The 57,671-nt window shown below is 63.0% G+C and carries 48 protein-coding genes and 1 tRNA gene (1 of these 49 cut by a window edge); 18 read left to right on the top strand and 31 right to left on the bottom strand.

The features are described 5' to 3' along the window. Positions 1-1,091, top strand: partial view of a bifunctional folylpolyglutamate synthase/dihydrofolate synthase gene (locus F2P47_RS00765; RefSeq protein WP_152214251.1) — the 3' portion only. The gene continues 235 nt to the left of window position 1, outside the view; the window shows 1,091 of its 1,326 coding nt (coding positions 236-1,326); the start codon falls outside the window, past its left edge; the stop codon is at positions 1,089-1,091. 54 nt (positions 1,092-1,145) lie between these two features. On the opposite strand, the gene trxA is transcribed toward F2P47_RS00765, so the two are convergent. The 6 genes from trxA to tsaE all read right to left on the bottom strand — a co-directional run bounded on the left by trxA (position 1,146) and on the right by tsaE (position 10,379). Beyond that, positions 1,146-1,466 (bottom strand): thioredoxin TrxA, encoded by a 321-nt coding sequence (trxA, locus tag F2P47_RS00760; RefSeq protein ID WP_152214458.1) that lies wholly within the window; start codon positions 1,464-1,466, stop codon positions 1,146-1,148. A gap of 116 nt (positions 1,467-1,582) precedes the next feature. Continuing rightward, a complete protein-coding gene (addA, locus tag F2P47_RS00755) occupies positions 1,583-5,050 on the bottom strand; it encodes a double-strand break repair helicase AddA (RefSeq protein WP_152214250.1) in 3,468 nt (1,155 codons plus the stop codon). Beyond that, positions 5,047-8,055: a double-strand break repair protein AddB gene (gene addB / locus F2P47_RS00750; protein WP_152214249.1), complete on the bottom strand. Its 3,009-nt coding sequence runs from the start codon at positions 8,053-8,055 to the stop codon at positions 5,047-5,049. The genes addA and addB overlap by 4 nt, the downstream gene beginning before the upstream one ends. 41 nt (positions 8,056-8,096) lie before the next feature. Then, complete coding sequence (locus F2P47_RS00745; RefSeq protein ID WP_152214248.1) at positions 8,097-8,807, bottom strand: nucleotidyltransferase family protein; 711 nt, start codon at positions 8,805-8,807, stop codon at positions 8,097-8,099. Positions 8,808-8,820: 13 nt separating this feature from the next. Further along, positions 8,821-9,903 (bottom strand): aminoglycoside phosphotransferase family protein, encoded by a 1,083-nt coding sequence (locus F2P47_RS00740; RefSeq protein ID WP_152214247.1) that lies wholly within the window; start codon positions 9,901-9,903, stop codon positions 8,821-8,823. After that, positions 9,900-10,379 carry a tRNA (adenosine(37)-N6)-threonylcarbamoyltransferase complex ATPase subunit type 1 TsaE gene (gene tsaE, locus F2P47_RS00735; RefSeq protein ID WP_204886461.1) on the bottom strand — a complete coding sequence of 160 codons (480 nt, stop codon included), beginning with the start codon at positions 10,377-10,379 and terminating at the stop codon, positions 9,900-9,902. Before tsaE ends, F2P47_RS00740 begins: the two co-directional genes overlap by 4 nt. A 314-nt stretch (positions 10,380-10,693) precedes the next feature. Between tsaE and F2P47_RS00730 the strand changes: the two genes are divergently transcribed. Both F2P47_RS00730 and F2P47_RS00725 read left to right on the top strand, forming a co-directional pair. After that, complete coding sequence (locus tag F2P47_RS00730) at positions 10,694-11,932, top strand: NAD(P)/FAD-dependent oxidoreductase (protein WP_246176667.1); 1,239 nt, start codon at positions 10,694-10,696, stop codon at positions 11,930-11,932. Between the two features lie 53 nt (positions 11,933-11,985). Beyond that, positions 11,986-12,306 carry a 2Fe-2S iron-sulfur cluster-binding protein gene (locus F2P47_RS00725; protein ID WP_152214244.1) on the top strand — a complete coding sequence of 107 codons (321 nt, stop codon included), beginning with the start codon at positions 11,986-11,988 and terminating at the stop codon, positions 12,304-12,306. Between the two features lie 55 nt (positions 12,307-12,361). Here the strand turns inward: F2P47_RS00725 and F2P47_RS00720 are convergent, their stop codons facing one another. From F2P47_RS00720 to F2P47_RS00680, 9 genes are all read right to left on the bottom strand, one after another. Next, positions 12,362-14,620, bottom strand: a complete 2,259-nt coding sequence (locus F2P47_RS00720; RefSeq protein WP_152214243.1) for a xanthine dehydrogenase family protein molybdopterin-binding subunit — start codon at positions 14,618-14,620, stop codon at positions 12,362-12,364. Positions 14,621-14,631: 11 nt separating this feature from the next. After that, complete coding sequence (locus F2P47_RS00715; RefSeq protein WP_152214242.1) at positions 14,632-15,096, bottom strand: (2Fe-2S)-binding protein; 465 nt, start codon at positions 15,094-15,096, stop codon at positions 14,632-14,634. Positions 15,097-15,205: 109 nt separating this feature from the next. Then, positions 15,206-17,791 (bottom strand): PAS domain-containing sensor histidine kinase, encoded by a 2,586-nt coding sequence (locus F2P47_RS00710; RefSeq protein WP_152214241.1) that lies wholly within the window; start codon positions 17,789-17,791, stop codon positions 15,206-15,208. A 156-nt stretch (positions 17,792-17,947) separates the two neighbouring features. Further along, positions 17,948-19,345 (bottom strand): adenosylhomocysteinase, encoded by a 1,398-nt coding sequence (gene ahcY, locus F2P47_RS00705; RefSeq protein WP_152214240.1) that lies wholly within the window; start codon positions 19,343-19,345, stop codon positions 17,948-17,950. Positions 19,346-19,584: 239 nt separating this feature from the next. Then, the gene (locus F2P47_RS00700; RefSeq protein ID WP_152214239.1) at positions 19,585-19,887 is read right to left on the bottom strand and encodes an HPr family phosphocarrier protein; all 303 of its coding nucleotides are present in this window, start codon (positions 19,885-19,887) and stop codon (positions 19,585-19,587) included. Positions 19,888-19,892: 5 nt separating this feature from the next. Next, a complete protein-coding gene (locus F2P47_RS00695; protein ID WP_152214238.1) occupies positions 19,893-20,300 on the bottom strand; it encodes a PTS sugar transporter subunit IIA in 408 nt (135 codons plus the stop codon). 141 nt (positions 20,301-20,441) lie between these two features. Then, positions 20,442-20,924, bottom strand: coding sequence for an HPr kinase/phosphorylase (locus F2P47_RS00690; protein WP_152214237.1), 483 nt, complete (start codon positions 20,922-20,924; stop codon positions 20,442-20,444). A gap of 7 nt (positions 20,925-20,931) precedes the next feature. Beyond that, on the bottom strand, positions 20,932-22,773 hold the full coding sequence (locus F2P47_RS00685) for a sensor histidine kinase (protein WP_152214236.1): 1,842 nt from the start codon (positions 22,771-22,773) through the stop codon (positions 20,932-20,934). Positions 22,774-22,805: 32 nt separating this feature from the next. Continuing rightward, positions 22,806-23,510, bottom strand: a complete 705-nt coding sequence (locus F2P47_RS00680; RefSeq protein ID WP_152214235.1) for a response regulator transcription factor — start codon at positions 23,508-23,510, stop codon at positions 22,806-22,808. A 684-nt stretch (positions 23,511-24,194) separates the two neighbouring features. Between F2P47_RS00680 and F2P47_RS00675 the strand changes: the two genes are divergently transcribed. Beyond that, positions 24,195-25,772, top strand: a complete 1,578-nt coding sequence (locus F2P47_RS00675; protein WP_425500023.1) for a phosphoenolpyruvate carboxykinase — start codon at positions 24,195-24,197, stop codon at positions 25,770-25,772. A 76-nt stretch (positions 25,773-25,848) separates the two neighbouring features. Continuing rightward, positions 25,849-27,342: a succinyl-CoA:acetate CoA-transferase ScpC gene (gene scpC / locus F2P47_RS00670; RefSeq protein WP_152214233.1), complete on the top strand. Its 1,494-nt coding sequence runs from the start codon at positions 25,849-25,851 to the stop codon at positions 27,340-27,342. A 4-nt stretch (positions 27,343-27,346) separates the two neighbouring features. On the opposite strand, the gene F2P47_RS00665 is transcribed toward scpC, so the two are convergent. Beyond that, entirely contained in the window at positions 27,347-28,039 is a 693-nt protein-coding gene (locus tag F2P47_RS00665) for a helix-turn-helix transcriptional regulator (protein ID WP_152214232.1), read from the bottom strand. 103 nt (positions 28,040-28,142) lie between these two features. Between F2P47_RS00665 and F2P47_RS00660 the strand changes: the two genes are divergently transcribed. After that, positions 28,143-28,877, top strand: coding sequence for a glutathione S-transferase family protein (locus tag F2P47_RS00660; RefSeq protein ID WP_152214231.1), 735 nt, complete (start codon positions 28,143-28,145; stop codon positions 28,875-28,877). A gap of 7 nt (positions 28,878-28,884) precedes the next feature. Here F2P47_RS00660 and F2P47_RS17560 read toward each other — a convergent pair whose 3' ends face one another. The 4 genes from F2P47_RS17560 to polA are packed head-to-tail and all read right to left on the bottom strand — an operon-like array spanning position 28,885 to position 33,591. After that, on the bottom strand, positions 28,885-29,043 hold the full coding sequence (locus tag F2P47_RS17560) for a hypothetical protein (RefSeq protein ID WP_185680877.1): 159 nt from the start codon (positions 29,041-29,043) through the stop codon (positions 28,885-28,887). Positions 29,044-29,093: 50 nt separating this feature from the next. Then, entirely contained in the window at positions 29,094-30,101 is a 1,008-nt protein-coding gene (locus F2P47_RS00655; protein WP_152214230.1) for a hypothetical protein, read from the bottom strand. A gap of 44 nt (positions 30,102-30,145) precedes the next feature. Continuing rightward, positions 30,146-30,730: a hypothetical protein gene (locus F2P47_RS00650; protein WP_152214229.1), complete on the bottom strand. Its 585-nt coding sequence runs from the start codon at positions 30,728-30,730 to the stop codon at positions 30,146-30,148. Further along, positions 30,727-33,591 (bottom strand): DNA polymerase I, encoded by a 2,865-nt coding sequence (gene polA, locus F2P47_RS00645; protein WP_152214457.1) that lies wholly within the window; start codon positions 33,589-33,591, stop codon positions 30,727-30,729. The genes F2P47_RS00650 and polA overlap by 4 nt, the downstream gene beginning before the upstream one ends. Before the next feature lie 278 nt (positions 33,592-33,869). Here polA and F2P47_RS00640 point away from each other — a divergent pair, with 278 nt between their 5' ends. Then, positions 33,870-34,787 carry an ABC transporter ATP-binding protein gene (locus F2P47_RS00640; RefSeq protein WP_246176665.1) on the top strand — a complete coding sequence of 306 codons (918 nt, stop codon included), beginning with the start codon at positions 33,870-33,872 and terminating at the stop codon, positions 34,785-34,787. Between the two features lie 15 nt (positions 34,788-34,802). Here F2P47_RS00640 and F2P47_RS00635 read toward each other — a convergent pair whose 3' ends face one another. Next, positions 34,803-35,303: a PAS domain-containing protein gene (locus tag F2P47_RS00635; protein ID WP_152214228.1), complete on the bottom strand. Its 501-nt coding sequence runs from the start codon at positions 35,301-35,303 to the stop codon at positions 34,803-34,805. A gap of 182 nt (positions 35,304-35,485) precedes the next feature. Between F2P47_RS00635 and F2P47_RS00630 the strand changes: the two genes are divergently transcribed. The 4 genes from F2P47_RS00630 to F2P47_RS00615 all read left to right on the top strand — a co-directional run bounded on the left by F2P47_RS00630 (position 35,486) and on the right by F2P47_RS00615 (position 40,370). After that, positions 35,486-35,562 (top strand) — tRNA-Arg (locus tag F2P47_RS00630). Between the two features lie 321 nt (positions 35,563-35,883). After that, positions 35,884-37,092 carry a hypothetical protein gene (locus tag F2P47_RS00625; RefSeq protein WP_152214227.1) on the top strand — a complete coding sequence of 403 codons (1,209 nt, stop codon included), beginning with the start codon at positions 35,884-35,886 and terminating at the stop codon, positions 37,090-37,092. 265 nt (positions 37,093-37,357) lie between these two features. Further along, positions 37,358-38,707 (top strand): undecaprenyl-phosphate glucose phosphotransferase, encoded by a 1,350-nt coding sequence (locus F2P47_RS00620; RefSeq protein ID WP_185680876.1) that lies wholly within the window; start codon positions 37,358-37,360, stop codon positions 38,705-38,707. A gap of 289 nt (positions 38,708-38,996) precedes the next feature. Further along, positions 38,997-40,370 (top strand): OprO/OprP family phosphate-selective porin, encoded by a 1,374-nt coding sequence (locus tag F2P47_RS00615; RefSeq protein WP_152214225.1) that lies wholly within the window; start codon positions 38,997-38,999, stop codon positions 40,368-40,370. 98 nt (positions 40,371-40,468) lie between these two features. Here the strand turns inward: F2P47_RS00615 and F2P47_RS00610 are convergent, their stop codons facing one another. After that, a complete protein-coding gene (locus tag F2P47_RS00610) occupies positions 40,469-40,903 on the bottom strand; it encodes a group III truncated hemoglobin (RefSeq protein ID WP_185680875.1) in 435 nt (144 codons plus the stop codon). A gap of 93 nt (positions 40,904-40,996) precedes the next feature. Then, positions 40,997-42,349 (bottom strand): spinster family MFS transporter, encoded by a 1,353-nt coding sequence (locus F2P47_RS00605; RefSeq protein ID WP_152214223.1) that lies wholly within the window; start codon positions 42,347-42,349, stop codon positions 40,997-40,999. A gap of 196 nt (positions 42,350-42,545) precedes the next feature. On the opposite strand from F2P47_RS00605, the gene F2P47_RS00600 reads away from it, so the two are divergent. From F2P47_RS00600 to F2P47_RS00590, 3 genes are all read left to right on the top strand, one after another. Then, entirely contained in the window at positions 42,546-44,021 is a 1,476-nt protein-coding gene (locus F2P47_RS00600) for a DNA-3-methyladenine glycosylase 2 (RefSeq protein ID WP_152214222.1), read from the top strand. Between the two features lie 10 nt (positions 44,022-44,031). Further along, entirely contained in the window at positions 44,032-44,550 is a 519-nt protein-coding gene (locus tag F2P47_RS00595; protein WP_152214221.1) for a methylated-DNA--[protein]-cysteine S-methyltransferase, read from the top strand. Between the two features lie 65 nt (positions 44,551-44,615). Next, entirely contained in the window at positions 44,616-44,798 is a 183-nt protein-coding gene (locus tag F2P47_RS00590; protein WP_152214220.1) for a PLD nuclease N-terminal domain-containing protein, read from the top strand. 7 nt (positions 44,799-44,805) lie between these two features. Here F2P47_RS00590 and bioD read toward each other — a convergent pair whose 3' ends face one another. The 3 genes from bioD to F2P47_RS00575 are packed head-to-tail and all read right to left on the bottom strand — an operon-like array spanning position 44,806 to position 47,613. Next, the gene (gene bioD, locus F2P47_RS00585) at positions 44,806-45,465 is read right to left on the bottom strand and encodes a dethiobiotin synthase (protein WP_152214219.1); all 660 of its coding nucleotides are present in this window, start codon (positions 45,463-45,465) and stop codon (positions 44,806-44,808) included. Position 45,466: 1 nt separating this feature from the next. Next, positions 45,467-46,633: an 8-amino-7-oxononanoate synthase gene (gene bioF, locus F2P47_RS00580; RefSeq protein WP_152214218.1), complete on the bottom strand. Its 1,167-nt coding sequence runs from the start codon at positions 46,631-46,633 to the stop codon at positions 45,467-45,469. Continuing rightward, positions 46,633-47,613: an NADPH:quinone oxidoreductase family protein gene (locus F2P47_RS00575; protein WP_152214217.1), complete on the bottom strand. Its 981-nt coding sequence runs from the start codon at positions 47,611-47,613 to the stop codon at positions 46,633-46,635. Before F2P47_RS00575 ends, bioF begins: the two co-directional genes overlap by 1 nt. Before the next feature lie 185 nt (positions 47,614-47,798). Here F2P47_RS00575 and bioB point away from each other — a divergent pair, with 185 nt between their 5' ends. Further along, on the top strand, positions 47,799-48,827 hold the full coding sequence (gene bioB, locus F2P47_RS00570; RefSeq protein ID WP_152214216.1) for a biotin synthase BioB: 1,029 nt from the start codon (positions 47,799-47,801) through the stop codon (positions 48,825-48,827). Positions 48,828-48,884: 57 nt separating this feature from the next. Here the strand turns inward: bioB and F2P47_RS00565 are convergent, their stop codons facing one another. Next, positions 48,885-49,229 (bottom strand): GIY-YIG nuclease family protein, encoded by a 345-nt coding sequence (locus tag F2P47_RS00565; protein ID WP_152214215.1) that lies wholly within the window; start codon positions 49,227-49,229, stop codon positions 48,885-48,887. Further along, positions 49,226-49,801, bottom strand: coding sequence for a hypothetical protein (locus F2P47_RS00560; RefSeq protein WP_152214214.1), 576 nt, complete (start codon positions 49,799-49,801; stop codon positions 49,226-49,228). The genes F2P47_RS00565 and F2P47_RS00560 overlap by 4 nt, the downstream gene beginning before the upstream one ends. 291 nt (positions 49,802-50,092) lie before the next feature. On the opposite strand from F2P47_RS00560, the gene F2P47_RS00555 reads away from it, so the two are divergent. The 3 genes from F2P47_RS00555 (at position 50,093) to F2P47_RS00545 (ending at position 53,249) form a co-directional block, all read left to right on the top strand. Continuing rightward, positions 50,093-51,394 carry an adenosylmethionine--8-amino-7-oxononanoate transaminase gene (locus F2P47_RS00555; RefSeq protein WP_152214213.1) on the top strand — a complete coding sequence of 434 codons (1,302 nt, stop codon included), beginning with the start codon at positions 50,093-50,095 and terminating at the stop codon, positions 51,392-51,394. A 237-nt stretch (positions 51,395-51,631) separates the two neighbouring features. After that, positions 51,632-52,312, top strand: coding sequence for a ParA family protein (locus F2P47_RS00550; protein WP_152214212.1), 681 nt, complete (start codon positions 51,632-51,634; stop codon positions 52,310-52,312). Position 52,313: 1 nt separating this feature from the next. Next, complete coding sequence (locus F2P47_RS00545; RefSeq protein ID WP_152214211.1) at positions 52,314-53,249, top strand: SPOR domain-containing protein; 936 nt, start codon at positions 52,314-52,316, stop codon at positions 53,247-53,249. Between the two features lie 32 nt (positions 53,250-53,281). On the opposite strand, the gene F2P47_RS00540 is transcribed toward F2P47_RS00545, so the two are convergent. The 3 genes from F2P47_RS00540 to leuA all read right to left on the bottom strand — a co-directional run bounded on the left by F2P47_RS00540 (position 53,282) and on the right by leuA (position 57,401). Next, positions 53,282-54,088, bottom strand: a complete 807-nt coding sequence (locus F2P47_RS00540) for a M48 family metallopeptidase (RefSeq protein WP_152214210.1) — start codon at positions 54,086-54,088, stop codon at positions 53,282-53,284. A 203-nt stretch (positions 54,089-54,291) separates the two neighbouring features. Further along, the gene (locus F2P47_RS00535; RefSeq protein WP_152214209.1) at positions 54,292-55,536 is read right to left on the bottom strand and encodes a polyhydroxyalkanoate depolymerase; all 1,245 of its coding nucleotides are present in this window, start codon (positions 55,534-55,536) and stop codon (positions 54,292-54,294) included. 161 nt (positions 55,537-55,697) lie between these two features. Then, positions 55,698-57,401, bottom strand: coding sequence for a 2-isopropylmalate synthase (leuA, locus tag F2P47_RS00530; protein ID WP_152214208.1), 1,704 nt, complete (start codon positions 57,399-57,401; stop codon positions 55,698-55,700). Positions 57,402-57,671: the final 270 nt, after the last annotated feature.

Here is a 57,671-nt window from a genome sequence, read left to right as displayed (position 1 = left end):
ACACCTCGCCGCATCTCGTGCGCTTCCATGAGCGCATCAGACTTGCGGGCCGCCCGAAAAGCGCGCCCATCAACGAGGCTGAACTTGTCGACCTTCTCGACGAATGCGAGCGCGTGAATGGTGGCGAACCCATCACCTTCTTTGAGATCACGACCTGCATGGCCTTCCTCGCCTTCGCGCGGCACAGGGCCGATGCGCTGATCCTCGAAGTCGGTATGGGCGGTAAGCTCGATACCACCAATGTCGTGGACCATCCCGCCGTCACCATCATCACGCCGGTCGATCTCGACCATCAGCAATTTCTCGGCGAGACGATCGACCTCATCGCGCGGGAGAAGGCCGGCATATTGAAGCGCGGCGTTCCCGCCGTGATCGGACCGCAGACCGACGAAGGCCGAGCCGCCATTGAAGAAGAGGCCGCGCGGATCGGCGCGCCGCTTTTCATTCACGGACAGGATTTCAGCGCACATGAGGAACAGGGCCATCTCGTCTATCAGGATGAGCATGGGCTTCTCGACCTGCCGCTGCCGCGCCTTCCCGGCCGCCACCAGATCGACAATGCGGGCGTCGCCATCTGTGCGCTCAGGCTGGCGACGATGCTGCCGCTCGGCGAGGACGCCATTGCGCGAGGGCTTCGCGAGGTCGAATGGCCGGCGCGCCTCCAACGCCTGACGCGCGGACCGCTGGTCGCGGCGCTGCCACCCCACGCGGAACTCTGGCTCGACGGCGGGCACAATCCTTCGGCCGGCCGCGTCGTCGCCCACGCCATGGCGGATTTCGCGCAGGGCAACCCGCGTCCGCTCATCATGATCGTTGGCATGAAAGAGACGAAGGATGCAGGCGGCTTCCTCGCGCCCTTCAAGGGGCTCGTCTCGCATGTCGAGACGGTGGCAATCCCCGACGATCCTGCCTGCCTCTCGCCTGAAACATTGGTCGAAGCGGCTCGTCGCGCAGGCCTCGACGCCTCGTCGGCGCCCACCATCGAAGAAGCGCTGAAGCGAGGCCTTGCCCGCGCGGGCGCCGAACCGCCGCGCATCCTCATCTGCGGATCGCTTTATCTCGCAGGTGCTGTGCTCAAAGATAATGGGTGAACAACAAAAAGGCCGGTCTCTCGACCGGCCTTTTGAATTCGTCTCGGACAGGTCTCAGAGAGCGCCGTCGATCCATTCGACGATTTTGCCCTTGGGCAGCGCGCCGACTTTCGTCGCCGCAACCTGACCGTCCTTGAAGATCATCATGGTCGGAACGCCGCGTACGCCATACTTCGTCGGCGTGTTGGGGTTCTCGTCGATGTCGATCTTCGCAACGCGGAGCTTGCCGCCATATTCCTTGGCGATCTCTTCAAGCGCCGGAGCGATCTGCTTGCAGGGGCCACACCAGGTGGCCCAGAAATCGACCAGAACCGGGCCGTCGGCATCCAGTACGTCCGACTCGAATGTGGCGTCGGTGACCTTGCTCGTTGACATCGTCATTCCTTTCCTGCGGGCCGCGACCCCTCTGCGGGGCCGTGCAGCCCGCCCCATCATGCGGGAGCTTTATAAGGGCTCAGTTGCATTGAATCTAGGAACCGCCCCACCCAAGGTCAAGGCACGGAATGGCCGCGCCTTTCCTGTGCAATCGGGGCGTTCAGGGCCTCATCCAGCAAATCTCCGGGAAGGGGCATCAGCCGCGGCCCATCGGTCCACAGAAGGGCGCAGACGATCTCGCGGCCCGGATAGACCTGCGCGAGCACAGCGCGATAGGCCGCCATCTGGGCGACGTAGGCAGGGCTCACATCGGCCACCTCATGGGCGGAGGGACGATTCGTCTTGTAGTCGATCACAGTGACTCGATCCTCGCTCACGCAGAGCCGGTCGATCTGGCCTGAAATGAGCGTCGTTCTGCCCGCGAATTCGATGCGCCCGACGATCGCGACCTCGGCGCGTCCCGCCGGCCCGAAAATATCGGCAAAGGCAGGCTCGTCGAGCACAGTGAAAACGGCCTCCGCGATTTCCGCCTGCGCATCGGCGTCGAGCGCATGGGCGGGATTGGCAAGGAACCTGCGCGCCGCTTCGGTGCGCCCGGAGGCCAGAATGCCGGGCAGCGTTTGCAGCAGGCGGTGAATGAGACGTCCGCGCTGATAGCGCACGCTTGTATCGCCCGCGAGCGGTGACAGCGCGGGCGGCTCGACGAGATTTTCGGGGGGCAGGCGCGATGGTGCAAGCGGACGCGACGGCGTCGGCTCGGAAGGCGCCTTTTCGCGCATCCAGTCTTTCAGCGCGGGCAGCGCGGTCGTGGCAACATGCGCGGCAGATTCGGGCTCGCGCCTCTGCTCGCCCTCGATGCGCCAGACCGTGCGGCCATCGGCGAGTTCGATCTCCTGCGCATCGGGCTTCAAGGCGGCAGCGATGAGATTGTACCAACACTCGGGCGAGGGCTCCGCCTCGCCGCGATAGCCGCAGACATAGAGCCGGTCGCGGGCGCGCGTCATCGCGACATAAAGAAGGCGGCGATATTCCTCCGCCTGCGCTTTCCTGTGCGCCTCCCGGGCAAGCGCGGAGAGTTCGTCCTCGTCCTTCTTGCGCACCGGCCAGAGAAGAAGCTGCGGCTCGGTGGGCAGCGCAAGCAGCGCCGGATCGTGCTGCGCATTTGGAAGCGCGCAGGTATCCGGCATGAAAACGATTTCGGCCTCGAGGCCCTTTGCGCCATGAACCGTCATCACGCGCACTTCGTCGCGCCCCTGCTCCATGTCGCGCTTGATTTCCGCGCCACCACGCTCGACCCAATGGAGGAAGCCCTGAAGTGTGGGCGCGTGCCGGCGCTCGAACTCGAGCGCAAGCGCAAGGAACTCGTCTATCGGATCGTTGGCGTCGGGGCCCAGTCGCGCGAGCAGTTTGCGTCTGCCTTCGCCCGCGCCGAGAAGTTCGGCATAAAACTCGTAAGGCGGTGCGAAGTCCGCGCGTGACCGGATATGCGCAAGGGCGGCATGGGCAGCGCCGAAGCACATGTGCTCACCCTCATGTTCTTCCAGCGCGTCCCAGAGCTTGCCCTTTCGGTTCCAGGCAAGCTGAAAAAGCTCTTCTTCCGAAAGGCCGACGAGCGGGCTCTTCAACAGCGTTGCAAGATTGAGATCGTCTTCCGGCAGAAGCGCAAAGGCGCCCGCGGCCATGAGGTCCATGACCGCGATCTGCTCGGTGAGCACCATACGGTCGGCGCCCGCGACGGGAATGCCGGCCTCCTTCAGGTGCCGCACCATTTCCGAGACAAAGGCATTGCGGCGGCGGACGAGGATCAGAATATCGCCGGGACGGATGGGACGACCACGCGCAACGAGCGGCTCCTGCGTGTCGAGCCATGTCTTGATCGTGGTGGCGATGCGGCGCGCGAGCTTCGCGGCAGGCGCCGTCTCCGTCATATAGTCGAGCGGCGCATCCCATGCGCTTTGCTCATCCTGCTCGTCAGGCGCTTCGAGGTCCCAAATCTCGACGAGGCCTGCATCGAGCTCGCGATGAGCGATATGCGTATCGACAACGCCCGAAACGCTGAGGCCAGCGCTCGCGGCAGCCATCGCAAAAACTCTGTCCACGGCGGCGAGCACTTCCGGCACGGAGCGGAAGGAACGCACCAGCGGAATGGCCGACCATTTCATTTCGGCCTGCCTCACGCGGCGCTCGAAATGCCGCCGCATGGCATCGAACCGCGCCGGATCAGCGCCTTGAAAGGAAAATATCGACTGCTTCTCGTCACCCACGGCGAAGATGGTTCTCACCACGTCGCGTGAACTGGAGCCGGACACGAATTCTTCCGCCAGCGCCGAAATCACATCCCATTGCTCGGGGCTCGTATCCTGCGCCTCGTCGACGAGAATGTGATCGATACCGCCATCGAGCTTGAAGAGTACCCATGCCGCCATGCTGCTTTCGACAAGGAGCTTTCTCGCGCGGTCGATGAGGTCGTCATAGTCGAGCAGGGCGCGGAAACGCTTCACGCGCTCGAAGTCGGTGAGGATCGCGTCGGCCAGATGGAAGATCGCTTCCGTCGCCTGCGCCACGCCGACGGCGCGAAGACGCACGACAAGCGCGAGAATGCGTCCCTGCTCGCGGGTAAGCGCCTCGGCAAGCGCGGGGTTTGATTCCGCAGGCTTCTTCGTGATGAGCGTCTTGCGGGGAGCATCTTCCTTGGTGAGGAAGACCAGCTTGTAGGCATCGAGATTGTCGAGACGCGACACCGGATCGGCGAGAAAAGCATGGAGCGCCGCAGCACGTTCCATGTCGGTCTTGGAGCCGGTTGCGAGAAGATTGGCCGCCGCACACATGTCCTCTTCAGGCAGATCGACGATCTGGGCAGAAAGGCTCTCGACCGTTTCACCCTCGCCGACCTGAAGCGCCAGACGGATCGCGCGGATCGCACCATCGAGACCGCCGAACTGCTTCAGCAGCTTTTCGAAGAGATCGCGACGCTGCGTGATTTCCTTCAGCAGCTTGCCGAAGACGAGCTCGTCGACGCGCTCGACCACCAGCGTCAATGCGCGACCGAGGGGCGTGTCCGGCGCGGCGCCCGCACGGCGAAGCACACCGTCGCGCACATCATCCATCAACTCATCGGCGCCGCGCTCGTCGAGAATTTCGAAATTCGGCGGCACGCCCGCTTCAAGCGGAAAGCGACCAAGCAGCCTTTCGCAAAAGGCGTGGATCGTCTGGATCTTCAACCCGCCCGGCGTTTCGATGGCACGTGCGAAGAGACGCCGGGCCAGATCGATTTTTGCCTTCGAGGGCGGCGGGCCCTCCAACTGCGCGATCTCGTGCGACAGCTTCTCGTCCGAAAGCATCGCCCAGTCGCCGAGGCGCTTGTAGAGGCGGCTCGACATTTCGGCGGCGGCGGCTTTGGTAAAGGTGAGGCAGAGAATGCGTCCCGGCTCGCTGCCCGCGAGCAATAGCCGCGCCACGCGCGTCGTCAGCGCATGTGTCTTGCCTGAGCCCGCATTTGCCGAAACCCAGACAGAGGATTCAGGGTCGGAAGCCCGCATCTGTGCTTCGTCGGCAGCTGGGCGCTTCTTCGTTTCGCCGGTCATTCGCCGCCCCCCGCAGACGACCACTCCTTCACGCGGGCGAGATGATCATAGTCGCCATAGGTTGCCTCGAACATGGGGCGCGGGCGCGAGAGATACGGCGTCGCCTCATCTTCATAGCTTGCTAGCAGCGCGACGAGATTGGCATAGGTCTCGTCCACCAGCCCTTCGGGTGCGATGGCCCGTGTCTCGCCTGCTTTCTCGCCGCCCGTAAGGCGCAGATAGAGAAGCGCCGAAGCCGTGGCCTTGCCAATCTCCGCGAAGCCTCCCCGCGCGGCCATCGCCGCTTCAAGCGGAAGCTGCGGCGAGAGCCCCACCTCCACCTGACGCAGCGAGGGCATTCCGCCGGTCTTGTAGTCGATGATCGCGACCGTACCGTCCTTGCGCTCATCGATACGGTCCGCCTTGCCGACCAACCTTATGACGCGGCCGAGTTCCACGATCTCGATGCTACCCTTCAGCTCTGCATGAACACGCTTCACATCGACGCGAAGCTTGTCCTCATAGTCGACAATCCACGCCGCAATGCGCTTGAAGCGCGGCCACCAGAAGGCGGCGACGCCCGGCCGGTCCAGTGCATGGGCGAAAGTCTCACGGCCAATGCGGACGAGTTCGTCGAGCGCATTCGCCGGAAGTCCCTGCGGATAGGCGCGAGCGAAGTTTTCGAGCGCCGAATGAATGATGTTGCCGCGCTCTGCCGCCGCAACATCCGCATCGATCGGCTCAAGCGGACGGAGGTTCAGCACCTTCTTCGCGTAGATCGCGTAGGGATCGCGGATCAGCGTTTCGATTTCGGTGACGGAGAAGCCGTCCGGCCGCGCGGCAAGCGGCGGCGTCGGATGCGGCTTCTCGACAGGCGCGATGTCGCCTGCCTCGTCGAGCTTCTGCGCCCAGCCCGACCAGTTAGGCGCGTCGAGCGCGTCAGCGCGACCGAGCCCGGAAAGAAGGCTCTGCAGCCGGAGAAGCCAGCGCGAGGCGACGGTCGGCGCACCTTCTACTTTCAGCGCGCGGGTGAGAACAACTTCCGCCGCGCTCGCGCCTTCCGCAAAGTCATGCGCGGAAAGGCCGATATGACGCTCCGGCGGCTCAAGGCCAAGCGCCGCTCGCATGGGCCGGTTGAGCCAGGGATCGATATTCGCTTCCGCAGGCCATGTGCCTTCATTGAGGCTGCCGAGGATGATGCGGTCGGCATGCTGCAACCGCGCTTCGAGCGGGCCCCAGATGAAGAGGCGCGGATGACGGCCGAAGCGCGGACGCAGCGCGCGCGTCATGCCGAGTTCGAAAAACAAACGCGCATAGGTTTCGAGGTCGCAAGCGCCGAGCGTAGGCGCTGCCTCTATCAGATCGGCGACGAAGCTAGAGGCGGCGTCGCCTTCTTCCTTTGCCCATAGTTCGGACGCGCGATCCTCGCCGCGCGAGGCCAGCGCCTCCGCAGCCGCGACATGCACCCGCGCGACATGCTCGACGGGGGCTTCGCGTCCATTGAGATCGAGCAGCGGGCGCAGCGCTTCCTCAAGTCGGTCAAGCAAAGAATCGAGGCCGGCGAAATCCTTCACCGGCGCTTCGCGCGCCTCCGCAGCCGCGCGCTTTTCCACAAGCGCAGCGCGAAGCCCGGCAAGGCCCGGCGCAGGGCGAGGGCCGCGCAGCACCAGATGCTCAAGACGCCGCACCTCGTCGCGCAGACGCGCCGTATGCCCGAGGCCCGCCAGCGGATGCTTCAGCGCGGCGAGAAGAGCGAGCGGCGCGAAATCTTCCGCCACCATTTCGGCGACAAGACGCAGATAGATCATGGGCGGTGTATGGGCGAGCGGTTCACCGCCTGAATCGTCGATCTCGATGCCCCAGCGGCGAAGCTCGGCGGCAACGCGGCGGCCCAACGCGCGATCTGGCGTAATGAGCGCCGCCGTCTTCCCCGGCGTCCCCAATGTCTCGCGCATCAGCAGCGCGATTGCGCCCGCCTCCTCGCGCTGCGTCGGCGCAGTAACGAGCGACAGCCCCTCAAGAGCCGCATCGGCCTCGGGTTTCAACAGGTCGAGGCGTGAGCGCCAGAGAGAGGTCGTGTCAGCGGGACGCAGCGCTTCCGAGAGAAGCCGCACACGCGCGCGGCGTGCGGGGGCCGCTTCCATGCCCGGCCAGAGCGCGACATCGTCCCGCTCGGCGCGGAGATGCATGAGCAGCTTCTTCAGGCCGTATTGCGGATGGGACTCTGTGCCTTTGGCCCCGATGGCATTCCAGCTTTCGGCATCGAGTTCCGTGTCGAGCCCCGGCAGCACGACCGCGCCTGCGGCAGACCGCGAGATGACGGCGAGAAGATCGGCGGCAGCCGGTATCGAACCCGTCGAGCCGGCCGCGATGACGGGCTTCGTGGGCGGCGTTTGCGTCCAGGCGGCGGCCTGACTTTCGAGAAGCGCGTTGCGCCGTGCCGTGCCCTCCATGAGGCCGAGTTTCGCAAGCTCCTCCGGCCAACGCTCGGTCAGCAGCTTCAGGAACTCGATGGTGATCTGCCAGTACTCGGCGAATTCCTCCGGCACCAGCTGCGCGAGCGACGTCAGCGCCACGCGCTCCGTCAGCGCCATATCGAGGAAACGACCAAGATCGGCGGCGAGCGCCAGCGCCCTTGTAAGGTCGGCGCCTTCCTCCGTCTCGTCGAGATCGAGGATCAAACGGGCAAGGCGGAACTGACGCTCCAGCGCGGCGATTTCGGGCGGCAGAGCCAGCGATGCCGAGGGCTGCGAGGTCACATCGAGGACGAGTTCATCCTCATCTACATCGCCCAGCGGGCGCATGATGGGAAGAAGCAGGGCGCGCCCGCTGCCCACTCTCAAAAAGGCGTCGGAAAGGGCGCGGACCGCGCGCCGCGTCGGCAAGAGAATTGTGATGTCGGGCAATTCCACGCCCGCCCCGAAGCACCCGCCGAGCGTCGGATCGGCGAGCAGCGTCCCGGCCAGCGCGTCGAGGAAGGGCGTGCCGGAAGGAATGGTGAAAAGGCGCGGCGAATCGTGAGCCATGAGGCAGTCTAACCCTGCCCGAGGCCCATACCGAACAGGACTTAAAGGTCGCGAATGAAGGCTTCCGCCGAGGCGAGGTCCTCAGGCGTGCCGACATGCATCCAGATACCGGACATGCGCTGGCCGTAGAGCCTGCCCCCCTCCATCAGCCGGTCCCAGATGAGGTTGGTGGAGAATGCGCCTTCCGGCCCCTCGGCAAAGAGCTGCGGCTTGATGATCTGCACGCCCGCGAACATGTAGGGCACGGTTTCGGAAGCCCCGCGCCGCGTCAGGCGGCCGAGCGAATCCATATGGAAATCGCCGCGCCCGACATAGCCGATGGTGCGGGCGGCATCCGCGATCATGAGATAGGCGTCCATGCTCTCGGGATCGAACCCTTCGATCAGGTTCGCCAGATTAGCTCCCCAGCCCTCGACCCAGACGCTGTCCGAGTTGAAGGTAATGATGGGCTCCTCACCCAGAAGATGCAGCGCGTGCTTCGCGCCGCCGCCCGTGTCGAGCAGGCGCTCGCGCTCGTCGGAAATGACAATGTGCGGAAAGCCGCGCTTTGCAAGATGGGTCTCAAGCTTGTCGGCGAAGTGATGGACATTGACGATCACCTCCTCGATGCCGGCCTTTTCCAGCCGGTCGAGGACATGGTCGATAAGCGCTTCGCCCATGAAGGGAACGAGGGGCTTCGGCAGCGTGTCGGTGAGCGGGCGCATGCGCGTGCCCTTGCCCGCCGCCATCACCATTGCGCGTTTGATCTTCATCAAGGCAACTCTATCAGGACTTCACGAACAGATGCGTCTCGACCCAGGAAGCGAGCGGCGCGAGCGCCGGGTGGGCGAGGTTGCGTTTCAGATAATCCATGGTGCGCGGCATATGCGCCATATATTGCGGCTTGCCGTCGCGCTTGAGCAGACGCGGCCAGAGCCCAATGAGACGCAGTGCGCGCTCCGCGCCAAGCGCGGCATAACTCGCGCGGAATTCCGCCTCATCGAAATCCGAAAGATCTGACGAGGCGCGGGTGACGTAATAGTCGAGCATGGCCCGTTCCCGCGCTTCAGGCACGTCGCGCCGCGCGTCCTGCAGGAAGGACACGACGTCATAGGCGCGCGAGCCGATGAGCGCATCCTGAAAGTCGATGAGTCCGATCCGCGCCACGCCCTGCCTTTGCCCAAGCCAGATGATGTTCGGCGAATGAAAGTCGCGCAGGAAGAGCGTCGGCTTTCCGGCGTCGATGAGCGGGCGAAGGCCCGTCCACATGGCGTGATATTCGGCACGAAGATCGGCAGATGCCTCGCGGCCCAGCTCCACCGGGAAATACCAGTCGAGCGGCACGTCGAGTTCCGCCCGGAAGACGCCATCGTCGAAAGCAGGGACAATATGATCCGCGCCTTGCCCAAGCGGTAGCCTCGCTGGCGCGTCTGCGGCCTGCAGCGCGATCAACGTATCGATGCAGGCGCGATAGATCTCGTCGAGCGATTCGCCTGCCGGGCCCTCGCCCCTGTCGAGAATGCCGCCGAGAACGGCATCGCCCAGATCTTCGAGAAGGAGAAGCCCGGCGTCGATATCGCGGGCGAGAATCTCCGGCGCGGCGAGACCTAATCCGCGGAGATAATCGTCCACGGCGACGAAGGGGCCGCAATCGACAGCGAGATGCGCGACCTCGCTGTAGGAACGCTTGCCGGAGGGTAGCGGCACTTCCGCCGCGCGCGGCCAGTCCATCAGCACGGCCTTGCCCTTCGGCCCTTCGAGGCGCTCATAGCGCCGCGTGGAGGCGTCGCCGGCCAGCGGCCCACGCCGCGCATCGTCCCAGCCCGCCTCGCTCAGAAAGACGTGGATCAATTCCTCGCGCGTTTTCATTCGTCCTTTAGTCCCGCCAAGGGATCATGCAACTCTCGAAGTCGCGCGGCCCATTGCCCGTGGCCCGTCAGATGGGCCTCGCGCGCTCCGCCTTCTCCCACGAGACGAATGGAAATGTCGAGACGGTCTTGCGGAAGACGGCCCAGCCGGTCGGGCCATTCGACCAGCAGCGCGCCTTCGTCCAGCGCGTCGCCGAGGCCCAGTTCAGCAGCGTCTTCCGGCCGGTCGAGACGATAGAGATCGACATGGGTGATGAGAAGGTCCGGTGCCTCATAGGTCTGGACCAGAGTGAAAGTCGGACTCGGCACCTCTTCCTGCCAATCACCGAGCCGCGCCCGAACGGCAGCGCGGGCGAGCGCAGTCTTACCCGCGCCAAGATCGCCCGAAAGCGAAACGAAGTCGCCTGGTTGCAGAAGGGCGCCAAGGCGCGCACCCAGACGCTCGGTCGCCGCCTCGTCGGGCAGCGGAATCGACAATTCGTTTTCGGCTGAGGGTGCTGACATTTTGCGAACATAGGGCCGAACGGGACCGCCATAGGAGAAAAAACGGCCTGATTTGTCAATTTGACGCCCCGGCGCGATGTCGCATCCGGCAATATTCGGAATATAGAAGTTGACGCTACCGTCATTTTTATGGCGGAGTGTTGCCTCAGAAAAAGATGCTCTCACAGCCCGCTGGCAACCGCGGCATCCTGACCCGTCTTTGGGACAGTGACGCGCAGGCGGCGCCTCTGTAAAAGGCGATGAACAGCCTGACAGGCAGGGACTTGAAGAGAGCGGGAGGAGCGGACGTGAGTACGAGCGGAACCAACGGAATCGTCATCATCGGCGCCGGACAGGCGGCCTCACAGGCTGTCATGTCGCTGCGGTCGGAGGGCTATGAAGGGCCGATCCGCATGATCGGCGACGAGGCCGAGCCTCCCTATCAGCGCCCTCCTCTTTCGAAGAAATTTCTTGCCGGTGAAATCGGCTTCGACCGCGTGGAGCTGAAACCCGTCGAGTTCTATGCGAATGCCGGTTGCGAACTCCTGCTTTCGACCCGCGTTGCCGCGATCGAGCGGGCGAAGAAGGTTGTGCTGACGAGCGACGGGCGCGAAATCGCTTACGACAAGCTCATCATCGCGACAGGCAGCCGCGTGCGCGAGATCAACGTGCCCGGCTTCGACCTCGAAGGTGTGTACTACCTCCGCTCCGTCGCGGACGTTCACGAAATCCAGAAGAACTTCAAGCCGGGCGCGAAAATGGTCGTCGTCGGTGGCGGCTATATCGGTCTCGAAGTGGCAGCCGTCGCGAAGAAACACGACATCTCGGTCACCGTGCTCGAAACCGCCGAACGCGTCATGGCGCGCGTCGTCGATCCCATCGTCTCGCATTTCTACGAGCGCATTCATCGCGAGGAAGGCGTCATCATCCGCACCGGCGTGACGGTGGCGGGCTTCGAGGGCGAAGGCGGACGCATCACTCATGTCGTCTCGGGTGAAGGTGAGAGCTTTCCCTGCACCTTCGTCGTGGTTGGCATCGGCATCATTCCGAACACGGAACTTGCGCAGGACGCAGGCGTCACGGTCGAGAATGGCATCGTCGTCGACGAGATGACGCGGACGAGCGATCCTGACATCTACGCGGCTGGCGACTGCACCAACCATCCGAACGGCGTATATGGCCGCAGGCTCCGGCTCGAAAGCGTTCACAACGCCATTGAGCAGGGAAAGACCGCGGCGGCAGCCATCACCGGCAAGGACAAGCCTTATAATCAGGTGCCGTGGTTCTGGTCGGATCAGTACGATCTGAAGCTCCAGATCGCCGGGCTTTCGACGGGCTATACGGAAGCCGTCACGCGCGGCAATCCGGCCGAGGGCCGCAGCTTCGCGGTCTTCTATCTGAAGGACGGCGTTCTCATCGCCGTCGATGCGGTCAACCGCGCGCCCGAATTCATGATGGCGCGGCAGCTCATCGCCAAGCAGGCGAAGCTCGACCCGAAGCGGCTGGCCGACGAAAGCATTTCCATGAAGGAAGTAGCGAACGCCTGATAAGGCGTCGTCAAGACAAGATTGTTGAATAGGTGAGGAGGCGTTCGGAGAGAATGGCGAAAGTTACTTATGTCGAGCACAACGGCAAAGAGCACACAATCGATGTGGCGGAAGGCCTGACGCTCATGGAAGGCGCGGTCAAGAACATGGTGCCGGGCATCGATGCCGATTGCGGCGGCGCCTGCGCCTGCGCGACCTGCATGATCTATGTGCCGGAAGAGTGGCTGGCCAAGATCCCGGGCAAGGAAGACATGGAAGAGACGATGCTCGATTTCTGCGAGCACACTCAGGCTAATTCCCGCCTCTCCTGCCAGATCAAGGTGACGCCGGAGCTCGACGGCATCCGCGTGTCGCTGCCCGAGTCGCAGCACTGAAGATCGACATCACAAGAAACAAGGGCGCCGATCATTCGGCGCCCTTTTTTGTTAGTCACTCCGCTGCTTGCGCGAGTTTGGCCGAGAGTGGCGTAAGGTCGTGCTTCTTGAGCGGCAATTCACGAATGCGCTTGCCCGTCGCGGCGAAGACCGCGTTCGAGACGGCCGCCGCTATAGGCGGCGTCGCAGGCTCGCCCATACCGCCAAGCTCCGCGCCGCTCTCGATCACATGCACCTCGATCGACGGCATGTCAGACATATGCAGCATTTCATAGTCGGGGAAATTCGATTGCGCGACGGCGCCGTTCTCGATCGTGATTTCGCCACGCAGCGCCGCCGTCAGGCCGAAGATGATGCCTGACTCGACCTGCTGCTCGACCGTGTTCGGATTGATCATGCGACCGCAATCGACTGCCGCGACGACGCGATGGACCTTCAACTCGCCGGTGTGGCTCACCGAAACTTCCGCGACCTCGGCAACGATGGTCTTGAACGCTTCCTGAATGGCGATCCCGCGCGCATGGCCCTTGGGCAGCGGCGTGCCCCAACCGGCCTTCGCTGCGGCAAGTTCCAGCACGGCGAGATGGCGCGGCTTGTCCTTCAGCAGAGCGCGGCGATATTCAAACGGGTCCTTCCCCGCTTCATGAGCGAGTTCGTCCGTGAAGCTCTCTGTGAAAAATGTGTGCTGCGAATGCGCGACCGAGCGCCAGGGGCCGCGCGGCACGGGCGTCGGGCTCTCGACGGAACGGATCGACTGGTTGGCCACCGCGTAGGGAATATGCGCGGCTTCCGCTGGATCGTCTTTCGTCACATAGCGGTTGCGCCAGGCGACCGGCTGGCCTTGCGCATCCAGCGCGACCTTGAAAACACTCGTCACGGCCGGGCGATAGGCATCATGCTGGATGTCATCCTCGCGCGTATAAACGAGCTTCACCGGCGCATCGACTTCCTTGGCGATCAGGGCTGCAAAATCAATGTCGCTGGGGAAGTCGGCAAACCCCTTGCGCACGGGGATGCGCCGCCCAAAGCCGCCGCCAAGGGGCATTGGATGAAGCGTCACGTCGTCGAAGGAAAGTCCCGCGACGTCGGCAATGCGTCCGCGCGTGCCCAGCGCGTCCTGCGTGCCGACCCAGACTTCGGCCTTGCCGTCCGCCTTGATCCAGACCGTACAGTTCATCGGCTCCATGCAGGCATGGGCGAGGTAGGGCACACGGTATGTTGCCTCGACGAGTTTCGCCGCACCCTTCATGGCGGCCTCCGCATCGCCGATCTCCACGTCCTTCGCGCTGTCGCCGGCTGCAATGTCCTTGTCATGCTGCGCATAGATGGACGCGGTGGTGCGCTTGTCGTTGCCCTTGGCATCGATCTTGAGTTCGAGCGCGGCGGCGGCTTCCTTGGCGCGCCAGAAATTATTCGCAATGACTGCGACGCCCACAGGCAAGCGCACCAGTTTCTTGACGCCGGGGCGCTTGAGAATTTCCGCCTCGTTGTAGCTAACGACTTCGGCGCCGAAGACCGGCACGAATTTGATCGCCGCATAGAGCATGCCCGGCAGGTGAACGTCGATGCCGTATTTCGCGGACCCATCGACCTTAGACGGAATGTCGAAGCGCGGAATGGGCTTGCCGACGATCGTGTAGTCCTTGGGCGATTTGAGCACGGGATTGGAGAGTGGCGAAAGCCCGGACGCATCGGTGGCAAGCTCCGCGAATGTCGCGGATTTGCCCGAAGCATCGTGATGCACATGGGAAAGGCGCGCCACGCATTGCGACGGATCGACATTCCAGCGGCGGGCGGCGGCACGGATCATCAGGTCCTTCGCGGCGGCGCCCGCAACGCGCATGCCATGCTGGCCTGTCCAGCGCACGGATGAGGAGCCGCCCGTCACCTGCAGATGCATGAGTTTCGCAACGCCATACCAGGCGGCATTGTTGATGCCGGTGAGGATTGAAGGAATCGCGATGCCATCGGTGAAATTCTGACTGAGCGATTCATTGGCAAAAGCCTGCTCGGCGGGTGCCTGTTCGGCGCGCACCAGCGTCCAGTCGGCCTCCATCTCCTCCGCCGCCATCATGGCAAGTGCAGTGATGACGCCCTGCCCCATGTCGGAATGCGGCACATAAACGGTGAGCACATTGTCCGGCGAGAGCTTGAGCCATGTCGTGACGAAGCGCTCGCCTTCGCTCTGAGCAGCCTCCTTGTCCTGCAGGCTGAGACGCGAAGGGCCGGACCAGGCGTAACCAAGCAGCAATCCGCCGCCTGCGAGACCGCCCGCGATGAGAAAACCGCGCCGTGTGGGTTTCTTGATGTTCATTGCACCCTCCCTCAGGCGTTCGATAGCGAGTGGATGGCGGCGCGGACGCGCGGATAGGTTCCGCAGCGGCAGACATTGGTGATCGCCTCGTCGATCTCCGCATCGGTCGGCTTCGGCTTTTCCTTCAGCAACGCCGAAACGGCCATCAACATGCCCGACTGGCAATAGCCGCATTGCGGGACCTGCTCGGCGATCCATGCGGCCTGAATGGGCGCAAGCGCCGCCTTGGCACCCGAGGCTTCGGCCAGGCCTTCGATGGTCACGATCTCGCGGTTCTCGACGGAGACGACCGGCGTCACGCAGGAGCGAACCGCCTCGCCATCGACATGCACGGTGCAGGCGCCACAAGAGGCGACACCGCAGCCGAATTTCGTGCCGGTGAGGCCGAGTTCGTCGCGCAACACCCAGAGAAGCGGCATCTCAAGCTCGACATCGAGCGTGTGGCTGACGCCGTTGACTTTGACGGTGACGGACATGGGTTCCTCCCTTTCTCGCCTGCCATGCGCGGGCGACCTCGAACCGAATGACCGAAACTATCAAAATGGTCAGTGGTTGGAAAGAGCGAGCGTCGGAGGCCGAAAACCCTCAAGGCAGATCGGCAGGCTCCGGGGCGAAGAATACATCCGGACCGGTGACGCTGGAAGGCGACGCAGCACCCGGGGCCCGCACCGGAAGATGGCAGGTGACACGCGTGCCGACGTCCGGCGTGGATTCCAGTGTGACCCAGCCACCATGAAGTTCGACGAAGGACCGCACCAGCGACAGGCCGAGGCCCGCGCCGCGGCGGCGGTCCTGACCGGCGCGCGATTCAAAGCGGTCGAAGACGGTCGCCTGGAATTCCGGCTTGATGCCGTCGCCAGTGTCCGCGACGTAAAGCTGGATCGTGTTTTCGAGGCGCTCGGCGCCAATGGTGATCGTATCGCCGGGGCTCGTGAAGGCGAGCGCATTCGACAGAAGATTGATCATGATCTGCTTGATGCGCTTTTCGTCGGCACGGATGAAGCCAAGGTCTTGCGGCGCATCGACCTTGAGTACAACGCGGTTCTTCTGCGCAGGGCGCTGCGCGAAGTCCTCAGCGGCGCGGATAACGCCCGAAATCTCGACATCGGACAGGTCGAGCGTCATCGCACCCGCCTCGATGACGGTGAGGTCCAGAATGTCGTTCACGATGTCGAGCAGCGTGTCGGAGGATTCAAGAATGCCTTGCGTATATTCGTGCTGCTTCGGATTGAGGTCGCCGAACATCTCGGCCTCAAGGATTTCGCCGAAGCCCAGGATATTCGTGAGCGGCGTACGCAGCTGATAGGAAACGTGGCCGATGAATTCCGACTTGAGACGGTCCGCCGTTTCGAGCGCGTCGTTACGCTCGCGCAGCGCCAGCTCCATGCGGATCGAATCCGTGACGTCAACATAGGTGAGCAGGCTCGCGCCATCGGGGAGCGGCACGACCGCATAGTCGATCACCGTGCCGTCCGGACGGTTGAGGCGGCCCGTCGCCTGCGAGCGGACGCCCGACGCCATCATGATGCGCGCCTTGAGGTTGTCCGCGTCCGCCTTGTCGCTGAAAAGCGGGCGGCATGCCTCGACGATATCGTTCACATGCGGCTCTGCCGACAGCATCTCGGCCGGGAGATTCCAGATGCGCGCATAAGCGGGATTGGAAAGCTTCAACCTTCCATCCGAACCGAAAACCGCGACGCCTTCATAGAGATGATCGATCGTCTCACGCTGCACGCGGGCCAGCGTGTTGTAGGAGCTTTCGAGATTCAGTTGTTCGGTCACATTCTCATAGAGATAGATGACGCCGCCGAAGGGATGCGCCTGACCGAGAACCTTGATCGTACGGCCGTCGGGCAGATGCCAGTATTCCTCCAGCGGATCGAGCGAGGAATAGAGCTCCATGCGCACCTGTTTCCAGGCCGGGAAATTCGCCTGCTCCGGCAGGCGGCGCATGGCGCGCAACTCGTCGAGCATTTCGCTATCGGTGGGCTCGGCGTCGAGCCATTGCGGATCGAGACCCCACAGCGTTTCAAAGGCCCGATTGCGGAATTTGAGCCGCTTGTCGGGACCGCAGATCGCCACTGCCGTGGCGACGCGGTCGAGCGTCGCGGCATGGCTTTCGATATGGCGACGCAGCTCCGCCTCTGTCGCATCGAGGGCGGAGACGTCGACGGCGAGCCCGGCAAGCCCCTCTGAAACGCGCTGCTCGAAAACCTCGATGGCGCGACGCTCGCCGGCCATGATCGCATGTGCCCGTTCGCTGGCACGGTTGCGATCGAAAAGGCGGCGGCGCAGCGAGGCGAGAATATCCTCGCTCAGAAGTTCGAGGCCGCGCTCCACCGCGTCCTGTGGCGTCGCCGCATCGACGGCGCGCGCATAGGCGGCGTTCACCCAGACGAGCTTGCCCTCCTCGTTCCGCCGCCAGGCGGGGAAAGGCGCCGTCATGAGATGCTCCTCGAAGCGGGCACGGGCGCTCTCGGCCTGGCGGACGCGCTCGTTGAGGCGGCTCACCTCCGCTCGCTCGCCCGTAACGTCGCGCAGCCAGAGCACGGCGAGAGCGCCTGCGGGCCTTCCTTCCGCCTCGAAGGTGCGCCCGTCCAGCGACTGCACATGGAGTGAAAAGCGCGCACCGCGCGTTCTGAGCCGCTGCACCGCAGTGTTGAGGCGGCCCGCATTCTCTGGCTCGAGACGCGTCAGCAGATACGAGAAGTCGAGATCGCCCGAGGCCGGATCGACAAGCGTCGCGGTGGAACCGACGATGCGCGGGCGTGATTGAAACGTGCCCGGCGCGGCGCGGAGACTTTCCGGCGTCCAGATGAAAACGGCGTCGGGCTCGGCAGCGAGGATCGATTCCGCTGCATGGAGCCGGGCATCGAGGCTCGCAAGCTCCTGCTCGCGGGCAAGCGCCACGCGGCGCGCGACGCGGGCGGCGCGGAAGCCCGCCACTGCCGCCAGAACGCCAAAGGCCGCAATGCCGAGGGCACCCAGCATATAGAGGCTGACGACGGGTTCAGCCGGGACACCAAGCGTGGCCAATGCCTTGGGCAGAGTTTCCTGAAGGCTGGTGGGCACCGTATCGGCGGCGGCGGGCGCGGCCAGCAGCGCAGACCCAAGCGCAAAAACGCTCGTCCCCAACCGCAGCCTTGCCGGCGGCATTCGCATGTCCGTCATTGTCCCCGCGCCCCGTGCGACTCGCACGGTCCGATCTGCCCAACCGAAGCCATACTACATCATGTCTTGAGGCGGTGCGAAACGGCGCATCCAAAGCCGCCTCAAACAAAAAGGCCCGGCAGATGCCGGGCCTTTCGGGTTCGGCCGGAGCCGAAATCAATAGCGGTAGGCCTCGGGCTTGTAGGGGCCCGCCGCGTCGACGCCGATATAGGCAGCCTGCTTGTCATTGAGCCTGGTCAGCTTCACGCCGATCTTTTCCAGATGCAGTGCGGCAACCTTCTCGTCGAGCTTCTTCGGCAGCGTATAGACCTTCTTCTCGTAGGCATCCGGCTTCGTCCAAAGTTCGATCTGGGCGAGCGTCTGGTTCGTAAACGAGGCCGACATGACAAAGCTCGGGTGGCCCGTCGCGCAGCCGAGATTCACAAGACGGCCCTCGGCGAGAAGGATGATGCGGTTGCCGCCGGGGAACTCGATCTCGTCCACCTGCGGCTTCACATTGTGCCACTTGAAGTTGCGCAACCCCCCGACCTGAATTTCGCTGTCGAAATGGCCGATGTTGCAGACGATGGCGCGGTCCTTCATGGCGCGCATGTGGTCGACGGTGATGACATCCACATTGCCCGTCGTGGTGACGAAGATGTCGCCGCGCGGCGCGGCTTCTTCCATCGTCGTCACTTCATAGCCTTCCATCGCGGCCTGCAGCGCGCAGATCGGATCAATCTCGGTGACGATGACACGGGCGCCCGCATTGCGGAGCGAGGCCGCCGAGCCCTTGCCCACATCGCCGAAGCCGGCGACGACGCCGACCTTGCCCGCCATCATCACGTCGGTCGCACGGCGGATGCCGTCGACCAGCGATTCACGGCAACCATAGAGATTGTCGAATTTCGATTTCGTGACGCTGTCGTTTACGTTGATCGCGGGCCAGAGCAGCGTGCCCTTCTTCTGCATCTCGTAGAGGCGATGCACGCCCGTGGTCGTTTCTTCGGTCACGCCGCGGATGCTCTTGGCGAGCTGCGTGTACCAGCCATGCTTGTGCTTCAGGCGGCGCTTGATCGCGGCGTAGAGAATTTCCTCTTCCTCGTTCGAAGCCGTTTCGAGGAAGGCAACGTCGCCGCCTTCGGCGCGCAGGCCCAGATGCACGAGCAGCGTCGCGTCGCCGCCATCGTCGAGGATCATGTTCGGCGTGCCGCCATCGGCCCATTCGAAAATGCGGTGCGTATATTCCCAGTAGTCCTCAAGGCTCTCGCCCTTGATCGCGAAGACGGGCGTGCCCGAGGCCGCAATGGCGGCGGCGGCATGGTCCTGCGTCGAATAGATGTTGCAGGAGGCCCAGCGCACGTCGGCGCCCAGCGCCTTCAGTGTCTCGATGAGAACGGCCGTCTGGATCGTCATGTGGAGGGAGCCGGCGATGCGCGCGCCCTTCAGCGGCTGCGACTTGCCGAATTCGGCGCGGGTCGCCATGAGTCCCGGCATTTCGGTCTCGGCGATGTCGATTTCCTTGCGGCCCCAGTCGGCGAGGTTGATGTCCTTGACGACGTAATCATTGCTCATGGGGGCTCCTTCGAAAATGGGCTGCAGCCGGGCAAAATCCGGCCAAGGTGGTGCCTTATAACAGCGGCGCCGGGGAGGGGCAAGAGAGATATAAAGAAATCTTTATATCCATTTTCCATACCGCTTCGGCGCGAAGCGAACCGGCTTTGCGCCGCCACAAATGAAAAGGCCCGCCTCTCGCGAGCGGGCCATGGTGGGACATCGTGAAACGGCGGCGACCGCCGGCCGTTGGGATGATGTTAGTCGCGTTCGCCGAAACCGTCGGACACCAGAGCTTCCAGCGCATCGAGCGCGGCTTTGGCCTCCGGACCTTCAGCCTCGATCAGGATGCAGCAGCCAGGCCCGGCGGCGAGCATCATCAGGCCCATGATCGACGTGCCGGAGACGGAGTTCCCTTCCTTCGAGACCTTGACCTCGGCGTCGAATTTCTCTGCACACTGAACGAATTTGGCCGATGCCCGCGCATGCAGGCCGCGCGTGTTCACGATATTGAGAAGGCGGCTTTCGGGGCGGCTCGCTTCAGCCTCGGCATCTGCAGGCATAAGGTTCAGGCCCCATCGCCCGCAAGAACGCGGCTCGCGATCGAGATGTATTTGCGGCCCGATTCCTGCGCAAGATCGACCGCTTCACCGAGGCTCGCGTGATCGCGCACACTTGCGAGTTTGATGAGCATGGGAAGGTTCACGCCCGCGATCACTTCGACCTTCGCCTTGTCCATGACCGAGATGGCGAGGTTCGAGGGCGTGCCGCCGAACATGTCGGTAAGAAGAATGACGCCGTCACCGGAATCCGCGCTGGCCACCGCATCGAGAATATCGCGGCGGCGCTGCTCCATGTCATCGTCAGGACCGATGCAAATTGCCTCGACCTGCCGCTGCGCGCCCACCACATGTTCCATGGCCGCAACGAATTGGCTGGCCAAAGCGCCGTGGGTTACCAGTACTAGTCCGATCATCAATAGCCCTCTTCGCCGTCCCGGCCCAATACGCAGGCTGGATCGCCGGCCGCGCCCCCGCGGAGGGGCGTATCGTGCCTCCAATCGCGCTCAAAAGACAAGCGCATGGAGACACCCAAATACAAAGATCACGGGCCCCAATCACCGACCGAAGCCGGCGCCTCCGCCGAGGCGTCCGTCGTTTCCGGGAAAGCCCCCGACCGGGATGGTTTCCAGCGCGAGACGTACCCGGTCTGCCGCCGTCAGGTCAAATGCGTGGAGCGCGATGAGGGGAAGCTCTACCCCCTCAATGCTGAGAAAACGCGGCTCCGGCATTCGGGGCACCTCCTCCCGGGGGACCAGATCGACCGCCAGCGCCACTTCAGCCTGCGGAGCGAAGGGGAGCGGCAACAGGCCGAGGCCGCGGATTTCCAGAAGTCCCGCCAGCGCCGCGGGCGGCGAGGCGACGAGGCGGCCCTGTTCAACCTTCAAAGCCACCTGATCATCGGCGACCAACATGGCGCTCGGCCCCTCGCTGCTGATGAGCCGCAAGGCAAGATCGGACTTGCCGGCGCCGGATGGCCCCCGAAGCAAAACGGCGCGGGGACCGATCAGGACGCAGGTGCCGTGCATGAAGACTGTCATACGCCGCTCAGCTCGAGGTCGTGGGCAATTCGACGATGAACCGGGCGCCCGTGACGCCGCCATCCTCCAGACGGTTCTCGGCACAGATGGTGCCGCGATGTGCCTCGACAATCTGCTTGGAGATGGCAAGGCCGAGGCCCGAGTGTTCGCCGAAGCTGTCCGGCCGGTCGGTATGGAAACGGTCAAAGATGCGCTCGAAATTGTCGGGCGAAATGCCCTGCCCCTCATCCTCGACGCGAATGACGATGCGACCCGGCACCCGCGCGGCCGAGACACGCACGATACCGCCTTCCGGGCTGAAGGACAGCGCATTGTCGATGAGATTGCGCATGACCTGACCAAGCCGCATGTCAAAGCCCTTCACGATCATGCCCGCGCGCCCATGCGGCCCTGCCTCGATGTCGAGCACGACGCGGGCAGAGCCGCTGGCGCCCGTCTCCGTGAAAAGATCGCAGACGGTTTCGAGCAGCGTCGCGACGTTGACGTCTTCCATCTCCTCGCGCGACAACTCGGCATCGAGGCGCGAGGCATTGGAGATATCACTGATGAGCCGATCGATGCGACGCACATCGTCCTGAATGATCTGCATCAGCCGCGCCTTGGCCTTCTCGTCCTTCGCCAGCGTGAAGGTCTCGATGGCGCTCCTGAGCGATGTCAGCGGGTTCTTCAGTTCATGCGCAACATCGGCGGCGAAACTTTCGATCGCATCCATGCGGCGGTAGAGCGCATTCGTCATGTCGCGCAGCGCGCCTGACAATTCGCCGATCTCGTCGCGCCGCGCGGTGAAGTCCGGAATCTGGGCGCGGCGCGTCTTGCCCCGGCGCACGATCTCGGCAGATTCCGCAAGCCGCCGCACCGGCTCGGCGATGGTACCCGCCAGCAGAACGGAGAGCAGAATGGTAACACCCAGATCGACCAGGAAGAGCTGCATGATCGCCAGACGCTCGGCGCGCACGATGGCGTCAATGTCGCCGCCGCGCGTCGAAAGCATCAGTGTGCCGAGCACAGCGCGGTAGCGCTGGATCGGCACGGCAACGGAGACAATGAGCTCGCCGCGATCGTTGACGCGCTCCATGCTCGAAGGAATGCCGCGCAGCGCGCGTGTGACCTCGCTGTAGATCGTGCCGTTCTGGCTGCCCGCTTCCTTGTAGCGCTCGAGGTCGCGCCCGGGGAGAAGACCAAGCAGCTTGTCGCGCAGGCGTCCGAGCGGGCCGGGCGCTTCGGCGCCTGCGGGCGGCGGCAGTTCGAAGGCAACGATCTGACCAGAGGCGGTAAGCTGGCGCGAGTCGAGAATAAGCCAACCGTCCTTGTCGTAAAGGCGGGCTCGGGTCTGTGTCGGCAGGACGAGGCGGCGCAGGATCGGGGCAGCGTTCTCCGGAATGATCGGCAGCTCGCTCGCATCCTCATCGGTATCCATGTCGCCGGCAGGAACCGGGGGGCGGATGTCGCGCGGCTTCCGGCGGCGCTCCAGCGGATCGACGACCTGCGCATCCTGCGCCGATGTCGCGCTTTCGGCGATGGCGCCGGCGATGATCTCGGCCTGCGTCAGAAGGCTCTGGCGCCGCGCATCGATCAGGCCCTCGCGAAACTGATTGAGATAGAGAACGCCGCTGACCAGTACGCACAGCGCGACGACGTTGAAGGCGACGATGCGACGCGTCAGGCTGGAAAAGCGCCCGCGCAGCAGAAAGCCGCGAAACCCGTTGAAAACCGCCGCAATCAGCCGCTCGGCCATGCGCCTAAAATCGCCGTGCGGGCGCGGCGAAGTGCTGGAAGCAGCTTTCCCCTCCGGCGCGGCGGAATGCCGCACCGCCGGTGGCGGAACCTCATGCTCGCTCACGCTCGCCATTTCGGTGTCATCCGGGCGGGACCTCGCAGCCTTCAGGCTTCACGATAGCGATAGCCGACGCCATAAAGCGTCTCGATCGCATCGAAATCGTCGTCGACTTCCTTGAACTTCTTGCGCAGGCGCTTGATGTGGCTGTCGATGGTCCGGTCGTCCACATAGACCTGATCGTCATAGGCCGCGTCCATGAGGGAGTCGCGGCTCTTCACATAGCCCGGCCGCTGCGCGAGCGCCTGAAGGATCAGGAATTCGGTGACAGTGAGGACAACCGGCTTGCCGTCCCAGGTGCAGGAATGGCGCTCGGGATCGAGGACAAGCTTTCCGCGCTCGAGCACGATCTTTTCCGCGCCGCCTTCGGCGGCCACGCCTTCGACCTTGGGGCTCGCCCGGCGCAACACCGCCTTCACGCGCTCAACCAGAAGGCGCTGCGAGAAAGGCTTGCGGATATAGTCGTCCGCGCCCATGCGCAGGCCGAAAAGCTCGTCGATCTCATCATCCTTGGAGGTCAGGAAGATCACCGGCAGGTCAGACTTCTGGCGTAGCCTGCGCAGAAGCTCCATGCCGTCCATGCGCGGCATCTTGATGTCGAAGACGGCGACATCCGGCGGATTGGCGGCAAGCCCCGCCAGCGCGGCCGCGCCGTCCGTATAGGTCTGGACGTGATAGCCCTCGGCCTCGAGCGCCATGCTCACCGAGGTGAGAATATTACGGTCATCGTCAACCAGCGCGATGGTTGGCATTTGGCCCCGTCCCTTTTCAAGAGCTTCGTTTCCAACATTGTCCATCCGCGGGTCCCCTTGGGCAGGCATCGGGCCTGTGTGGCTTCATGAGCAAAGCCCGGGAAGGCTTAGGGTCGCTTTTGGCCTAAAATGTGGCGGCAGTATAAGCACTTGCGCGAAGGCACGCCATGCATCGTGCCCATAATCCGACGAGGACCGACGGCGCCGCCGCGCCACAAGCACATAGCATGAACGGCTTGCCCCGGCGGGCCGGCGCCGACGGGTTTGAGAATCATTCTTTTCGCGCCAGTTGCACCAGCAATGCCGGGCAATTATGGTGCGCGCAAATCTGAACGGGAACACCGGGGGAAACCGGGCTGCGGCGGGACTTTTGCCGGCCGCCATCACCCCCCGCAAGAACAAGCCGCATTGGCGGCGGGCCGCCCCGAGGGACGTGCCCGGCCATGCTATAATCCCGCCTTATTTCTACGGCCCTATGCGGCCGCCCAGACGACCAGGCAAAGACGACCGAAACATTTTGGAAGACGAGGCAGCAACACACCGGCGGTTCCCGAAAATTCCGGCGACGGCAGAGACTCCGCACCGGCTCCCGAACCCGAAGCCCGACACGGCGACCGGCGCTGCCAAGAGCATCACAGGAGAAAAGGTGTGAAACAGACCGGGCCCAACATCAGCAAACACGGCGTGGACAAAGGCGGCTTCAAGAATCTCGCCGCCGCCCATTGGAACTACCGCCCGGCGGCGCTTTATGAAGAAGCCGTCCGCCGCAACGAGGGCCTGGTCGCCGCCGATGGCCCGTTCGTCGTCAAGACCGGCGTTCATACCGGCCGCTCCGCGAAAGACAAGTTCATCGTTCGCGACGAGAATACCGAGAACGCGGTCTGGTGGGACAACAACAAGGCGATGACGCCGGAGGCCTTCGACCTTCTCCATCAGGACATGCTCAAGCATGCCGAAGGCAGAGAGCTCTTCATTCAGGATCTCTTCGGCGGCGCCGACAAGACCCATCGCCTCGCGACCCGCATCTACTCGGAATACGCCTGGCACTCTCTGTTCATCCAGAACCTGCTGATCGAGCCGACCCCTGAAGAGCTCGACGACTTCCTCCCCGAATTCACGATCATCGACCTGCCGAGCTTCGAGGCCGATCCGGCGAAGTACGGCGTCCGCACCTCGACGGTCATCGCCTGCGACTTCACCAAGCGCATCGTGCTCATCGCCAACACCTCCTATGCCGGCGAAATCAAGAAGTCCGTCTTCTCGATGCTCAACTACGAGCTGCCGCCCAAGCGCGTCATGCCGATGCACTGCTCGGCCAATATCGGCCCCAAGGGCGACACGGCGGTCTTCTTCGGCCTCAGCGGCACCGGCAAGACCACCCTTTCGGCCGATGCCTCGCGCACGCTCATCGGCGACGACGAGCACGGCTGGTCGGAAAACGGCGTCTTCAACTTCGAAGGTGGCTGCTATGCGAAGATGATCAAGCTCTCTGCTGAAGCCGAGCCCGAGATTTATGCGGTGACGAAGCGCTTCGGCACCGTGCTCGAGAATGTCGTCATGGACGAGGAGACCCGCGAGCTCGACCTCGACAGCGCCGCTCTCGCCGAGAACAGCCGTGGCGCCTATCCGCTCTCCTTCATCCCGAATGCGAGCGCGACCGGCACCGGCGGCCATCCGAAAAACATCATCATGCTGACGGCTGATGCCTTCGGCGTGCTGCCTCCCATCTCGAAGCTGACGCCGAGCCAGGCCATGTATCACTTCCTCTCGGGCTACACGGCGAAGGTCGCCGGCACCGAGAAGGGCGTGACGGAGCCGGAAGCGACCTTCTCGACCTGCTTCGGCGGGCCGTTCATGTCGCGCCACCCCACCGAATACGGCAACCTGCTCCGCGCCCTCATCGCCGAGCACAAGGTCGACTGCTGGCTCGTCAACACGGGCTGGACGGGCGGTGCCTATGGCGTCGGCTCGCGCATGCCGATCAAGGCGACGCGCGCGCTGCTCGCCGCTGCTCTCGACGGGTCGCTCGCGACGGTGGAGTTCCGCACCGACAGCAATTTCGGCTTCAAGGTGCCGGTCAGCGTTCCCGGCGTCGACACGAAGATCCTCAACCCGCGCGAGACCTGGGCCGACAAAGCCGCTTACGACGCGCAGGCGCAGAAGGTCGTCGGCATGTTCATCGAGAACTTCGCGAAGTTCGAGGATCATGTCGATCCGGAAGTCCGCGCAGCGGCCCCGGCGCTGACCCGCGCCGCGGAGTAACCCTGACCGCTGCCTGAAATAAAGAAGCCCGGACCGAAAGGTCCGGGCTTCTTGCTTTTTAGTTCATGGGACGAAAATGTATCGCGATCGCATTCGCAACGCCGGCCTCTATAATCGCATCGTCACCGCCGACGAAGCAGCGCTTCTCATCCGCGACGGCATGACCGTCGGCATGAGCGGCTTCACGCGCGCCGGCGAGGCCAAAGCCGTTCCGCTGGCACTTGCCGAACGCGCCAAACGCGAGCCCATGAAGATCACGCTGATGACGGGCGCCTCGCTCGGCAATGATCTCGACAAGACGTTCGCCGAAGCCCACCTGCTCTCGCGGCGGATTCCTTTCCAGTCCGATCCGGGCCTGCGCAAGGCGATCAATGCCGGCGAGGTGATGTTCGTCGATCAGCATCTCTCCGAGACGGTCGAGATGCTGCGCACCCATCAGCTCCCCGATATCGATATCGCCATCGTCGAGGCCGTCGCCATCACCGAGACGGGCGGCATCGTGCCGACGACGTCGGTCGGCAATTCGGCGAGCTTTGCCATCCTCGCGCCCAAAGTCATCGTCGAGATCAACCTCACCCAGCCGCTGCTGCTGGAGGGCTTGCACGACATCTACATTCCGACGAAGCGGCCCCATCGCGAACCGATCCCCATCGTCGCGCCGGAAGGCCGGGCGGGCCTTCCCTATATTCAGATCCCGCCGGAGAAGATCGCTGCCATCGTCATCACCGAGAAGCTCGATAGCTCCGCCAAGGTGACACCGCCCGATGACGAGACGCGCGCCATTGCCGGCCACCTGATCGAATTTCTCAGGCACGAAGTGAAGATGGGCCGCATGGGCACGGATCTCCGTCCGCTTCAGGCGGGCATCGGCTCGGTCGCCAACGCCGTTCTGCACGGACTCATCGACTCGCCATTTCATGACCTCAAAATGTATTCGGAGGTCTTGCAGGATTCGACCTTCGATCTCTTCGACGCGGGCAAGCTCGTCTTTGCTTCCGCGTCGTCGATCACGCTGTCCGCCGAAAAGCACGACGAAGTCATGCCGAATATCGGCGCCTATAAAGGCCGCCTTCTGCTGCGCCCGCAGGAGATCAGCAATCATCCGGAAGTGGTGCGTCGTCTCGGCGTCATCGCCATCAACACGGCGCTCGAATTCGACATCTATGGCAATGTCAACTCGACCCATGTCGGCGGCACACACATGATGAACGGCATCGGCGGTTCAGGCGACTTTGCGCGCAACGGATTTCTGTCGATCTTCGTCACCAAATCGACGGCGAAGGATGGAAAGATTTCAAGCGTCGTGCCGATGGTCAGCCATGTCGATCATACGGAACATGATGTCGGCATCCTGATCACCGAACAGGGTCTTGCCGATTTGCGCGGCCTGGCGCCGCGCGAACGCGCCGCCCTCGTCATCCGGAATTGCGCTCACCCCTCCTATCGCGACGCTCTGGCCGACTATTACACCCGCGCGGCCGCGCGCGACGGGCACACACCACACGTCATCGAGGAAGCGCTCTCCTGGCATGCGGCGTTGCGCGAGCGCGGCACGATGATGAAGGACTGAACGCCTAGCGCGAACGAGGCATGTCCGGCCGGGCGTAAAAATCCTCGATCGTCTTTCCCGTTTCGTCGCGAAATGTCTCATCGCTCAGCTTGAGTGTGGCTATACGCTCGATACGGAAGGTGCGGAAATCGCGGCGCAGTTCACACCAGGCCGCAAGCATCCAGAACGGACCGAAAAAGGCCAGGCCTAGCGGGCGCACAGTGCGGCTGGTGCGCTCATCGGACAGCGCCGCGTAATCCATGACGAGCTTTCGCTGGTCGCGGATGGCGCGGCGAATAGGTGTGAGGTGCTTGTTGAAAGCATCCATGCCACGCGCCGGCGCGACGGTGACGCGGCTCGTCTCGGCTATTCGTGTCAGCCGCTCGGGCAATATCGCCGTGATCCTGGCAAGCGCCGCATCGGCGGCTTGCGTAAAATTCGCATCGCCCCAGGCCCTGACCATGCGCGCGCCGAGAACCAGCGCCTCGATTTCATCTTCCGTGAACATCAGAGGCGGCAATTCGTAGCCAGCGCGCAACACATAGCCGAGGCCCGCCTCACCCTCGATGGGCACGCGGCTTGCCTGCAAATCGGCAATGTCGCGATAAATCGTACGTACGGAGACCTCCAGCTCCGCGCCAAGCTCCTGCGCGGTCACCACGCGCTTGTTGCGGCGCAGAAACTCGATGATGTCGAACAGCCGGTCGGCGCGACGCATCGCAATCTCCCTTCACACATTCAAGTGTCGCAGATCTCTGCTGACGGCATGGTGTCAGTAGCCTGTCAGTATAAGGGGGAAAGACAACAGAGGAGAGAGCACCATGATCCGTCTTTACCAGTTCCCCCCGACCCTCAAGGGCACGCCCAATGCCAGCCCATTCTGCGTCAAGCTCGAATGCGCGCTTCGGCTTTCCGGCCTCGCCTATGAGACAGAGCTGGTTCCCAATCCCGCCGCCGGGCCCAAGCACAAGGTTCCCTTCGTCGAAATCGACGGTGAGCGCGTCGGCGATTCGGCGCTCATCCTCGACCTTCTGAAGTTGCGTCACGGGCTTGACCTCGATCGCGGCCTCAACGCACGGCAGCGGGCCGAAAGCCACGCCCTGCAGCGCATGATCGAGGAGCGGCTCTATTGGGTGATGGTCTACAGCCGCTGGATGGAACCGAAAGGCTGGGATGTCATCAGGCCGCTCTTTTTCGCGGCGCTACCCTGGCCGATGCGCAGGCTCATCCCCCATATGGCGCGGAAGACGGCGCGGCAGAAGCTGGACGGTCATGGCATCGACAGGCATACGCGCGAGGAAGTCTACGCGCTAGGCGCGCATGACCTCGCCGCGCTCTCAGCCTTTCTCGGCGACAATCCATTCCTCTTCGGCGAAGCGCCGACGCTTGCCGATGTCACGATGTATGGGTTTCTCGTGAACATCATCGGTCCGGACATCGCGAGCCCGCTGAAGGACGCTGCACTCGGCCATACGAACCTCGTCGCTCACACGGAACGCATGGGCGAGCTCTTTGCCTCGACACGGCTGCCGCGCCGGTTCAAGGCTGCCGCCTGATCGCCAGTCAGTGCTTTTTCTTTTGCTGGCCGGCAGCGTGTTTCGGCTCGCCCGCATGGGTGCCCGTCCAGGGGGGCGGGTCACTTGCCGGAAAGGTCTCTTCGCCGGCCTCGTCGACGATGTCGTTCTTTTGCGGCGCAGGTTTCTTCTTGTCGGAGTTCGGCATGGGAACCTCCTCTTCTCACAAATATGAGATGAGGCATCGTCTCGCGCTTTTCACCCCATGACGAGGCCTAAAATGCGCTCTACCACCGCACCACCGAGCCAGGAGCCGAGCGGCAGCGCGAGATAGAGGGCAAAGCGGAAGACGGTCGGCATGTCGAGTGGCCATTCACGCACCTCTTCGACACGCTCTTCCAGCGCCAGAAGGGCGGAAAGCCGGGACGCGGCGCGGTCGCCTTCAGTGCCCGGCCTTTCGAAAGCCGCGCGCGTCTCCACAATCTCGCGGCGGAGCCGCGCAAGCTCCATCTTCTTCGCATTGTCGATAAGCCTGTGCACACGCCACATGGGCCAGGCGAAGACGATGGTGGCGCTCGCGACGAGCCCTGCGATCAACGGCCAGAAAAGTTCCGTCGAGCGCTGACCGAGAAGAAGCAGCAATACGATGGTACCTGTGAGAAGCCATGGCAGGGCGCCGCGCAATGCTATGCGACCAAAGCCGTCGAGCTTTGAAATATCGAGAAGGTCGATCTCCACGCGATGATCGAGATCGCGCACGAAGACTGTCGTATCCATGCGCACGAAAGAAAGGCTGCGGAAAATCTCGGTGAAAAGACCAAGGGTCATGACAAAGAACCAGGCGTTGGTAAGTGTCATGTTTTTGGGCCAGACGGCGTGACCCTCGGGACGATAGACGAGCAGGTAGAAGACAATGCCCGCCGCCGCACCGAGAAGGCCGAAAAAATGAGCGCGACGATGCGCGGCGCGCGTCGGCCCGCGCTCAAGCTCGGCGAGCCTTTCAGTGCTCATCGAAACGCCGAGCTTCGAAAGCTTCCAGGCTTCCGCCAGATTGGCGCTCCGCGTGTACTGGCCGAGGCTGATGATGGTCCACCAGAGCAGCGCCATGCAGAGCGCGGTCCATGCGTCGGATGAAAGCGTCGGATCGCCCGTGCGGTCGATGACAATGTTGAGGCCATTCCAGAGCGCGCACGACACGAAGCTCAGATAGAGAAGCACCGCGATGGCGGCGCCCGTCCAGAAGAGATTGAGGGGCGAGGCAAGCACAAGCCGCGTCTCCCACCCGAAACTTCTGTCTTCTCCCTTGGCTCTCATCGATGTGGTTCGCATTCCTGTCTTGGTCTCGGAATGAAGCGTATCAGGTCCAGCTTCCCGCCTGTCCATTTGAAAAAGGACCAACCCTCCCGCCGCTCGTCTTCATTGATTGCACCAAGTGTAATCAGGAGATCGCTGTCGAGACGGAATCGAAGACCCGTATATTCCGCCTCCTCGCCATCGACGCCCTGTACATGGGCCGTCGCGATGTTGTGAATGCCCGCGGGAAAGAAGACCTCGCCGGTCCGTGCGTCGACGATCGCAAATTGCAAGCAGCTACTCCCGCAGCCCCAGCCCACGATGGTGTATTGGCCCGCGAAATTCGGTCCCTTGGTGGCGCCCTCCTTCAGGACGCTCCGATAGAGCTTCGCCTGCGTATCTTCGTCTATCCTCGCCGACGCAGGCCGTCCGAGCTTGAGCACGGCCACTTGGTACTCGTCGAAATGCGGCGGGTTGAATCGATTCGCATCTTGCAGCGAAAAAAGTGGCGGACATTCTTCGGCTCCGACGGGCGTGCAGAGTGCCGCGATACCGATCGCCAACACGGCCATGCCAGCGGAGCGCCACCAAACCATCTTCAATGCGCCTCGTCCCAATTATTTGCCGCACGCGCCTCGACGTCGAGCGGCACGGAGAGCTTGACGGCAGGCTCCGCGGCATCCGCCATCACCTTCGCGACGAGCGCGCAAGTCTTCTCCGCCTCGTCGTCGGGCGCTTCGAAGATCAATTCGTCATGCACCTGGAGAAGCATGCGCGCCGAGAGCCTCGCGTCGCGGAGCGCATCTGGCATGCGGATCATGGCGCGGCGGATGATGTCGGCGGCGGCGCCCTGAATGGGGGCGTTGATGGCGGCGCGTTCGTTGAAGGCGCGCTCGGCCGGGTTCTTCGAGTTGATGGCGGGCAGATGCACGCGGCGGCCGAAGATCGTCTCGACGAAGCCATGTGTATGCGCCTGCTCCTTCGTCGTCTCCATATAGGCGCGGATGCCAGGGAAGCGCTTGAAATAGCGGTCGATATATTCGCCCGCCTCCTGACGCGGAATGCCGAGCTGGTTCGCGAGACCGAAAGCCGAAATACCGTAGATGATACCGAAATTGATCGCCTTGGCGCGGCGGCGCACCGACGGGTCCATCCCCTGGACCGGCACGCCGAACATTTCGGAGGCCGTCATGGCGTGAATGTCCATGCCTTCCGCAAAGGCCTTCTTCAACGCGTCGATATCGGCAATGTGCGCGAGAAGCCGCAACTCGATCTGGCTGTAGTCCGCCGAAATGAGCTTGTTGCCCTTTTCCGCAATGAAGGCCGTGCGGATCTTGCGGCCATCCTCGGTACGAACCGGGATGTTCTGCAAGTTCGGATCGCTCGACGAAAGTCGGCCCGTGGACGTTGCAGCGAGTGAATAGCTTGTATGGACGCGGCCCGTCTCGGGATGGATGAAAGAAGGAAGCGCGTCGGTATAGGTGCTTTTCAGCTTCGACAGCCCGCGCCAGTCGAGCACCCGGCGCGGCAGATCGTGGCCTTGCACGGCGAGTGCTTCGAGCGCGTCGGCGTCGGTCGACCAGGCACCGGTCTTGGTCTTCTTGCCGCCTTCATGGCCCATCTTGTCGTAGAGGATTTCGCCGAGCTGCTTGGGCGAGCCGATGTTGAAGCGGTGGCCCGCAAGCTCGTAAATCTCTTCCTCGTATTGCGCCATCTTCTGCGCGAAGTCGCCGGAAAGCCGCGCCAGCACATTGCGGTCGACCTTGATGCCTGCGCGTTCCATATCGACAAGCACAGGCACGAGCGGACGTTCAAGCGTTTCGTAAACGGTCAGGCGATGCTCGGCGACGAGGCGCGGGCGCAGCACATGAAAGAGGCGGAGCGTCACATCTGCATCTTCGGCGGCATAGGCCACGGCCTTGTCCACCGGCACCTGATCGAACGTCACCTGCGCCTTGCCGCTCCCTGCGACTTCCGAATAGGGAATCGGCTTGTGGCCGAGATGAAGCTCGGAAAGCTCGTCCATTCCGTGACCGTGGAGTCCGGCGTCGAGCGCATAGGACATGAGCATCGTGTCGTCGTGCGCGGTGAGCGAAAGCCCATGCTGCGCGAAGACCGTGAGATCGTATTTGAGGTTCTGGCCGACCTTGAGAATCGAGGGATCCTCGAAAAGCGGCTTCAACGCGGCGAGGGCATCCTTCATCGGAATCTGCTGCTGCGTCGCCGCGTTGTCGAGATCTAGATTGCCGCCGCTTCCATGCTGCAGCGGCACATAGCAGGCAAAGCCCGGCTCGTAGCAGAGCGAAAAGCCGACGAGCCGCGCCTGCATCGGATCGAGCGAATCCGTCTCCGTATCGACGGCGACGATTCCTGCCTCGCATGCGCGCGCGATCCACTCCTGAAGTTCGGCAAGTGTCGTCACAGCGACATGGCGCGCATCCTTGAAGGAACGATCGAGGCCCGCAAGCGTCGCGCCGGGAGCGCCACCAATCTTCGACGGCGCCATCTCCACCCGGGTGGGCTTTTCTTCGCCCGCAGGATGCGACGGGTGCTCGCCCGCGGGCGCCACCTTGTCGACATCGACGCCGAAGCGTTCGCCAACACGGCGCGTCAACGTCGTGAATTCCATGTCCTTGAGAAAGGCGATGAGCTTTCCCGGGTTGGGATCATGAATGCCCATCGCTTCGACAGGCACGTCGATGGGCACGTTCTGATCGAGCGTGACAAGCTGCTTCGAAATACGCGCAAGCTCCGCATTCTCGATCAGCTTTTCGCGGCGCTTCGGCTGCTTGATCTCGGAGGCGCGGGCGAGCAGCGATTCCAGATCGCCATATTCATTGATGAGTTCTGCCGCCGTCTTGATGCCAATACCGGGAACGCCGGGCACATTGTCGACGCTGTCGCCCGCGAGCGCCTGCACGTCGATGACCTTTTCCGGCGGCACGCCGAATTTCTCGATCACTTCGGCGTGGCGGATCGTCTTCATCTTCATCGTGTCGAGCATGTCGACATCGTCGGAGACGAGCTGCATCAGATCCTTGTCGGACGAGACGATGGTGACGCGCGCGCCCGCTTCCCGCGCCAGCCGCGCATAGGTGGCGATGAGGTCGTCGGCCTCGTAATTCAGCATCTCGATCGATGGCACGGAGAAGGCGCGCACAGCGTCGCGCACCAGCGCGAATTGCGGACGCAAATCCTCCGGCGGCTCGGGGCGCTGCGCCTTGTAGAGCGGATAGATGTCGTTGCGGAAAGTCTTGCCCGAGGCATCGAAGATGACGGCGAGATGCGTCGGCTCGAACTCGTCCTTCGTATCCTCGATGAGCTTGTAGAGCATGTTGCAGAAGCCCGCGACGGCGCCAGTCGGCAACCCGTCGGACTTGCGCGTCAGCGGAGGCAAGGCGTGGTAGGCGCGGAAAATATAGCCCGAGCCGTCGACCAGAAAGAGATGGTCGCCCTTCTTCAGGGGTCTTTCCGTCGCTTTTTCTGCCGGTCCGCTCTTCGCCACGCCAATCGCCTTCCTATATTCAACTCGAAGGGCCGCATCATAGCGCCTCCGGGCAAAGCCCAAAGCCCTCGATTTGACCCCGTTCGACGGCCGGTGCTACCAGTGTCGGGCCGATACATAAAGAGCCGCCAATGGCCGAAATCCTGCCGACAGAGTCTTTGCCTTCCAGAGCCATGACCACACCGGGCGCGCCCTCGCCGGAAACGTCCGCGCCTTGTGCGATCGAGGTCCGGTCCTTGCGCAAGATTTACAAGGCGAGCAACGGGCAGCCGGCCAAGGAAGCGCTGAAGGGCATCGACATCTCCGTGCCGCGCGGCTCAATCTTCGGCCTTCTCGGCCCCAATGGCGCCGGCAAATCGACGCTCATCAACATTCTCGCGGGCCTCGTCGTCAAAACCTCGGGCACGGCCACCGTCTGGGGCTTCGATATCGACGCCAATCCGCGCCAGGCACGGGCCTCCATCGGAGTCGTGCCGCAGGAACTCAATATCGATCCCTTCTTCACGCCCGCCGAGGCGCTGGAGCTTCAGGCGGGCCTTTATGGTGTGCCGAAGCGCGAGCGGCGAACCATGGAAATCCTCCGCGCCATGGGTCTCGAGGACAAGGCCGATGCCTATGCGCGCACGCTGTCGGGCGGCATGAGGCGGCGGCTCCTCGTCGCCAAGGCGATGGTTCACAACCCGCCGGTGCTGGTCCTCGACGAGCCGACGGCGGGCGTTGACATCGAGCTCCGCAAGCAGCTTTGGGACTACGTGAAGCAGCTCCATGCCAACGGCACGACCATCGTGCTGACGACGCATTATCTCGAGGAAGCGCAGGAGCTCTGCGACACCATCGCCATCATCGACAAGGGCGAAGTCGTCGCCTGCGAGCCGACGCAGACGCTTATCGGCCGCGTCACCGACAAGAAGCTCATCATCCGAACCGTCTGGCCGGTGACACCGGAAAGAGCGGCGATCGAAGGCCTCCGGACCGAGATCACGCCGAGCGGTGCACTCGCCATCCTCTATAATCCGGTCGAAGCGGGCGTGATGGACATTCTCGACCGCGTGCGCGCGAGCGGCTTCGAGATTGTCGACATCTCGACCGAAGAGTCCGACCTCGAGGATGTGTTCCTGCAACTGACGGGAACGCAACGCGCCAAAAGCGCCTGAGCGGAAACGCGCAGCTCAAGCCGAGGCGCGCTTCACCAATTCGCCCATCGCCATTTCAACCCGCGTGCCGCCAAGCGTCAGCGGCATGAAGACGGCCTCGATCTCGGTCGGCCCGCGCTCCTCATCGAAAACAGCCTGACCATGAAGCCGAAGCGGGCGGCGCAACTCGCAGACGACGCCCAGCACCTTGGCCAGCGCCGACGAGGCCTTTTCGGAGAGCCCCTGCTCAAGCGTCCGCCCCGTGAAATCGGCGGCAAAAAGCTCGTTCAGCGCCGTCCCCATCAGCCGCACATGAAAATGGGCCGGGTTTACCGCAGGCAGCTCCGCCCCGATCAGGAAGACCGAGGGAAGATGGCTGACGATCTCGGCCGGACTCACATCAGCCCGGGACGGCATGGCGCGCCCGGCGCGCTTGCCGTTCCAATAGGCCAGCAGCTCGCGCAGCCTCGAATCCTGGAGGTCGAGAAGCGGATCGAGAAAAATATCGAAAGGAGAAAGCCGCAAATGCGCCGACATCAAAGCCCCAGACCCGCTCCGGCAGCCCCCCGGCGGCCGTTCACACGCAGCGTCGGGTATAGATCAATTCGCCGGACGGTCCAAGCGGGCCCATGAGGCCGGCTTCGTCCGGATTGGCTGATTGTCATGCCCGCCGCTTTCCTTTAGTTTGCGCCCAATCGCGCGGGGTCAGCCTCGCCCGGGCACCCGTAGCTCAGCTGGATAGAGCGCTGCCCTCCGAAGGCAGAGGTCACAAGTTCGAATCTTGTCGGGTGCACCAAATCCCTCAAAGCTCCTGTCATCTCGCCGGATCGGTGACCCGGTCGGACAGGCTTGTCCTGTGATGATGCGTCAGCGCCCCCGACAGCGCGGAGATGGAGGCCGCGGGAAGCGGATCGACTCCCGGCTCTATCCCGCCCTTCGCCGGCTCCGGTCCTTCCAAAAATAGACCCAAAAACAGTGTCCAGCTCCCGGCGGCGGCTTAAGGTTAGCGGGCAGATCCAACGGTCGAAGGCCCCCGGCCGCGCCATATCTGCGAAGAGCTGCGTCGGATGCACCCTTTCGACGTAGCGCCCGACAACAAGAGGGAGCGCTGCCCGTAATGAAACTTCTTCTGCATATCGGAACCGCAAAGACCGGAACAACGACCGCGCAGCAATGGCTCTCGAAAAACAGACCGACGCTGAATAACACCGGCCTCTGGTACCCCGAGGTCGGCGGCGTCAACCATCAATGGCTCGCGATATTGGCGATGGACCCGGACAAACCCGATGACGGCTTTTATCGGCTCGGACTCACCGATCCCGAAAAGCACGAAGCCTTCGTCAGCAAAGTATCAGAGGCCTTTGCGCGCGAATACGCCTCGGCCTCCAGCGCCAGGCTGAGGACGGCCGTGATCTCCAGCGAGCATCTCCAACTGCGTCTTCCAAACGACGAAATGGTCGCACGGGTTGCACGGTTTCTCGCGGATTATTTCACATCCGTTGAGGTCATCATTTATCTGCGTCCGCAGGTCGATTACGCCGTTTCCAGTGCATCGACGGCATCGTTGCTGGGATCGAAAGTCGACGTCGACTGGTTCAACAACGAATCGAGTCTGGAGGCGCATCTCGATTACAATCAGCTCGTGGATCGGTGGGAGGAGGCATTCGGAAGATCAAACGTGAGGCTCTTTTCCTACAGGCACGCACCATCCCTCGTGGAGATGTTGATCGAGCGATTTGGCATCGACCGGACAAATACGGTGGGTGTTCCAAATCTCAACACGGCGCTGAGCGTGGAAAAGATCGCCCTCAACAACGCCCTGCAAATTCCGCAATTCAACGAGGACAACGTCGTCAACCAGAACAGGGACATTCCTTTTTCCGCTCTGCCCAAAGGAAACAAGCTATCCATCGGCCTGCCTCTGGCGCGAAAGATCCAGGATCGCTTCAACAAGTCGAACCGCCTGCTCGCAGAGCGGCGCGACGATGTTCGATGGGAAGACCTGAATCCGGATTGGTCCGCATACGACCGGCCAAGCAATCTTCATCTTCTCGATCAAGAGTGCCTGTTCGGCCGGGAACTCGCGAGCCTGGTTCAGGCCTTTAACGGACAACTGCATCTCGAACGCGCCGCGCATGCGATCAGCGGAATTCAGTTCGCAGTGGCGCAAGGAAAGGTTGAACAGGCCCGCGGGCATCTCAGGGCGGCGCTGCAGGAAATCGACGCCGCCGCTCAGATCAAGAACCTGAAATCGAACGCCGACCGAATGAGATCGATCGCCGTACAAGCCGCACAGGCCCTCAGGCAACCGTCCCCCCAAAGCTGATGCCTTCGCCTCGCAACAAAGGTTGGAGGCCTGGCAACACCGCAATCATTCCAAAACCGAAGGGTCTTGCGTTGCCATTGGCGACGAAGGGGTGGAGCGTAACTGAAAGGCAGGTTCGACCTGTTCCAGAATGATACGTTCGCAGTGTTGGTTGTCGTGGCGTACGGGGAGCGTACTCATGTTGAACAGCGATGGGCGTCTGTTGCGTGGTCGGCGTGTCCGAAAAGGGAGAGTCGCGAGCCCGACTTTGCTCTCCGATGGCCTGATGCTCCTCGACGGATTCTGGATCATCTTCTCGGCTCTCGCGACCAAGATTGTTCTCAGTCTTTACCTCGCCAGGAGTGCGCCGCTCGACACCCGCCACCTCGCTGTGGCGCTGGTTATGGCATTTATGACCATTATTATCTTTCGGGCGCGGCGCCTTTACGAACTCGACGAGATCATGGAGCCGACGGGCCGCATTCGGCAGGTGCTTCAGGGCTTCATCACGGCCGTCACCCTGACGCTCGCCCTGGGCTTTCTCCTCAAGGTGTCCGACAACTTCTCGCGCATCTGGTTCATCACCTGGACAGCAAGTTGCGGCCTGGGCCTGCTCTTTCTTCATTCTCTCGCCGCCGGGGCGCTCAACCGGATAGATTCGAGTGGAATGCTGTCCCGGCAGATCGTCATTTATGGCGGCGGCACAAGAACAGGGGAACTGCTGAAGCGCCTTTCCCTTGCGCCCAGTAAATATACTGTCCTTGGCGTCTTCGATGACCTCCCTCCCGAGGACATCCCATGCGCGCTTGCGGGGGGTGCGGAGGACCTCATTGACCTCTGCCAATCACAGCCGGTCGACGAAATCATATTGTCGCTATCGAACGTCGAGGAGGAGAGGGTCAGCGGATTGCTGGAAAGATTCGGCGCCCTGCCGGTTGCCGTCCGCTTTTGCCCCCCATTTTCCTATCTCGCCCAACATGCCAAGGGCTTCGTCAAGCATCAGGGCATTACGCTGATCGAAGTCTTCGACCCGCCGCTCCGCGCCTGGGACCTGATCATCAAACGCACAGAGGACGTCATTGTCGGCTCGCTGGCGCTCATCCTTTTCTCAGTTCCCATGGCGATTGCCGCCATCGCCATCAAGCTCGACAGCAAGGGCCCGGTCTTCTTCCGGCAGGAGCGCTTTGGCTATAACGGTCAGAGGATCCATATCTGGAAACTTCGCACGATGAATGTCGTGGAGACCGGAGAGTCCATCGTCCCGGCACGCAGGCGCGACCCGCGCGTGACCCGTGTAGGCAAATTCCTGCGCATGACCAGCCTCGACGAAGTACCTCAACTGTTGAATGTCCTTCGCGGAGAGATGTCGCTCGTCGGCCCGAGGCCACATGCAATCGCCCATGACGAGGACTACAAGACCCGCCTCCCCGCCTTCGTCGGCCGCTACAAGGTCAAGCCCGGGATGACGGGCTGGGCGCAGATCAACGGCTCGCGGGGCGAGATCTCGTCCGAGCAGGATTTGCGGATGCGACTCGAATACGATCTTTTCTACCTCGAACACTGGTCAATCTGGTTCGACGTAAAAATTCTGAGTCTCACTCCACTTTATGGCCTCGTCGGCCGTAACGCCTATTGAAAGACTGCCCGGATCGCCTGCGCGCTCCAGCGCCGACCTGGCCGTCACCCCACCCCATCCGGACATCTTCATTATAGACAGATGATAGCAGGAATACGGCCCGAGCCGGCCCTGACTTGCCCATATCCGATGCAGATGGGCCACAGTCGAGCCACGTCATCACCCTGTCACATAACTTGAACCCAACCGTCACAACCCCCTGCTACTCCCGTCCGCAGGGGGCGTTCGTGGGCACGGCTCGCGGCTCGCAATCCTGCACAGAAGCTCACTCACAACACGGAGACGTCGAATGACGTTGAGAAAAATTCTGCTTGCAGGCACCGCGCTCGGTGCCGCAGCTCTGCTCACCGGTCCGGCTTTCGCTGGCTCGGCGGCGGTGACGCAAAACGAGATCAACACGCTGAAGCAGCAGATGGAAGATCTGCAGCAGAAGCTCGACGATCTGCAGGTTTCGACCCAGGCGCAGCTCAAGACCGTCAAGACGGCTCCTGCCAGCGATGCTTTCGTGACCATGAAGGGCGGCCATCCCACGATCGCCTCGAACGACGGCAACTTCACGCTGTCCTTCAACGGTCGTGCGCATTTCGACGTCGCGACGGCGAGCACCGACGACGGCCTGAAGAAGTACAATGACGGCGCCAACTTCCGCCGCGCCGAAATCGGCGTGTCGGGCACGGCCTACAAGGACTGGGGCTACGCTTTCGCCGTTCAGTTCGGCGGCAGCGGCAAGGACGGCAAGAACGCGCCGGCCGACATCAAAGAAGGCTACATCTCCTACAATGGTATCAAGGATGTGAGCATCCAGGCCGGCGCGATCTGCTTGCCCTTCACGCTCGACTATGCGACCAGCTCGAACGACATCACGCTCATCGAGCGCGCGGCCGCCGTGAGCATGATGGTTGGCCAGGCTTCGGATGACGGCCGCACCGCTTTCGGTGTCAAGGGTCATACGGACAACATCTTTGCGATGGCCTATTACACGAAGGATCGTCCCGGTCAGGACGCGACGACGCATAGCGAAAGCGACAACTGGCTCGGACGCGCTGTGTTCGCCTTCAACCCGGACGCGAATTCGGTCGTTCACATCGGTGGCGACGTCGCCTATTCCAGCCACTTCTCCAGCGACCCGAGCCTCGGCGATCGTCCCGGCATCCGTGTCGACGACATCAAGTACATCAACACGGGCAGCATCGCGAACGTCGACAGCGCAACCTTCTACGGTCCCGAAGCCGCCGTTGCCTACGGTCCGTTCCGCGCCCAGGGCGAGTACTACAAGTATGACTTCTCTCGCAAGAACAGCCTGTCCGACCTGAGCATGGACGCCTGGTATCTGCAGGCTTCGTGGATCATCACGGGCGAAGCCTACAAGTACAAGATCGGCGACGCGGCCTTCGGCGGCGTGAAGCCCTCGCACCCGATCGGTGCCGGCGGCTTCGGCGCGTGGGAAATCGCGGCTCGCTACAGCGACGCCGATCTCAATGATGGCGCCATCTTGGGCGGTCATGAGAAGCTGACGACGGTTGGCCTCAACTGGTACCCGAACAGCACCTTCCGTTTCATGCTGAACTACATGCATGGCGAAGAGACGCCGAACTCCTCGGGCACCGTCTCGAAGGACGGCAACGTCGACATCGTTGCGCTGCGCACGCAGTTCGCTTTCTGATCGATCCTCGCAGATCATCAGCAGCGGGAACCCCGGGGCTTCGGCTCCGGGGTTTTTGTTTTGTGCATCGGCATGTTCGGAGAGGACGCTTCCTTCACCTACGCACGGCGACGACCCGGATCGGCAGCGGCGGGATCGAAGAACATGCCCATGCGCAGGCTGTCGGCAATCCGCATGGCCCGCACCATGAAGGCGTCGGCTGTGGCGCCCGGGCAAATCTCGTCCACGGTCGCGCGGAAGAGGGCAAGCCACTGGTCGAAATGCTCCGGCCGCACCGTCTTCAGGCGCATATGGACCAGCATCGGCTGGCCCTTGTAGCGGCCGGAGGTGAGCATGACCGAGGACCAGAAGTCGAACATCTTATGAAGATGTGGCTCCCAGTCCGCACCGATGGCGCGCTCGAAGATGGGGCCGAGGAGCGCGTCGTCGCGTATCCGTCCATAAAAAGTGCGGACGACGGCTTCTATCTCCCGCTCGTCGGTCAGCACCGGCGGCAGGGCCCGGCGCAGCGCGCGGTCTTCGTGCTCATCCATCCGGCTTCTCCGATCAGGCACATGCAACATGGTCTGACATAGGCACAGGTGCCGCCGGAGGCAATGCCGCGTCCTGCGGCAAAACGACGGTGCCTAGCCCAGCCCGTGAAGCCGCGCGCGCTCTATGTCGTCCTTTAGCGTCCGCGCGGCGAGCAGATAATGCACCGCAGCCCAGACCCAGACGACGGAAATGGTGAGCAGCGCATAGCGCAGCGACTCCTGGCCATAGGTGGGATGGTAGAGGTCGCTCAGAAGCCCGGCGAGCTGCGGCCCGAGCCCCATGCCAATCAGGTTGAGTACAAGAAAAAGGACGGCCGAGGCCGCTGCCCTCATGCGGACGGTGACGAGCGCCTGCGTCATGGCCAGCGACGGCGCGATATAGGCCGCTCCCCCGAAGGCCGGAATGACGAAGATCGTGAGCGCGGCCACCTTGCCCGCAGACAGATAGAGCGCGATGGAGAAGGGAAAGCAAATACCGACGACGATGGCGACGACCCAGACGTTCCAGCGGATGTCGCGCTTGGCCAGCCGGTCTGCAAAATGGCCGGTGAAATATGTGCCCGCGCCGCCAGAGATGCCAATGATGAGGGCGAGCGCCGTGCCGATTTCACCCGGCGTCATAGCGAAGGAGCGCGAAAGAAAAGCAGGTAGCCAGGTTACGCCCGCATAGCCTCCCATGGCCGCGAGCGCGGAGCCAAAGGCGATGTGGCGGAAGGAGCGCTGCGACCAGAGAAGACGGAAGACCTCGGCGATGCGCGGCGCCGCCCCCTCACCTTGCAAAGTCAGGCCGTCGGCATGGCCGCGCACCGGCTCCTTCAGGGTAAAGCGAACGAGAAGCGCAATGATGAGCCCCGGTACGCCGACGACATAAAACGCCGCACGCCAGCCATACCACTGGCTTACCCAGCCGCCGACCAGAAAGCCTATGAGAATGCCGATATTGATGCCGAGCGAGTAGACGCCCATGGCGCTCGCGCGCTTCTCCGGCGGGAACATGTCCGAGATCATCGAATGGGCGGGCGGGCTCGAACCGGCCTCGCCAACGCCAACACCGATGCGGGCCAGCGCGAGCTGCGCGAAGCTCGTGACCGATCCGCAAACCACCGTCATGCCGGAAAAGATCGTCAGCGCCAGCGCGATGATATTGCGCCGATTGCCGCGATCGGCCCAGACGGCGATCGGAATACCGAGCGTCGCATAAAAGAGCGCAAAGGTGATGCCGGAGAGGAAGCCGAGCTGCGTGTCGCTAAGCCCTAACTCCATCTTGATCGGCTGCAGGAGGATCGAAAGGATCTGGCGGTCGACGTAATTCGCGGTGTAGGCCATCATCAAAAGACCCAGCGCGTAATTGCGGTAGGCGGGCGAAAACGCCACGGATGTCAGTGATGCGCTTTTTGAAACGCCTCGCGCGGGCGCAACTATGGCGGCGCTTGCCTCGTCAGTCATGCGGATCCTCCCAGATCGCGGCCTTTTTCGCGGATTGCTCCGTCTCCTCCCGGCCCGGGCCAAGCGTAACAGCGGGGTGCGCTTTGACAACCCGTTGAATAGGCAAACATTTCTGTCAGGAAGGTGCCGTAGGCCCCGCGACGGACATGTCCGTTTTTGGCGAGTGGGGCCGGCGCGGCGGGAGTAGACTTCCACCATGACCATTGAAACCCTCGATCCGGATTTCTACTACCGCGTGATCAGCGCGAAGGACGCCCGCTTCGACGGGCGCTTCTTCACCTGCGTCACCTCGACGGGAATCTATTGCCGTCCGATCTGCCCGGCGCGGACACCGAAGCGGGAGAATTGCCGCTTCGTCGCGAGCGCGGCCGCCGCCGAGGCTTTGGGCTTCCGCTCGTGCTTGCGCTGCCGTCCGGAAACGGCCCCGGGAACACCCGCCTGGGCAGGCACACAAGCCTCCGTTGCCCGCGCACTCAGGCTCATAGAAGATAGCGCACTGGACGAGGATGGCATTGAGGCGCTCGCTGCCCGCGTCGGCCTTGGCGCACGACAGCTTCGGCGTCTCTTCCTCGCTCATGTCGGCGCGACGCCGCAAACCTTCGCAGCAAACCGCCGGCTGCTGACGGCGAAGCAACTCATCACCGAAACGAATATGAGCTTCGCCGACATCGCTTTCGCTGCCGGATATCAGAGCCTTCGCCGCTTCAACGACGCTGTGCGGGCAAGTTATGGAGTCGCGCCGACGGCGCTCCGGCGCGACAAATCCGCGGAGCTCGCGTCCCGGCCGGGAAGCGCGATCACGCTGCGTCTCGGCTATCGCCCGCCTTTCGATTGGGAGCGGCTTCTCTCCTATCTCTCGATCCGCGCCATTCCCGGCATCGAGGAAATCGGCGCGACGGAATATCGCCGCAGCTTTCGTCTCGCCGACGCTTCCGGCGTGGTCACCGCTGTGCCATCGGCAAAGCCCAATGCACTCGACATCCATATCATGGGCGAAGGCCGCCTTCCCGTCCGGCAGATCGCAACGCGCATCAGACGTATCTTCGATCTTGATGCGGATCCGCTGGCGATTGCCGCATGCTTGCGCGATGACGCTTTGCTCGGCCCGCGCCTCGCGCAAGCTGTGGGCATGCGCGTACCGGGCGCTTTCGATGGTTTCGAGCTTGGCGTACGCGCGATACTCGGCCAACAGGTTTCAGTGAAGGGCGCGACGACGCTCACCGGCCGGGTGGTCGCCCGCACCGGCGAGCCGCTCTCGCGCGGAGACGGCAAGCTCACCCATTATTTCCCAACACCGGAAGCGTTGGCCCGCGCCGATCTTTCAGGCCTCGGCCTCACGGGCGGACGCATCGCCACGCTCAAGGCATTTGCAAAGGCCGTTGCGCGGGGCGATGTGAGTTTCGATCCGGCGCAGACGCTCGACGAAAAGATCGCCGAGCTTTGCGCAGTGCCCGGTATCGGCGAATGGACGGCGCACTACATAGCGCTGCGCGCCATCGGTGAGCCGGACGCCTTCCCCGCTTCCGATCTCGGGCTTCGCAAGGCGGCGGGAAATATCTCGACGCGCGCGCTCATGGATATGGCGGAAGGCTGGCGACCATGGCGCGGCTATGCCGCGCTGCTGTTATGGATGGTGCCCGTTATCGAAACGCAGGCATTGGCCGCCGATTGAGGAGGGAAAGATGAAACAAAGGACCGAAAGCGAACTCGCGGTGACGAGCCTCAAGACGCCCATCGGGATTCTCCGGCTGGCAGCCAGTGAAGACGGCCTCGTCGCGGTCGTCTTTCCCGAAGAAAAGAAGAAGCGCGAATTCGCCGATATGCGCGGATGCGACGCGGCGCAGGCGCATCTCGACGCAGCGGTGAAAGCACTCAACGAATATTTTGCGGGGAAACGAAAGGACTTCAGCGACCTGAAGCTCGCGCCGAAGGGCACGGAGTTTCAACTCGGCGTCTGGAAGGCGCTTCGCAAAATTCCCTTCGGGGCGACGAAGAGCTACGCCGACATAGCGCGCATGATCGGCAATCCGAAAGCAATGCGCGCCGTAGGCCTTGCCAATGGCAAGAATCCGATCCCGATCATCGTGCCCTGCCACCGCGTCATTGGCGCGAACGGCACGTTGACCGGCTTTGGCGGCGGCCTACCGACCAAGAAGTGGCTGCTCACGCATGAGGGCGTGACGACACCCGCGCTTCTCTAGGCCTTACCTTCCGCAGCAGGAACCACTAGATTGAAAGCAGATTCACCCTCGGCGGAGAGTTTCAAATGATTGGGCATGGTTATTTCGGGTTTGGCTGGCTTATCGTAGCCGTGCTCGACATTTACGCGATCATCAAGATCGCGCAGAGCAATGCCGAGCCGATCTGGAAGGCGATCTGGATCGTCGTCGTGCTCGCGCTGCCCGTTCTCGGCCTTGTTCTCTGGTTCCTGTTCGGCCCCAAGGGCTGAGACGCCGCTATTCAAACAACGAGGCCAGATCCGGCTCGCCGTTTCGCGGCAGCGCGATGGTTTCGATACCGGCGAAGCGGACGATCGTCTCCACCGTCTCTTCCAGCGGCACGGGCGCGGAAAGCGACTCGCTCACCACGATGGCGCGCGGTTCGAGATCGTTGCGGCGCATCACGTCGAGCGTCGTCAGCGTGTGGCTGATCGAGCCGAGATAGGAACCGACGACGAGGAGCGGCACGATGGAGGCCGGCTTCAGCGCGATCATCCAGTCAAGCACTGTGCGGCTGTCGTCGAGCGGTACCATGAGACCACCCACACCCTCGATAACCAGCGGATCATGGATCGCCGCACGGGCGAGGCAGTGATGCACGAGCTCGCCAAAATCGATCTCCGCGCCTTCGCGCCGCGCCGCCATGTCAGGCGAAAGCGCCGCGCGGAACCTCCAACGCGAAACAATATCTGCATTGTCGAACTCGACGAGTTCACCCAGCGCGGCGAGCAGCGCCGCCGGATCGCTCGCCGCGAAACTCTCTTCGTCGAGACCGCTGACGATCGGCTTCAGCGCCCGCACCGCAAGGCCCTTCGCCAGAAGCTGGCGGACAAGCAGGGCAGAGACATAGGTCTTGCCGATATCGGTACCGGAAGATGTGACGAAGATCGTGCTCATGTTACTCGGCGGCTCGTTTCGGCAGAATGCGATCGCGGACAAGGCCTGCAAGACGCAGGATATCCTCGTCCTTGTGTTCCGCCGTAAAAGTGAAGCGCAGGCGCGCGGTGCCCGCAGGCACCGTTGGCGGACGGATGCCAGTGACGAGATAGCCTTCCGCTTCGAGCAGCGCCGACGCCTTCATCGTCGCCTCGGCTTCGCCGATGACGAGCGGCACGATGGGACTTTCCGGCGCGGGGAGATTGAGCGCTCGTGTAAAGAGCGCGGCTTTCTTCACCGGCAGCGCGGCATAATCCGGGTTCTCCTCGATCACGTCGAGCGCCGCGATGGCGGCGGCGACGGAAGCGGGCGGAAGACCCGTCGAATAGATGAGCGTACGCGCACGCGTGCGGATGAGATCGACGACCGGCTTCGACGCGCAGAGATAGCCGCCATAGGAACCGATGGCCTTGGACAGTGTGCCCATCTGCAAGGGAACATCAGCCTTTACGCCGCCGACAAAACTCGATCCTCGCCCCTCGCCGACAACGCCGATGCCATGCGCGTCATCGGTCATCAGCCAGGCGTCATGCGCCTTTGCAAGCACTGCCATTTCATGCACAGGGGCGAGATCACCATCCATGCTGAAGACGCCGTCGGTCAGGATCAGACAATGACGGGCGTGGCCGCGATGCGCCGCGAGCAGATCCGTCAGATGACCGAGATCGTTATGGCGGAAAATATGCGCCTCTGCCCCCGAGAGCTTCGTGCCCATCAGGAGGCAGGAATGCGACAGCTCGTCGACAAGGATGAGGTCGCCGGGGCCGACCAGCGCCGGCACGATGCCGAGATTGGCAAGATAGCCTGAGCCGAAGATTACGCAGTCCTCTGCCTGCTTCAGCTTCGCGAGCCGCGCTTCGAGAATGCCGAAGAGCGGATGATTGCCGGTGACGAGACGCGAGGCTCCGGAGCCTGTACCATATGTTTCGATCGCATTGATCGCCGCCTTCTTGACGCGCGCATTCTGCGACAGATTGAGATAATCGTTGCAGCAGAACGAGATGAGCTCGCGCCCGTTCCTCGTCGCGCGTACCTCTTCGCGGCGATCCGTCTCGACGAGCCAGCGTCTGAGATTGCGCGCTTCCATCTCGGCGAGCTTGGCGGCTGCGAATGCGTCGAGCGAGGACATCACGCATTCACCCGGATGACGGGCTTGCCGATGCTGCGGCGTTCGAGCAGGCCCTGCAGCACCGTGCCCGCCTCTTCGAGCGGGAATGTCGCGGTGGGTTCGGGATGGATTTTCCTCTCGACCACCCATTCGGTCAGCTTCTTCATCAGCGGAATGTTCGCCTTCGGGTTCGCGCGGATCTCACCGCCCCAATCAACGCCGACGAGAGAGGCGCGCTTCAACAGCGCCAGATTGAGCGGCAGTTTCGGAATCTCGCCATTAGCGAAGCCGACGACGAGATGACGGCCGCCCGGCGCGAGGCAGCGGAAGGCCGTTTCGGAATAGGCGCCACCGACCGGATCGTAGACGACATTGACGCCGCGCTTTTCCGTCAGTGCATCGAGCGCCTTGCGCCATTCGGGATCGGAATAGTCGAGTACTTCATCGGCGCCATGCGCCTTGGCGGCGGCGCGCTTTTCAGGCGACGAGGCCGCCGCAATGACCTTCGCGCCCATGGCCTTGGCGACGTCGATCGCCGCCATGCCAACGCCGCCCGCAGCGCCCAGCACCAGAACCGTCTCGCCCGGTTGCAGCTTGCCACAGGTCTCGAGGCCGTAAAGCGCCGTGCAATAGGAGACAAGGAAACCCGCCGCCGCTTCCGCGCTCATCTCATCAGGGATCGTCGAGCAGAGAAAAGCCGGAAGGGCCAGTTTTTCCGCAAGCGCGCCACGGCTCGACAGCGCCATGACGCGGTTGCCGATGAGTTCGCCCGGAAGCCCCTCGCCCACCGCTTCGATGGTGCCTGCAACCTCGCTGCCCGGCACGAAGGGAAGCGGCAGCTTCACCTGATAGGTGCCGCGCACGAAAAGCGCGTCTACATAACCGAGCCCCGCGGCTTCGACCGCGACCAACACCTCGCCGGGGCCGGGAACCGGCTCAGGCAGGTCCTCGACGGCAAGAGCGCTGGGCTCACCATAGTTGACGCAGCGGATGGCACGCATGGCATTAACTTTCGGATGTCATTGGACTTTCGGACCCGACCCTAGTTCGCGATCCGCAAAAGTGTAAGCGGTTTTTCTATGGGCTCGCCCCCATATCTGGTCCCTTCTCCTGCGTCTTGCAATGCAGGGAAAGCTGCCTATGCTGCGCTCCGACAGTTATGTTTCCACAAGGGAAAGTGCCTCCCATGACCCTCCAGACACGCATCGACGAAGCCCAGCCGGCGGTTGCCGCCCGGACCGATCCGGACAAGCTCCGTCACGACTGGACGCGCGAGGAAGTGCAGGCGCTTTACGACCTTCCCTTCAACGATCTTCTCTTCGAGGCGCAGATCGTCCATCGCCGCTGGTTCAACCCGAACCAGGTACAGAAGTCGACGCTGCTTTCGATCAAGACGGGCGGCTGCCCGGAAGATTGCGGCTATTGCGCCCAAAGCTCGAAGTTCGACACGGGCCTCAAGGCGACGAAGCTGATGGAAGTGCAGCGCGTGCTCAATGAGGCGAAGAAGGCGAAGGACGCCGGCGCCTCGCGCTATTGCATGGGCGCCGCCTGGCGTTCGCCGAAGGACCGCGACATGGATTCCATCGTCGCCATGGTCGAAGGCGTGAAGGCCATGGGCATGGAAACCTGCATGACGCTCGGCATGCTCTCAGTTGAACAGACGATGCGCCTCAAGGATGCCGGCCTCGACTACTACAACCACAATATCGACACCTCGGAAGAATATTACAAAGAGATCGTCACGACACGGACCTTTGCTGATCGCCTCGAAACGCTGGAGCGCGTGCGCGATGCCGGCATCAATGTCTGCTCCGGAGGCATCGTCGGCATGGGCGAAGGCAAGGATGACCGGGTCGGCATGCTGACGGCGCTGGCGAACCTGCCCGAACACCCGCAGAGCGTGCCGATCAATACGCTGATGCAGATCGAAGGCACGATGCTCGGAAAATCCGAAACCATCGACCCGATCGACTTCGTGCGCACCATTGCGGTGGCGCGCATCATCATGCCGAAATCGGTCGTGCGTCTTGCGGCGGGCCGCGAGAACATGACCGAAGAAGCGCAGGCACTTTGCTTCCTCGCCGGCGCCAATTCGATCTTCATCGGCGAGAAGCTGCTCACCACGAAGAACCCGGAAGCGGACAAGGACGAGCGCCTGTTCAGGAAGCTCGGCCTCGAACCGATGCCTGCACATAGCTGCCCGTCGGAGAAATAATTCATCGCCTGCCCGCGTCATGACCGGAAACGCCCGGCCATGACGCCTGTGAAGCAGCTACCCCACCGCCAGACCGGCGCCGAGCGTTGCGCGCCAGTGCCGCAGGCGCTCCTTCAGCGCGGCGTCGAGCAGATACCCCGTCAGATCCTCGTCCTCGATGCGCTCGACGGTCTCATAGGCGAAGGACTGTTCGCCTTCGGCATTCCAGACCGTCTGCAACGCCTTGTTCGGATGCGAGCCGAGGCGCAGCGAGAACCAGATACCGTTCTGTTGCGCGTCGAGATTGCGGCTCGGCGCAACCCATACCTCGCCCGTCGCCACACAGCGCAGCGCATAGATGCCGGGCGAGGACTTTCTTTCCTTATAGGCCTTGATCAGCTCTTTCCTGCGTTCGCCCTTCATGGCTGAACCTCTCTCGCGCACGACAATTGCCGCGCGACGCTTGCCGAAAGACGGGCACGCGCGGCCATGTCGCGCGGGTGCACCCAATCGCGGCCGATCAGCTCCCAGTCGGGATCGGCAGTGTCGATCCCCTGATCGGCCAGAAGCTCCGCACCGCAGATGACGAACTGGCTTCTGAAGGGAAAGAGAAAGCGCCGCGGATGCGCGGCGAGCACGGCCTCGGCTTCCTCATAAGTCGTGAACCAGAGATTGATGAAGAAGGAGGCGCGCAGGCCGAAGAGCTGCTCGGGGTTGAAGGCGGCGCGGAGGCGGGCGTCGGCTTCGGCCTTCATGTGCCGCCAGTCACCGAAGCCAGCCTCGACCGCGATCGCGTCGAGCGCGTGCTTGTGCTGCACACGCTCGCGTTCGGCCAAGATTTCCTCCGGCGATTTCGCAGCCCAGTAGGACGCGCGGCGGATGCGGGCGGCGGCGCGAAGGGCGAGCGTCTCGTCGCCACCGCAAAGCCGCTTGAGAAGCAGGCTCGCCTTGCGTTTCGATATTTCGATGTCGTGGAAGCGTGTGTCACTGCGCACGGATTTCTCCCCTTGTTCAAGATTGCCGTCGGTCCGAAACAACGGCAAACAACTGGAGCGTGGCGTCAGCGTCTGCAAAATCCGGCGGCGGAAAAACCGCTGCCCCTATCGTCAGGTCGAGGGTGAGAGACTCTTTGTCGGACGGCGGCGCCCCTCGTGGCACCGACTGGCAATATAGGCCGGGTGGACACGGCTTGCCAACCGGCGGGGTGTTGTCTTCTTGCCATGCCGGCCCGAAATACGGCTATGTTGCGGCCATAAATTCGTCAGAAAGCGACACCTGCGATGCCCATGCCCTTTCCGCCCCGCAATCCCCTGCTGAACGACGTGCCGCGCTGGCTTGAAGAAGGCGCGCCCCATCTCTGGCTGCCTTATACGCAGATGCAGACGGTCCCCATGCCGTTGCCCGTTGTGAAGACCGATGGCGTGAGACTGACATTGGCGGACGGGCGCGAACTCATCGACGGCACATCCTCCTGGTGGACGGCGGCGCATGGCTACAATCACCCGCATATCCGGCAGGCGGTGACGGCGCAGCTCGAGCGCATGCCGCATGTGATGCTGGGCGGCCTCGCGCATGAACCTGTCATGACGCTCGCGACGCGGCTCGCAAAACTCCTGCCCGGCGACCTCAACCACACATTCTTTTCAGAGTCGGGCTCGGTCTCGGTCGAGATCGCGATGAAGATCGCGGTGCAGTTCTGGATCAACTCCGGCATCAAGGGAAAGAAGCGCTTCGTCTCCTTCCGCGGCGGCTATCACGGCGACACGCTGGCGGCCATGTCGGTCTGCGATCCCGACGAAGGCATGCACACGCTCTTCAAGGGCGCGATCGCCGAACAGCTGATCACCGGGCTGCCGACCACACCCGAAAAGGAAGCAGCCCTCGACGCTTTCCTCGCCACCCATGCGCATGAAGTCGCCGCCGTCATGACGGAGCCCCTGGTCCAGGGAGCGGGCGGCATGATCTTCCATGACATCGAAACGCTCAAGCGTCTCCGCCGCCTTTGCGACAAGCACAATGTCCTGCTCGTCCTCGACGAAATCTTCGTGGGCTTCGGCCGCACCGGTTCGATGTTCGCCTGCGAGGCCGCGGGCATCGTTCCCGACATCGTGACGCTTTCCAAGGCGCTGACCGGCGGCACCATGGCATTGGCCGCCACCGTCGCGCGGACGAAGGTCTTCGAAGCCTTCCTCAGTGACGACCCCTCGAAGGCGCTGATGCACGGGCCGACCTATACCGGCAATCCGCTCGCCTGCGCGGCGGCCAATGCCTCGCTCGACCTCTTCGAGCGCGAACCCCGGCTGCGGCAGGTCGCCGCAATCGAGGCACAGCTTCGGCGCGAGCTCGAACCAGCCCGGTCGATCAAGGGCGTGCGGGACGTGCGCGTCAAAGGCGCCATCGGCGTTATCGAGCTCGAGGCAATGTCCAATCTTGATGGGTTGAAACGCCGCTTCGTCGAGGAGGGCGTCTTCATCCGGCCCTTCGGCAAGATCGTCTACACGACGCCTCCCCTCGTCATCGGGGAGGAGGATCTCGCCCGGCTGACCGCCGCAATGCTCAAGATCACGGCAGAAGCGGCGTTACGCTGAGGCCAACTGTGCCCCATCGGCCACTTTCAATTGTATGACGGACCGGTTGGTTAGCTAAATATTGAGCCAAAATGGGTCAGACTCTAATCTCGGAAGAGGGACTGATTCGGTCCCTTCCGCCGTCCGAGATAATCGGTTGGTCGTGGAAGCGCGGGGGGCGAGCGCTTCCGGGCCTGCGGCGGATTTTGCTTTGTGACCAGCGTCTGCCCGCTATCCGACATGAGGAAGCCTAAGTCCATGCACGTCATAGCGTTTGCGTCTCAGAAGGGCGGCTCCGGCAAGACAACGCTGGCCGGCCATATCGCGGTGGAGGCCGAGCGGCGGAATGAGGGGCCTGTCGCGCTCATCGACACCGACCCGCAGGGCAGCCTTTCGCAATGGTGGAACGCGCGCGACGCGGAGCGGCCCTTCTTCGTGCGTTCCTCGCATGAGGGGCTGGCGAACGATCTGAAACGCCTGAAAGATGGCGGCGTCGGCCTCGTCGTCATCGATACGCCGCCCGCCATCACCGCGACCATCGCCCATGTGATCAGTCTTTCGGACCTCGTGGTCATTCCAACCCGACCGAGCCCGCACGACCTCCGGGCGGCAGGCGCGACGGTTCGCATCTGCGATGAAATCTCGAAGCCGCTGGTCTTCGCCGTCAACGGCGCCGCCCCCCGGGCCCGCATCACCACGGAAGCCGTGATCGCGCTCTCCCATCACGGCCCGGTCGCCCCCTCGGTCATCCATCAGCGAATCGATTTCGCCTCGAGCATGATCGACGGACGGACCGTCATGGAGATCGCCTCCCAGACCAAATCAGCCGAGGAAATCGGCGACTTGTGGTCGTTTTTGAGCGATCGCCTGCATGGACGCGAGACATCTCCGTTCGCCTCGGGTAGTTTCGCAGGCGATACGCTCAGAGGTGCCGCTTAAAATGTCCAAGAAGCCTGCTTCGCTCACCAGCGACCTGCTCGCGCGCAAGGGAGAGGCCGAACCCCTCTCGATAGATCCAAGTGCGCGCATGTCGCTGTTCGCGGAGCCGGACTATCCGACGGGTGGCGGAACGGACCGGCGGGACGAGGGCGAACGCCCCCAGCCGCCTGAGCCTGAAATCATCTATACGGCCGAGGAGACCTCGTCGGGCTTCGGCAGCTCGCGCCTCGTCATTGGCGCGGTGCTGGGCGCCATCGTCATCGGCGGCGTCCTGCTCGTCATGTCGAACAAGTCCGATCGCGGCGTCGCGCCGGTCGCCCCCGATATGACGGCACAGACCACGACGCCTGAGGCCACGCCCGCAGCGCCAGTCGCGCAGGCGCCTGCGCCGGAAGCGGCAGTTCCCGAAGACGCCGCGCCGGCGGCATCTGCGCCGGCCATGAGCACAGCCGGAACCACCATCGTTCCGACCGTGCCCGCCGAGCAGAGCGCGGCTCCTGCCCCGGCCCAAACACCGTCTCAGGCACCGGCCCAGGCAGCGTCTGTACCCGCACCCGCTGTCCAGGTGTCCGAAGCACCCGTGGCGCAAGCTGCCGCGCCCGCACCGGAAGCTCAGGCCCCGGCGGCACCGGCCGAAGAGGCGGCACCCGCAGCCGCTGCGCCGAAGCCCGCGAAAATTGCCGCGGCCGGCGCCTGGGTGGTGCAGATATCCGCCCTTCGCGACGAGAAGAGCGCCCATGCCGCCTGGTCGAAGCTCACCAAACGCTTCCCCGCCGTGCTTGGTGGCCATGCGCTGAATATCGAAAAGGCCGACCTCGGCGCCAAAGGCACCTATTACCGGGTCCGCGCGGCAGGCTTTGCGAGCAAATCCGCCGCCCAGAGCGCCTGCGGCAAGCTCAAGGCGGGCGGTCAGGACTGCATGGTGAAGAAGCGCTGAGTCGTCTTCCGAAAAGCTAAGGACTTCAGAGCCTAGGCTTCATCCTCATCGTCATCTTCATCGACCCTGCCGAAGGGATCGGCACCATAGCGGTGCAATCCCGGCCCATGCATTTCGAGCCATTTCTTCGCGGCTTCGTAATTGGGCATGGCCTCTTCGACCAGCGCCCAGAAGCGCGGGCCGTGATTCATGTGGCGGAGATGGGCGACCTCATGGGCCGCCACATAGTCGAGAACATGGGACGGCGCCATGATGAGGCGCCATGAGAAGGACAGTGCGCGCGAAGGCGAGCAGGAGCCCCAGCGGCTCGTCTGGTCCCGCAGCGTGATACGCGACGGGCGGACATCGAAATCGGCCGCGAAGGCCAGCGCCTTCTCGTTGAGTTCGGTGCGCGCCTGAAGCTTCAGCCAGTCGCTGACCCGGCGCTGCACGAAGGAGGCGTGGCCTTTCACGCAGATTTCCGGCAAGCCGCCCGTATCGACCGACCGCACCCGCCAGACCGGGCCGAGGCCCGCGGCCTCCCGGCGACGCGGAACCACATGACGGATCAGATGCTCGCGTCCCCGGAACGGGATGATCTCGCCATCCTTGAAAGGCACCGGCGGCGGCACGCGCTCCAGCCGTTCGGCGATCCATTCGCGCTGCTCGCGCGCGAATTGCAGCGCATTGAGCATGCCCCGCCGGGAGGGTGAGGTGACCTGTACGGAGCCCGCGGCGAGATCGACGCGGACGATGATCCGCCGCGCACGGGGATTATGTGTCGCTGTGACGGGAACCATGCGTCCGTCGATATCGAGATAGTCGATATGAAGCGGAATTGGTTTGGCGCGTTTCGTCATGATGTGGCGAATTCTTTCACCAGTCGGCAGGGGCGGCGCAGTCGGCGCCGCAAGCGATCGTCTCTCGACGCCTTCACCCCTAGAGACGAACCGGAACAAGCATGACACGAATCGCCATCGGCTTCGCAAGTGCAATCCGTCGCGCCAAAAAAATTCTTTTAAGAAATTAATTCGTGTCCGGTACGTTTTGATACCCGCCGGTCTCAGCCACGAGAGGCGTGTCTCGCCATAAAGTCGCGGACGCGCGGCGCAATCTCGGTCTTCCAGCGCGAACCGTTGAAGACACCGTAATGCCCGACGCCCGGCTGCTCCCAATGATCGCGCATCGAAGCGGGAAGCGCCGAGGCGAGCTTGTGGGCGGCCCTGGTCTGACCGACGCCCGAGATATCGTCCTTCTCGCCCTCGACGGTCATCAGCGCCGTGCGCGTGATCGCTTGCGGACGCACCAGCCGCTCGCGGTGGAAGAGCTCGCCCTTGGGGAGCTGATGCTGGACGAAAACCCGGTCGACGGTTTCAAGGTAGAACTCCGCCGTCATATCCATGACCGAGAGATATTCGTCATAGAACTCACGGTGCTTCTGGGCGCTGTCGCCATCGCCCTCGACCATATGGTCGAAGTAATTCCAGTGCGCATCCATGTGGCGGTCGAGATTCATGGCCATGAAGCCAGAAAGCTGGACAAAGCCCGGATAGACGCGGCGCATGAAGCCGGGATGAGGCATCGGAACCGTGGTGATCACGTTCCGCTCGTACCATTCGGTGCCGCGCTCGGTGGCGAGCCGGTTCACCTCGGTCGGGCTTTCGCGCGTGTCGATCGGCCCACCCATCAGCGTCACGGTGAGGGGCGACAGCGGATCCTCGTCCTCGTTCATGGCCGCGACGGCGGCGAAAACCGGGACGGAGGGCTGGCAGACTGCCAGCACATGCACATCGGGGCCCAGTGCCTGGATCATCTCGATGACATAATCGACATAATCGTCGAGGTGAAAGTTCCCCGCCGAGACTGGCACGGCGCGGGCATCGATCCAGTCGGTGATGTAGACGTCGCAATGGGGCAACATGGCCTCGACCGTGCCCCGGAGCAGCGTCGCGTAATGGCCGGACATGGGCGCGACGATGAGCAGCTTCGGCTGGTCGGCGAGCCCCTTCGCAGCGGAGGCCTCACGTTCAAAACGGATGAGCTTGCAGAAGGGCTTCTCCCAGACGACGCGCTCGACTACTGGCACCGGCTTGCCGGCGATCTCGGTCTCGTCGAGGCCGAATTTCGGCTTGCCGTAGCGCCGCGTCACGCTTTCGAAAAGGTCGAGGGCAGCAGCCATGTTCTTGGCGCCGATCGTGTCACCGAATGGATTGAGCGGATGGCGCAACGCCCAGAGGCTGAATTCAGCAGCAGCGCGGAAGGGTGTGACGGCCGCGTGATTGATCTCGTAGAGCTGATAGAGAACCATCGGCCAACCTCTTCTGACATCTCGATGCTGCGATGCAGCACAATACAGGAAATGGTTGGAGATGTGGCTAAAAAAACGTCATGCGATATTCAATACATTGAAAAACAAAGGTTTTTCTGAAGACGTCGGGGAGGCCGCGACCGGCCTCCCCTGCTCTTGCCTTATTTCGCCGCGGCGAGCTTTCCGCCGAAACGTGCCTTCTGGTCAGCGGCGGAATGACGCTTCGCCACCCGGTTTGCGCCGCCGATCACCGCCTTGAAGGAAGCCGTGATGATATTCGGGTCGATGCCGACGCCGAAAATATCGCCGGGCACACCATCCTCGGCGACCTCGACATAGGCAACCGCCCTGGCATCCGCACCGTGGCCGAGCGAATGCTCATCGTAATTGCGCACCAGCACCGGCACGTTGAGCGCATGCATCAGCGCATCGATCGGCCCATTGCCGAGACCGGTCAGGGTTTCCTCGACGCCGAAGCGGCGAATGCGGAGCTTCACGCCCTGCTTGCCATTTTCGTCGAAGAGCGTGTGGCTCACATATTCGAGCGGCTCGGTCAGCGTCAGATATTCGCGCTCGAAAATGCCGTAAATGTCGGCAGCGCTGACTTCCTTGCCGGTGTCGTCCGTGACCTTCTGAACGGCGGCCGAGAACTCGACCTGCAACCGGCGCGGCAGGGCGAGACCATATTCGGCCTCCAGCAGATAGGAAATGCCGCCCTTGCCGGACTGGCTGTTCACGCGAATGATCGACTCATAGGTACGGCCGACATCCGCCGGATCGATCGGCAGATAGGGCACTTCCCAGATCTCGCCTTCCTTGCGCGCCGCGAGCCCCTTCTTGATTGCGTCCTGATGCGAGCCCGAAAAGGCCGTGAAGACGAGATCGCCCACGTAAGGGTGGCGCGGATGGATGGGGAGCTGCGTGCAATATTCGACGGTGCGCGCGACCTCGTTGATCTGCGAGAAGTCGAGCCCCGGATCGACGCCCTGGCTATAGAGGTTCAAGGCCAGCGTGACGAGATCGACATTGCCCGTGCGCTCGCCATGACCAAAGAGGCAGCCCTCGACACGGTCCGCGCCCGCCATAACGCCGAGCTCGGCAGCGGCCACCGCCGTGCCGCGGTCGTTATGCGGATGGAGCGAAATGATGATGCCGTCGCGGCGCTTCAGGTTCCGGTGCATCCATTCAATCTGGTCGGCATAGACGTTCGGCGTCGCCATTTCGACGGTTGCCGGCAGATTGATGATGACCTTGCGTTCCGGGTTCGCGTCCCAGACTTCCGTCACCGCGTCGACGACTTCCTTGGCGAAATCGAGCTCGGTGCCGGAGAAGACTTCAGGGCTGTACTGGAAGGTCCAGTTCGTTTCCGGCTGCTTTGCGGCCAGTTCCTTGATCTGGCGCGCGCTTTCGGTCGCGATCGCCTTCACGCCCTGCTTGCCCTGATTGAAGACGATCTCGCGGAAGTTCGGTGCGGTGGCATTGTAGAAATGCAGAATGGCGTTCTTCGCGCCCCTCAGCGACTCCATGGTGCGCGTGATGAGTTCGGGCCGCGCCTGGGTCAGCACTTCGATATGGACGTCGTCGCCCGCCTTGTTCTCCTCGATCAACTGGCGGATGAAACCGAAATCGGTCTCGGAGGCTGCAGGAAAGCCCGCTTCGATATGCTTGAAGCCGATGCGGACCAGCATCTCGAAGATGCGCATCTTGCGCTCGGCATTCATGGGCTCAAACAGCGCCTGATTGCCGTCGCGCAGATCGGTGCTCATCCAGATCGGCGGCTTCGAAATGACGTTATTCGGCCAGCGGCGATCCGGCAGGTTGATCGCCGGAAAGGGGCGGTATTTTTCGGCAGGGTTCTTCAACATGATGTCTGTCTCCTGGAATTGACGAAAAGCGTGGCGGAGACGTGCTCAAGAAACACGGGACTGCCGGACTGCCACGGGCGCAAGGTCCGGCAGCCGGAGATAAGTCGCAAGGCTAAAATGCTGTTCATGTCGGGCCACTGACTTTGCGCCAAGCGGTCTTGTTCGCTGGCGCGTCGGACTGAAGATCGGAAACTGTGGGTGAGGTCGTTCTATGTTCTGCGCTTAGGCGCAGAGCAGCCCACGCTCCAGAAGGAGCGCGCGAAGAAGCGC

Origin of the sequence: Parvibaculum sedimenti, from assembly GCF_009184905.1 — a bacterium.
In the GTDB taxonomy this organism is placed as follows: domain Bacteria; phylum Pseudomonadota; class Alphaproteobacteria; order Parvibaculales; family Parvibaculaceae; genus Parvibaculum; species Parvibaculum sedimenti.
This window is presented reverse-complemented; position numbering and strand designations above follow the sequence as displayed.

Excerpts from the sequence above, each read along its gene's own strand:
- ahcY (WP_152214240.1), bottom strand. The coding sequence starts at position 19,345 with ATGAGCAATGATTACGTCGTCAAGGACATCAACCTCGCCGACTGGGGC.
- F2P47_RS00695 (WP_152214238.1), bottom strand. The coding sequence starts at position 20,300 with ATGATCGGACTAGTACTGGTAACCCACGGCGCTTTGGCCAGCCAATTC.
- F2P47_RS00725 (WP_152214244.1), top strand. The coding sequence starts at position 11,986 with ATGGCGAAAGTTACTTATGTCGAGCACAACGGCAAAGAGCACACAATC.
- F2P47_RS17560 (WP_185680877.1), bottom strand. The coding sequence starts at position 29,043 with ATGCCGAACTCCGACAAGAAGAAACCTGCGCCGCAAAAGAACGACATC.
- F2P47_RS00550 (WP_152214212.1), top strand. The coding sequence starts at position 51,632 with ATGCACGTCATAGCGTTTGCGTCTCAGAAGGGCGGCTCCGGCAAGACA.
- F2P47_RS00600 (WP_152214222.1), top strand. The coding sequence starts at position 42,546 with ATGACCATTGAAACCCTCGATCCGGATTTCTACTACCGCGTGATCAGC.
- F2P47_RS00610 (WP_185680875.1), bottom strand. The coding sequence starts at position 40,903 with ATGGATGAGCACGAAGACCGCGCGCTGCGCCGGGCCCTGCCGCCGGTG.
- F2P47_RS00720 (WP_152214243.1), bottom strand. The coding sequence starts at position 14,620 with ATGAACATCAAGAAACCCACACGGCGCGGTTTTCTCATCGCGGGCGGT.
- F2P47_RS00625 (WP_152214227.1), top strand. The coding sequence starts at position 35,884 with ATGAAACTTCTTCTGCATATCGGAACCGCAAAGACCGGAACAACGACC.
- bioB (WP_152214216.1), top strand. The coding sequence starts at position 47,799 with ATGACCCTCCAGACACGCATCGACGAAGCCCAGCCGGCGGTTGCCGCC.
- addB (WP_152214249.1), bottom strand. The coding sequence starts at position 8,055 with ATGGCTCACGATTCGCCGCGCCTTTTCACCATTCCTTCCGGCACGCCC.
- F2P47_RS00710 (WP_152214241.1), bottom strand. The coding sequence starts at position 17,791 with ATGACGGACATGCGAATGCCGCCGGCAAGGCTGCGGTTGGGGACGAGC.
- F2P47_RS00535 (WP_152214209.1), bottom strand. The coding sequence starts at position 55,536 with ATGGTTCTCTATCAGCTCTACGAGATCAATCACGCGGCCGTCACACCC.
- F2P47_RS00745 (WP_152214248.1), bottom strand. The coding sequence starts at position 8,807 with ATGAAGATCAAACGCGCAATGGTGATGGCGGCGGGCAAGGGCACGCGC.
- F2P47_RS00690 (WP_152214237.1), bottom strand. The coding sequence starts at position 20,924 with ATGACAGTCTTCATGCACGGCACCTGCGTCCTGATCGGTCCCCGCGCC.
- F2P47_RS00620 (WP_185680876.1), top strand. The coding sequence starts at position 37,358 with ATGCTCCTCGACGGATTCTGGATCATCTTCTCGGCTCTCGCGACCAAG.
- F2P47_RS00685 (WP_152214236.1), bottom strand. The coding sequence starts at position 22,773 with ATGGCGAGCGTGAGCGAGCATGAGGTTCCGCCACCGGCGGTGCGGCAT.
- F2P47_RS00555 (WP_152214213.1), top strand. The coding sequence starts at position 50,093 with ATGCCCTTTCCGCCCCGCAATCCCCTGCTGAACGACGTGCCGCGCTGG.
- F2P47_RS00545 (WP_152214211.1), top strand. The coding sequence starts at position 52,314 with ATGTCCAAGAAGCCTGCTTCGCTCACCAGCGACCTGCTCGCGCGCAAG.
- trxA (WP_152214458.1), bottom strand. The coding sequence starts at position 1,466 with ATGTCAACGAGCAAGGTCACCGACGCCACATTCGAGTCGGACGTACTG.
- leuA (WP_152214208.1), bottom strand. The coding sequence starts at position 57,401 with ATGTTGAAGAACCCTGCCGAAAAATACCGCCCCTTTCCGGCGATCAAC.
- F2P47_RS00715 (WP_152214242.1), bottom strand. The coding sequence starts at position 15,096 with ATGTCCGTCACCGTCAAAGTCAACGGCGTCAGCCACACGCTCGATGTC.
- F2P47_RS00700 (WP_152214239.1), bottom strand. The coding sequence starts at position 19,887 with ATGCCTGCAGATGCCGAGGCTGAAGCGAGCCGCCCCGAAAGCCGCCTT.
- F2P47_RS00590 (WP_152214220.1), top strand. The coding sequence starts at position 44,616 with ATGATTGGGCATGGTTATTTCGGGTTTGGCTGGCTTATCGTAGCCGTG.
- bioD (WP_152214219.1), bottom strand. The coding sequence starts at position 45,465 with ATGAGCACGATCTTCGTCACATCTTCCGGTACCGATATCGGCAAGACC.
- F2P47_RS00540 (WP_152214210.1), bottom strand. The coding sequence starts at position 54,088 with ATGACGAAACGCGCCAAACCAATTCCGCTTCATATCGACTATCTCGAT.
- F2P47_RS00615 (WP_152214225.1), top strand. The coding sequence starts at position 38,997 with ATGACGTTGAGAAAAATTCTGCTTGCAGGCACCGCGCTCGGTGCCGCA.
- F2P47_RS00680 (WP_152214235.1), bottom strand. The coding sequence starts at position 23,510 with ATGCCAACCATCGCGCTGGTTGACGATGACCGTAATATTCTCACCTCG.
- F2P47_RS00575 (WP_152214217.1), bottom strand. The coding sequence starts at position 47,613 with ATGCGTGCCATCCGCTGCGTCAACTATGGTGAGCCCAGCGCTCTTGCC.
- addA (WP_152214250.1), bottom strand. The coding sequence starts at position 5,050 with ATGACCGGCGAAACGAAGAAGCGCCCAGCTGCCGACGAAGCACAGATG.
- F2P47_RS00665 (WP_152214232.1), bottom strand. The coding sequence starts at position 28,039 with ATGCGTCGCGCCGACCGGCTGTTCGACATCATCGAGTTTCTGCGCCGC.
- F2P47_RS00740 (WP_152214247.1), bottom strand. The coding sequence starts at position 9,903 with ATGAAAACGCGCGAGGAATTGATCCACGTCTTTCTGAGCGAGGCGGGC.
- F2P47_RS00605 (WP_152214223.1), bottom strand. The coding sequence starts at position 42,349 with ATGACTGACGAGGCAAGCGCCGCCATAGTTGCGCCCGCGCGAGGCGTT.
- F2P47_RS00660 (WP_152214231.1), top strand. The coding sequence starts at position 28,143 with ATGATCCGTCTTTACCAGTTCCCCCCGACCCTCAAGGGCACGCCCAAT.
- bioF (WP_152214218.1), bottom strand. The coding sequence starts at position 46,633 with ATGTCCTCGCTCGACGCATTCGCAGCCGCCAAGCTCGCCGAGATGGAA.
- F2P47_RS00565 (WP_152214215.1), bottom strand. The coding sequence starts at position 49,229 with ATGAAGGGCGAACGCAGGAAAGAGCTGATCAAGGCCTATAAGGAAAGA.
- F2P47_RS00595 (WP_152214221.1), top strand. The coding sequence starts at position 44,032 with ATGAAACAAAGGACCGAAAGCGAACTCGCGGTGACGAGCCTCAAGACG.
- F2P47_RS00635 (WP_152214228.1), bottom strand. The coding sequence starts at position 35,303 with ATGTCGGCGCATTTGCGGCTTTCTCCTTTCGATATTTTTCTCGATCCG.
- scpC (WP_152214233.1), top strand. The coding sequence starts at position 25,849 with ATGTATCGCGATCGCATTCGCAACGCCGGCCTCTATAATCGCATCGTC.